The organism is Kitasatospora sp. NPDC048365 (genome assembly GCF_043200835.1).
Taxonomy (GTDB): Bacteria; Actinomycetota; Actinomycetes; order Streptomycetales; family Streptomycetaceae; genus Kitasatospora; species Kitasatospora terrestris.
Genome location: NZ_JBICYJ010000025.1, coordinates 57,672 through 112,814, shown reverse-complemented (window position 1 = coordinate 112,814; position 55,143 = coordinate 57,672). Strand labels below are relative to the sequence as shown.

Here is a 55,143-nt window from a genome sequence, read left to right as displayed (position 1 = left end):
GGCGACCCTCACCCAGCTCGCCCGCTACCTCGACGAACCCGTCGCCCTGCGCAACAGCGAAGCCGGCACCAGGCTCACCGGGCACGTCTGGCACTGCCCCGTCCGCGCCGCCCCCGAGGACCGCCACCTCTCCGACACCGAATGGGCCGACATCGCCCACCGCATCGTGGCTGCCGCCGGCATCGCCCCCGACCGGGACGACCTCGCCTGCCGCTGGATCGCCGTCCGCCACGCCGACGACCACATCCACATCGTTGCGACCACCGTCCGCGAGGACGGCCGCCGCCCGAAACTCCACGGCAGCGGCAAGCGACTCGCCACCGCCTGCCGACAGATCGAGAAGGACTACGGCCTGCGCCGCCTCGGCCCTGGTGACGGCACCGCCGCCAAGCGCCCCACCCAGGCCGAGATGCACAAGGCCAAGCGCCTCGGCTGGAAACAGCCCAGCCGCACCTGGCTCGAGGAGCGCATCCGCGACGCCATCCCCCACGCCTCCCGCATCGAGGAGCTCCTCGCCTACCTGGAGGCCGACGGCATCCAGGTCAAGATCCGCCGCCTGCCGTCCGGCGACCTCAAGGGCTACTCCCTCGCCCGCCCCGGCGACCTCAACGCCGACGGGACACCCAACTACCTCTCCGGCAGCACCATCGCCCCCGACCTGTCCCTGCCCAAGCTCCAAGCCCTCCTCGCCGCCGGCGCCCCGGAGGAACACCCCACCGCCCGCCGCTACCGGCACACCAGCGGCTGGCAGCGCACCACCGACACCCTCGACACCCTCCACCAACACCTCACCGAGGAGACGACCACCGGCGGTGAGGAAGGGGACGGTGCGCTCGCGCAGGCCCAGATCACCGCGCTCGGCGACATCCTCAACGCCACCACCCAGACCGCCCCCGCCGACCTGCGCGCCGAACTGCGAGCCGCCACCCGCACCTTCGCCCGCGCCCAACGCTCCAAGATCCGCGCCGACCATCAGGCCGCCGCCGGCCTTCGCCACGCCGCCCGCGACATCCTCCGCACCGGCGACGGGCCCGGCAGCACCCTCGCCGCCCTCATCGCCGCCCTCGTCTGGGCGGCGATCCTCGCCGAGCGCTGGCACCGGGCCCGAGGCCACCACCAGCAAGCCCACGCCGCCCAGCTAACGGTCCAGCACCTCCAGACCGCCTACGACCAGGCCGCCGCCGAACACCTCACCGCCCCCACCCACCGCCCACCCAGCACGGAGACGATCAACGACCTCACCCACGACCTGCGCGCCGCCGTCCCCGACCACGCCGCACGGATCCTCGCCGACCCCGCCTGGCACGCCCTCGCCACCGTCCTCGCCGACGCCGAAACCGGCGGCCACCAACCCCGCCGACTCCTCCAGGAAGCAGCCGCCCGCCGCGAACTCACCACCGCCCGCCAACCCGCCAAGGTCCTCCTCGGCCGCATCCAGCACACCAGCCGAGGCCCCGCCCCCAACCGCGCCGCCGACGCAGCCCGACTCCGCACCATCACCCGCCACAACCCCGCAACCACGACACCCCCGCCACCGCACCGGACCGGCAACGACCCGCACCGCCGCACCCGCTGAACCCCCACAGCCATCCGAGTCGCACCGCCGGCCAGTCGCACCCGTCCGGGCCCGCGGCACCCGCCACCTCTACCGGCAGCCCCGCTGGCAGTCACGGGAACAGCCGAAGACCCCCGGTCCGGCCGCCGAGGACTCTGCAGCCCGCGCACCGCCGGCCGCCCCGCAACACCCCACCACCACGCACCCCCAACCTCCGACACCCAGGAGCCTCCTTGCCCCAGCACACCATCCGCACCAACGTCGTCGACCTGCTGCTCAACGCGGACTACTCGCAGTACCGCAGCACCAACACCCTGCTCCACCAGGACGGACGCCCCTTCACCAAGGAAGAACGCGCCCTCGCCGACAGCGCCACCCAGGCAGAACTCCAGGCGACCCTCGAACTGGGCCACCAGGAGACGGCGGCCGCGCGCGAGCTCGACGAAGCCACCCAAGCCATCGTCGCCCTCCTGCTCCGGTACCTCGCCAACCTCCCGGCCGGCAGCGTGGCCCGCGACGCCGTCGCCATCATGACCAGCCACGACCGCACCGAATACGAGCGCCTGCTCGCCATCGCCGCCCCCAACGGCCCGATCCTCATCCCCACCGAGGACTGACCCACCACCGTCACCCCGGCCCGGCACCCGCCCGGCCAGGGTGACGGTTTGATGTCTTCTTCCGCGATCGGGAAGCATCCCCGCCCGCCCGACGTCGTGTGGTGCTTGCAACCGTCACCGACGTGGAAGGGCACCACACTTGACCAACCCCGCCGACCCCGACCGCGACCCCCAGCACCGCAACATCGTCCTCGCCGTCCCCCACCCCCAACCCCTCAACCCCCGCGGCATCACCATCACCTGCACGATGTGCAATGCCGCCCGCGACTGGCTCCTCGTCCAGGTCCGGAACCTGGTATTCGTGCGGTGCCGCTGCACCCACGAATGGCGCGAGCATGACCTGCAGACCGCCCACGTCACCGCCGCGCGTGGCAACGACGGCGAGCCGCTGCGGGAGTGGGCCTCGTTCGACGAGATGTACCGAGGCCTCGGGTTCGACGGACTGCTCGCCGGAGCCGTCTGGAACCTGGCCTGAACAGCACGGTGGTGTCACCAGCCGGTGACACCACCGTGGGGCACCACCAGCGGGCAGAGGCGCACCCCACCAACTGCCCTGCCGGTAACGGTCGCAGGATGTGATCGTGATCGCTAACGATCCCGTCGATCTTCCAGCAGTACGTGTGCTACGTTCGCTGGTCCAACCGAAAATAGGCGACCCCGGCGGTGCTGGTAACACCCCGGGGTCCGGCAACAGGAGCTGACACTCCCGATGCGTGTCCATCGTAGCGCCCACGTGCGCAACTTCACCGTGCTGCCCAACTGCGTGCTGCAGTACCGGCAGCTGTCCTACACCGCCCGCGGCCTGCTCGCCGACCTCCTCTCCCGCCCCGACGGCTGGCGCGAGGACGGACGCCACATGGCCGACACCAGCCCCCAGGGACGCGGCGCGATCCGCAAGGCCCTGAAGGAGCTGACCGACGCCGGCTACTACCGCGTCGCGAAGATCCGAATGCCCGACGGCACCATCCGCACCGAGACCCACGTCTACGACACCCCCCAGCTCGCACTGCCGGGTGCCACCCGTCCGGTCTCCGGTGAAGCGACCACCGGCCGTCCTGACACCCTTCCAAAGGACCGGTACCAAGAACCCTCCCTCCCCGCCGAGCAGACCGACCAGCCGGAGGCCGCCTCCGCCACCGAGCCGCAAGCTGAGGCGGGAGGGCGGGAGAAGAACCCACTGGACACCGAAGAGCCTTCGGCAGTGCCGGACAAGCAGGTCCGCGAAGCGGTCGCCACCCTATTCCGGGTAATCCGCCCCGAACCGCGCCTTCGCCTCGGCCAGGCCGAAGCCGAGGAGCTCGCACCCCTGGTCACCCAGTGGCTGGAACGCGGCAGCACCCCCGCCGACCTCGCCGCGGCCCTGCTTCCGGGCCTGCCCGCCCCGATGCACTCACCGGCGGCGGTGCTCCGCAACCGGCTGGAGCGCAAGATGCCGCCCGTCCAGGCCGCTGTAGGTCCCGCAGCGGCCCGGTATGCCGAGTGCGCCAAGTGCCACGACCCGGTGCCCCAGCCGGGCATCTGCGGCCCCTGCGCGGGCCTCGCACCCCGAACGGTCGGGGTCGGCGGTGGCGAGGCTGCAGCCCGCAGCGGTGCGGCCCGCGTCAGGGCGGCCCTGCTCTCGGCGAAGACGGGCGGCTTGGGATTGGGCGGCCTGGCCACCGCAGGGTAGGTGCCTGCGGGCACCCGCCGCACCCTCGGGCCGCTACGACAGGTCGGGCGGGACGGGCAGGTCCACCGCGCAGCAGCGGAAGCCCGTGTCGTCGTCCAGCATGGTCGACGCCGCGTCGTTGAAGGCGGACGGTACGGCACGGGCGAACGGGCTGGTGAAGGCGCTGGCCTTGAGTTCGTGGCGCCCTGGGGCGGATTGGTCCTCGCACCACTCCCAGGTGTTCCCACACAGGTCGTAGACCCCGTACGGGCGCACACCGCTGTGGTAGCAGCTCACGGGAGTGGTGGAGCAGAGGCCGCTCTCGCGGCTGTTGCACTTCGCCGGCGTCGGCTGGTCGCCTCACGGGTCGACGTGGCCCCGCGTTCCGCGAGTGGCCTTCTCCCACTGGTGGCGCGGTGGGAGGGTCTTGCCGGCCCACTGCGCGTGCGCTGCTGCGTCGTCCCAGGTGAGGAAGACCGCCGGGTAGTCGAGCAGCTCGTCCGGGAAGCTCCCTCCACGGGGCGCGCGGTGGGAGGTGGCGTCGACGAGCGCCATCTGCCGGCCGTCGCCCGGGTGCCGCAGCTGCTGGCGGGAGAGTGCCATGCCGTCGTCGCCACCCGCATGGGGCAGCACCGAGGACGACCCGGCGGTGAGTCGGGAGAAGCGCTCGTGCACCTCGGTGTCCGACAAGGCCAGGGACGTGTCCAAGGCCGCCTGGTTCACCGGCCAGGGCGTGATGTCCACACCTCGGGCTTCCCACTTGGACGCCATTTTGGCGCTGATGCCCAGGTGAGCGCGAACGATTCGATGCTCATCCGCTTCGCCTGACGCAGCGCCCTGACTTCGGTACCGGTCCATGTCTCTACGGTTGCCACCGCAGCTCTCCCGCCCCACCGCCCTCGCGCGTTCATGTTCGGAAAGATGGTCCGACTGACGAGTCGACCTCTCACGCGGTAGAGGTCATCTGGCCGGCGCCCCTGTCCGCTGTGGGGTAGAGGTCGGAAAGATCCGCCCAGTCGGGGGCGTGCTGGAGGACGGTGCTGGCGAGGGAGAGTCGTGAGCAGCTGACGTTCTGGAGCGTGGCGTGAGTGCGCAGGGAGTGTCCCGACTCTGAGAGCGCCATGGCGTGGATCATGGCGCGCTGTCCACACCAGGTCCTCGAAGGCCTCGCCGCCGGCTAACGCACCCTTGCCACCCGCCTCATCGCCGGCTAAGCCGAGCCACACGAGGCGGGCAAGGCAGCCTGACCCAGCCGGGGCCGGCCAACTCGCCGGTCGAGATGTCGGCTTGATGTCGCCTGCGGCGGTCTCTCTGACCGGCATATCAGCTGACAGCTGTCCAGCCCCAGGGGCGTGGACCGTTCTGCCCTTGCAGGCAGGAGAGACGGTAGTGAGCTTCCGCCCGGTGCCGGTCTGGATCGGCCGCCGCGTGCTGGAGAGCGAAGCAGGTGACCCGGAGCTCACGGATGCTCCTCAGCACCGGGTAGCCGGGCCAGGTCATCACGTCGGCACCGTACGCCTCGCAGAAGGCGGTGTACTCGCTGTCCGAAACGGTGCCGAAGGTGCTGAAGCCGACGGCGGTAGCGGTGAGGTCCCACTCGGGAGGCCCGATGGAGGTTCGTTCGAAGTCGAGCAGGTAGGTGGTGGTCGGGGTGACCGCTACGTTGCCGCCCCACGCATCCCCGTGGATGACGCTCGCGGGTAGGCCCGGCGGGAGGCTCAGCCATGCCGCCTGGAGCTCTTCCATGCGGTCGCGCAGCCACTGTCGCTGCGTGTCGTCGAGAGTGGCGGCCCCGTCGATCCTGACGGCCAGCCGAACGAACGGGTCAAGCTGGCCCAACGGGAATTCAGGAACGGCAAGTTCGTGGACACGTCGCAGGAGCGGCGCGATGTCGGCAGCGGTGCCTGGCCGGTGCGGCGGTAGCTCGTGCCAGAAGGTCACGGGGTTGTTGTCGACATCCACCGGCTCTCGCAGGTGTTCTAGGGGGCGAACTGCAGGAACTCCGCAGTCGCGCAGCCAGCGTGCGACTGCCAGTTCGCGCCCGGCAGCAGCCGCCTGTCCAGGGCGGCTGATGCGAGCCACGATCCCCTGCGGCAATCGCCACAGGGCGTTCTCCCCGATCCGGATCGGTTCGGCTCCCGCTGCGGACAGGCCGACCGCCGCGCACGACATGAGCAGTAGGGAGTGGGAGTGCTCCAGGTTGCTCACGCTGCCACCGTAGCGGCGATCTGTTCCCGCAGGTCCCGGATGTCGCCAAGGTTGCGGTGGCGATGGGCGACTCGGCCGAGTTCAGCCAGCTCGTGGTTGGCACGCAGCGAGCTGAGGTCGTTGACCTCGGCGAGGGCGCTCCGGCCCTCGGCCAACGCCTGCTCGGGGTCACCGGCCGCCATCTGGAGCGTGGCGAGCTTGGTTCGGGAGAACGCGCGGGATCTGGCGAATCCGTCGCCGTGGCCGTTGACTGCGGCCTGGAGGCGCCGTAGGGCTTCCTGCGGCGGATGGCCGGCGAGGGCGAGGTCGAACAGGGCGTGGCCGGTGTCGCCGTGGTGCTGGGCGCCGTCGTAGTACGCCATCCACGGTCCCTCGGCGGCCGGGGTGATCGAGGTGAACGAGTCGTCGGACGCGCCGATCGCGGCCATGGTCTGCTGGGCTCGACCCATTTTTGCCAGGGCCCGCGCCCGGGCGTTGTGGAGCATGGACTGCTCCGCGGGGGAGAGCCGGTCGGCGCGGGCCAGGCCGAGCTCGGCGAAGGTGAGACCGGCATCGGGTTCTCCAAGCCAGATGGCCTGGCGGGAGCGGAGGTTGTACGAGATGGCGCGTAGCGGCCAGTTGTCCACTTCCTCGGCGCAGGATGTGGCGAAGGCGAAGAGCCGGCGGGCGTCTTCGTGGGCGAAGGCGTCGAAGGCCGACGCGCCGACCACGGTCGCCAGACGGCTGACGGCTCCGAACAGCTCAGCCCGCAACGAACTGGGGCAGCGACTGTTCAGGAGACCGGCAGCCCAGCGCAGTTGGGCGAGCGCCGTGTCGCGGACGACGCCGGCTCCACCGTAGAGGTTGTCCCAGCTGCGCAGTGTGGTCGCTGCGGTGCGGATCTGTTCGACGTCGGCGGGCCGAACCACCGCGGGTACCGCGGTGGCCGGGGTGGAGGTCAGGAGCTGGGCCAGGGGACCGGCGGCGAGTGCTGCACTCGTCACGGCAAGGAAGTTGCGTCGTTCCACGGGGTCGGACTCATTCCACTCGTAGGCGGGCGGTGGCAATTTCAGCGTGCCCCCGCGCACCTCCCCTCGGGGAGGCTTGACGGCCCCATTGCGCCGGTTGTCCATTACCGCTGGCCGGTTGTCCAATTCAGCCTCGGCCAGCACGACGCTTCGCGCGAGCACTCCGCCGGTCTCCAAGACCGCGTCTAACGCCTGGGCGTGGTGAAGCTTGCACGGCCGTTCCGCCCGCTCGATCTTGCTGATCAGGTCCCCACTCAAGTGGACCAACTGTCCGAGCCTGTCCTGGCTCAGTCCCCTGAGCTTCCGCCAGTACTGAAGTTCCGCGCCGAACCAGTGGGCCACGGATCGGGTGGGGTCCAGAGGCTTGAGTGGTCGCGGCATGTGATCCCCCAGGGCGTCTCTTGTGGACAGGGCCGCTGTCCGATTGCCGGCACTGGGCGGGCGGCTCACCGGCAGGGCTGAATATTTCCGAGCGCTCACCGCCCATTACACACCGCGACGGGCCAGGGGTGCAGGCGTTCGACACATCAGCGCGCGGCGAACGCGCGTGCTGCCCGCCGTAGCCGGACCGACCGAAGAGGAGATCGCCATGCAGCGAGTCAGCACGACCGTGCAGAACAGCAGCATCACCATCGAGACCGGGCGTCCGCTCCCCACCGACCTCGTCCTGCTGGAGCGCAAGGGACTCGGCCACCCCGATACCCTCGCCGACCACCTGGCCGAGGAGCTCTCCCGCGTGTACAGCCGCTACACGCTCGACCGCTTCGGCGCCGTACTCCACCACAACTTCGACAAGCTCGCCCTGCTCGGCGGCTCCTGCGAGGTCCGCTACGGCGCCGGCCGGATGACGGCTCCGGTGAAGGTGCTGGTCAACGGTCGGGCCGCATACGCCTGCGGCGGTGAGGGCATCCCGGTGCGGGAGTTGGTCGAGCAGGCCGTCATGGCCTTCTTTCACGACCGGCTGCCCGAGCTCGCGCGCCACCTCGACCTGGTCTTCAACATCACCAGCAACCCCAGCCCCGGCGCGGTGGTCACCGACGAGAGCGGCACCGACCGCTCGCGCTGGTTCGCGCCCCGCTCGGTGGACGACCTGCGCGAGCGCCACACCCTGATCGCCAACGACACCTCGCTCGGCACCGGCTGGGCCCCGATGGCCCCGTTCGAGCAGTTCGCCCACGCGCTCGTCAACCACTTTTCCGGCGTAAGCGAGTTCACCCGGGCGAACCCCTGGTGCGGCTCCGACGTGAAGCTGATGGGGCACTTCGACGGCGTCCAGGCCGAGGCCATCCTGTGCGTCCCGCAGAAGTCCGAGCACGTGCCCGACCGGGCCGCGTACCTCGCCAACAAGGAGGAGGTCCTGGCCGAGTGCGCCCGGTTCGCCGAGCAGCACCTCCCCGGCGTCGAGATCACCTTCCTCCTTAACGCCCGCGACGTCCCCGAGAAGGACGAGCTCTACCTGACCTACACCGGCAGCTCCATCGAGTCCGGCGACGAAGGCGTCGTCGGTCGCGGCAACCGGGTCAACGGCCTCATCACCCCGCTCCGCCCGATGAACCTCGAAGGGGCCAGCGGAAAGAACCCGGTCTACCACGTCGGGAAGCTCTACAACCTCGCGGCCACCCGCCTCGCCCAGCGCCTGTACGACGAGACCGGCAGCTACGCCGAGGTGCACCTGGTCAGCGCGACCGGCCAGCGGCTCGACCAGCCCTGGAAGGTCCTGGTCCGGCTCGCGGCCGAGGACCCGGAGATCGAGAAGGTGCAGGCCCAGGTCGCCCTTGCCCTCGGGGGCTTCCCGGAGCTCACCGCCGAGCTCGTCCACCACGGCGTCCGGCTCAGCTGATGCACACCCAATCGCCCACGCTCCTGACCCCGCGCAGCGCTTGGCAGCGGCTCCGGGAGCACTACGGTCCGGGGGTCCACGGGTGGCTGGCCCGCGCCCCTGAGGTCTTCAACGAAGCCGCACGCCGCTGGCAGTTGACCCTCGACAGCTATCACGACGCCGGCCACGCATCCCTGGTGATGGTGGCGCGCGAGCGAACCAGCGGGCGCGAGGTCCTGTTGAAGGCATGGCCCGACCACAGCCGCTATCGCAACGAGATGATCGCACTGGGCATCTGGGCGGCCGGCCCGGCCGTCAGGGTGCTTGAGCACGCGGACGACCTCGGCGTCGCCGCCCTGGAGATGGTGGCAGCCGTACCCGGCGGATCCGTCGGCCCGGAGATGCACGAGCACGAGGCAGTAGCCGCCGCTCTGCGGCAACTGCATCGCCTCGGCCGGAGCGCGAACACCACGGCGGCAGCACTACCCAGCCTCCACGACTTCCTCGAATGCGAGCTGGTCCCCCGAGTGCACCGTCGCCTGGCGGCGCAACGCCCCCAGCTGGAGGTCGACTGGGCGAGGCTCGGCGAGCGCTTGGTCACCGGCCTACGCCCGGACGCGGCACGGGCATCGGTCCTTCATGCGGACGTCTACCGCGAGAACGTCCTCTTCGACGACCGCCGGAACCCGGTCCTGGCGGACCCCCTGCCGATGGTCGGCGACGAGGTCTTCGACTGGGCGTTTTGGACCGTCTACTACAACCTGGGCACCGACACACGGGACCGCTTCGAGATCGCCGTCACCACCGCCGGCCTCGATCCTCGACGCCTACGCCACTGGAGCCTCGCCCTTTGCGTGGACGGACTCCTCTACTACCGCGAAGTGGGAGACCACCGAGCCTCCGTGATGGAGCGGGTGATCGCAGGGCTCGCCGGCGACCTCGATCTCACGGCGATACCTGAGAAGGGCCGCCAGACTTGACCACCTACCTTCTACGCCATTCCAGCACCCACTACAGCGCGGCTCACCGGGTCAACGGCGACCCGACCGTCGATCTTCCACTGGATCCAGCGGGACGCGCCGCCTGCCGAACCAGTAGCAAGGCGCTCGCTGCCGTTCAACCGAAGATCTGGCTCACCTCGGCGTTCGCCCGGACGAGTGAGACGGCCCGGTTGCTGATGGCCGATCCCGATCAGCCCATCAGGGTCGAGCCCGCGCTGAACGAAGTGGACTACGGGCAGTTCGAAGGCGGCCTCTTCACGGAGTACGCACGCTGGCTCGTCGCCGCCGGACCATGGGAGCGCCCGCCCGGGGCCGCCGAGTCCCAACGCGTAGCCATCCGCAGAATGCTTGCCGGCCTCCGGAGCGCACTCCAGCTGCCCTCGCCCCGGATCGTCGTCGCACACGGCCTGCTGGCCTCCGTGCTGCGCTGGCACAGACAGACCTGGCGCAACGCCCCCGGGCGGGCCATGCCGATCTTCTTCAACGAGGCGCCCTGCCTGTACCTGGTCAGGATCGACGACGGCGAACTCGAAGACCTCATTTCGTCCCTGCTCGAAGTCCTGCATGCGGAGGAACAGGAGAGCGCCGCAGCGGGCGGATGGTCATCGCGGCCAGAAGACCATCGCACGCTTGCTACCTTCGATGGACCATCTGTCCAGCTGGAGGAGACGAACTCCCATGCATGATCCCCGCGCCCTCATCGAGATGGGCTCCGAGGCGGTCCACCGCCTCGCCCGCCGCGGCTACACCCTGGATCTCTCTGCGTTGGAGTCTCTTCAGTCCAGCCGATCCCAGCTCGTCACTCGCGTGGACGAGCTGCGGGCCGAGTCGAAGCGGGTCGCCCAGGCGGTCCAGCAGGCGGCTCGCCAGGGCGGCGACACCGAGGCGCTGAAGGACCGGGCCCGCGAGCTCAAGGAAGAGATCCGGTCGGCCGAGGCGGAGCAGGAGCAGGTGCAGCAGGAGTTGCGCGACTTCCTGCTGACCATTCCCAACCTGCCGCTCGACAGCACCCCCGAGGGCGACTCGGACGAGCACGCCGTCGAGATCCGTCGCTTCGGCGCGCCGCCGTCCTTCTCCTTCGAGCCGAAGGACCACGTGGACCTCGGCGAGGCCCTGGGCATCCTCGACTTCGCTCGTGCCAGCAAGCTCTCCGGCTCCCGGTTCAGCGTCTCGCGCGGTGCCGGCGCCGCCATCGAGCGCGCCCTGGCGACGCTCTTCCTGGACCTGCACACCAAGCGGCACGGCTACGTCGAGCACGCCGTTCCGTACCTCGTCACCCGGCAGACCATGACCGGCACCGGCCAGCTCCCGAAGTTCGAGGAGGACCTTTTCGCCACCGGCATGGGAGAGCGCGAGCTCTTCCTGATCCCGACCGCCGAGGTCCCGCTCACCAACCTCTACGCGGACGAGATCATCCCGCCCGCCGAACTCCCCCTGGCCCTCACCGCGCACACCCCGTGCTTCCGCTCTGAGGCCGGCTCCTACGGCCGCGACACCCGCGGCATCCTGCGCCAGCACCAGTTCTCCAAGGTCGAGATGGTCCGCATCTGCGACCCCGAGGACTCCCAGGCCGAGCTGGAGAAGATGCTCAGCCACGCCGAAGCCTGCCTCAAGGAGCTGGGACTGGCCTACCGGGTCGTCCAGCTCGCCGCTGGCGACCTCGGCTTCTCCGCACAGATCACCTACGACATCGAGGTCTGGCTGCCCAGCCAGCAGACCTACCGCGAGATCTCCTCTGTCTCTGACTGCGGCTCCTTCCAGGCCCGCCGTGCGGGCATCCGCACCCGGGACGAACACGGCAAGACCAAGCCCGTCGCCACTCTCAACGGCTCCGGCCTGCCCATCGGCCGCACTCTGGCCGCCCTTCTCGAACAGTGCCAGCAGCAGGACGGTTCCATCGTCCTGCCCGAGGCGCTGGTGTCCTACCTCGGATTCCGCCGGATCTCGGCGGACGGAACAACGGAGGCATAAGTGTTAGTCGGCATCTGCGACTTCCCCAGCAGCTACACCTTCCCGCCCGTCGGCTACGGCGGGATCGAACGCTGGCTCTGGGCAGTGGCGGAAGGCGCCCGAGCCGCAGGCGCCGACGTACACCTCCTCGGCCCCGGCTGGAGGACCGACCTCGCAGACGACTGGGCACTGCGCCCGGTCCGACTGGAGGACTTCCAGCCGGGTACCCGGCAGGCTCGTGACCTGCGTTCCACCGGCTACGACCTGCTCGTGGTCGGACACGAGTACCCGTCGCTGCCCGAGTGGCGCCGGGTTTGGGCCGATCTCGACTGCGACGTCGCGACGTTCCAGCACTCGCCGGTCTTCCGGCACGCCGCCGACGCCTTCGACGCGAAGCGCTCCCGGCTGTACTGCTACTCGCCCGAGATGGCGGGGCTGTACGCCGCCCACACGCCGGTGCTGGAGCACGCGGTCCACCTCGGTCTCGGTGAAGCCGAACCTCCCGCATGGCGCGGCCGCGACCTCGTCTGGCTCGGCCGGATCGACGAGGAGAAGGCGCCGCACCTCGCGGTCCGCGCGGCCCAGCTACTCGGCCGGCGGATACGCATCGTCGGACCGGTCTTCGACAACGACTACGTGCGACGGCACCAGGCCCTCTTCGCCGCCGATCACGTCAGCTGGGTCGGAGAGGTCGGAGGTGCGGCCAAGACGGCCGCGTTCTCCGATGCATCGGTCTACGTCTACACCGCCTCGCGAAGCTACGTGGAGGCCGGCGCCGCCGTGTTCGGGGAATCCCTGCGCGCCGGTACACCCGTCGCCGCGCTCTGCTGGCGAGACGGCACATGCGCGGAGGCGGCTCTGTGCGAGAGCACCGGCGCCGTTGCCAGAGTCGATCCTGAGCACGACGACGAGGACGCGGCTCTGGTCCTTGCCCGTGCGATCGAGCGGTGCCTGGGACTCGACGCGCCGACCGTGCAGGACATCGGCTTGAACCGGTTCGACCCCGAGCGGCACTTCCGCACTCTGGCGACCAGGCCGTGCTGACCACAGACTCACCGCCGAGGCCGCTCGATCTCCTGAGCGGCCGTCTCGGCCTCGGCCCACAGTGGGACATCGAGCACGGCAGCGACGGCCGCTTCGAGATCCGCCACCGCGACCGAGGGACGCCGTACCGGCCGGCCAGTCAACCGCTCCAGTGGGCCGGTCTTCTGCAGAAGTTGGAGAGTGGCTTCCGTGCGGCAGGCGTCGCCCGTGCGAGGCCGCTGCCCATGCGGTGGGGCAGGGACACCGAGCTGACGATCTCCGCAGTCCAGGCAGCCGACCCCCTCCTCAAGGACGGCAAGCCGTACGTCTTCCGCCGTGGATACCTTCCCCAGCCGGTTGTCCGATTGACCGGTGAGCGGGACCATGCCGGCGCCCTGAGGGAGGGGTTCCTCACCTCGTTCGTCAACATCTCGCGCATCGAACCCGTCACTCGCACAGCCGAATTCACCGAGATCCTCGATCACTGGCTCACCGTGCTGTCCGGCATCGGCCTCCACGCCAGACACCTCACCATCCATGGCCGCAACGCCATCTGGCAACGCCGCGAAGTCCGCGGCCTGACAGTGCACTTCCGACACCTGGACCTTCCCATCGGTGACATCGTCCTGCTCTGGAATGCTGCGGATCCCCGCTGCATGGCCGTGGACCTGGGCTCCGGCCTTGAGCGCGTAGCCTGGGCCCGCACCCGTCGCCCCTGGTGGGAGCTGTCCTTCGGAAGCTTCACGACGGCCGGTGTGGCCACCGACGTGCTCGACGCCGTTCGAACCGCGACACTGCTCGTCGGTAACGGCATCGCCCCGGCCGCACGAGGGGCCGGCGGTGTACTCCGCCGCGTCCTTTCTTCCATCCCCGCTGACGCCGCACCACTCGGAGTCAGCGCTCTGGTTCGGGCAAGCCACGGCTTTTGGAATCTCACCTCACCGATGGCGCTGCCGTGGCCCGAGGTCGCCTTCGTCATCGAGCGCGAGATCCACCGCCGCGACGTCACCTCGTCCAGCCCTCTCCCTCTACCTCGGTCGAGCTGGAGCGACAGGACGTGAGACTCCGACGTGACCGTAACCCGCCCGCCGAGTTCCGACTCCGCTTCGCCTGGACGACCGGGTTCTGCTTCAAGTGCGAGGAAGTCACCCAAGTCGCCAAGTTGGGCACACTCACCGTCGAAGGCGAGACTGTCATACTCGCGGCCTGCCACCTCTGCGCCTGGCGGCTGGAGCGGCAGCACCATCACGCCCACCAGGCCAATCTCCGCGCTCAGCTCGCCGATGCGTGGGCTGACGCTTCGAGACAGGCAGCAGCAAGCATATGAGGAGGGGCGCGCAGCCGAGGCCCAACTGCTCAGCGGCCAGGGCGAAGTCCGGGGTCAACCCGCACGTCTTCGGGCAGCCGGCGAGTGCTCCTGCATCTGCAGAGGGCGGACACCACTGGGTGGTTCGACAACTACGCTCAGAGTTTCGATGCCGTCTGGGCCGGTGCGCGGCCTTGGACGCCAGAGCAGGACGGGAACACCGCCCATGGGTAGGACCGAGTACTACAACGACCCGAACGCGCCGAAGGCCAACACCCTCATCCCCGCCAGCAACCTGCTCGTCGTGGACGAGGAAGGTGCCATTCTGCTCCAGCGCCGCCGCGACACCGGCCAGTGGGCCCTCCCGGGCGGAGCCCAGGACATCGGCGAGACCGCCGCCGAGTGCGCCGTACGGGAGTGCCTGGAGGAGACCGGCATCGTCGCCGAGATCACCGGCTTCCTCGGCGTGTACACGAACCCGAACCACATCGTCGCCTACACCGACGGAGAGATCCGGCAGCAGTACGAGAACACCTACATCGGCCGCCCCGTCGGGGGCGAGCCGGCCATCAACGACGAAGCCGACGGCGTCCGGTTCGTCCAGGCCGCCGACCTCGATCAGTACGACATCCACGCCAGCATGCGCCAGCAGATCGGCGACTACCTCGCCGGCGCCTACCCTTACCTCGGCTGAACGGTCAGAGCCGTCTCCACCCGCGCCACTGCGGCAAAGATCTCCGGCGCCGCCCGGCGAATGAACCGGCCCACCACACTCTCGGCACCGTAACGACCGAGGATCTCGCCGACCCGTGCTTCGGCCGTCTTCTGTGTGCCGTCCGTCCTCGCGGTCGTGTCGCACCACACCAGCGCATCCACCAGGACCTGGTCCTCCAATAGCGGGAACTCCGCCTCCAATCCGGTAACGCGGGGCGAGGACGCTGCACGACTTCCTGCCAGGAGCGGGCCCGCGTGTGGGATGCTCCCACCATGACCAAGGAGCCAGCCGGGTGTGACCACCCTCAGGGGACATCCGTAGGCCAGTACAACTGCTGGAAGAGCGGCGGGACTGAGGTCCACATCGAGGTCGCAGAGTGGCCGGAGTGGAAGACGCGACGGCTCGCGGAGATCCTCTTCCGTCGTCGCGTCGAACGCTCAGCGCATGAATCGACTCCGTCGGCCGAGTAGGCACTGTCCAGAGACCTTCTCAACTGCGACAGGCTGCGCAGCATCTGGTCTGCTCCTCGCCATCCGGGTACACCGTCGCGGAACGGCAGAGCACAACCTGTCCGACGGCCGTCTGGGGGCGTTGAACGAGGGACCGCGGACCCGGTGCTCGACACACTTTGTTGCTGGGCACACCAAGTAGTGGCCTTCGCCCAACGGGATGAAAGGCCACCAGGGCCACTGTGCCGCTCACCGGATCGCTCTTGCCGCGCTCGACCGCTACGACCCCACCCCGGAGGTACTGGTGGTGACCAGCACGACTCCGTACACCGAACCGGCCAGACGAGGCTTCCTGGACCCCGTGCAGGTTGAGGCGATGCGGCTACCACCCACCCTGCGAGTGCAGGTTGGTGATGCCCTGGAAGCGAAGGTGCGCGCCTGGGTCATTACAAGACCCAGGCGCGCAGCGTCGCGAAGATCCTTCGCTGCTACCCGGAGACGCTTCTCACCGAGGCGGTCCACCAGGTGACCGGCTGACGAGCCGATCTCTTACGCGGCAGAGGTCAGCAGTTTGCGGACGTGTTCCACTGCCTCGGCCACCGGCACGGACTGGGTCTCGCCGGTGGCCCGGGTGGTGACCTCGACCGTGCCGTCGGCCAGTCCGCGGGCGCCGACCGTGATCCGGTAGGGGATGCCGATCAGCTCGACGTCGCGGAACTTCACGCCGGGCCGCTCGTCGCGGTCGTCCAGCAGCACGTCGACCCGCTCGCCCTGCAACTGCCGGTACAGGCCCTCGGCGGCCTCGACCACCTTCTCGTCGCTGGTGCCGAGCATGATGACGGCCACCTCGAACGGGGCGACGGCGGCGGGCCAGACGATGCCCTTGTCGTCGTGGTGCGTCTCCACAAGGGAGGCGAGCGCCCGCTCCACCCCGATGCCGTAGCTGCCCATGATCGGGACAACGCGCTCGCCGTCCCGCCCAAGGACGGTAACGCCAAGCGTCTCGGTGTACTTGCGGCCGAGCTTGAAGATGTGGCCCACCTCGATCGTGACCACAACCTCCAGCGGAGTGCCGCATTGGGGGCAGGGCTCGCCGGCGGTCACCTCGCGCAAGTCCGCCCAGCGCTGTACCGCGATGTCCCGCTCGACGGAGACGCCGCGAAGGTGGACGCCGTCGGTGTTGGCGCCGGTGGTCATGTCGGTCCGGCCGCGCAGGGCCTCGTCCGCGAGGACGGGCAGCTCGGCGACGCCGACCGCGCCCAGACTGCCGGGGGAGGCGCCGAGCGCGGCCTGGATCTCCTCGGCGGTCGCGGGACGCACCGCCTTTGCGGCGAGCGTGTCGATGAGCTTCTGCTCGACCAGGGCGTGGTCACCGCGGACCAGGACGAGGGTCAGCTGGTCGTCCACCACATACACCAGCGTCTTGATCTGCCGCTCGGCCGGCACATCGTGCTGGCGGGACAGCTCGTCGATGGTGCGCGCATTCGGGGTGTCGAACCGCTCCGGGGCATCCAGGCCAGGGCCGTCCACCACGGCCGGCAGCGCGGAGGTCGCCTTCTCGGTGTTCGCCGCGTAGTCGCAGCCCGGGCAACGGACCACCAGGTCCTCGCCAGCGTTCGAGGGGCTCATGAACTCCACCGACGCGCTGCCGCCCATGCTGCCGCTGGACGCCTGCACCGGGATCGCAGGCAGGCCCAGGCGGGCGAAGATCCGCTCGTAGGCGGCCTTGTGCAGGTCGAAGGAGCGATCTAGTCCGGCCGACTCAACGTCGAAGCTGTACGAGTCCTTCATCGTGAACTCGCGCACCCGCAACAGGCCGCTCTTCGGGCGGGCCTCATCCCGGAACTTGGTCTGAAACTGGTACCACATCTGCGGCAGGTCCCGGTACGACTTCAGCTCCTGCGACAGCACGGTGAAGATCTCCTCGTGCGTCATGCCGAGCGCCAGGTCCGCACCCTTGCGGTCCTTGAGCCGGAACATCTCCTCACCCATCACCTCCCAGCGACCACTGCGCTGCCAGATCTCCGCCGGGTGCAGAGCGGGCAGGACGAACTCCTGCGCGCCGATCGCAGTCATCTCCTCACGGATGATCTCCACGATCTTGGAACGGACGCGCACGGCCAGCGGCAGCAGGGAGTAGTGGCCGGCCATGAGCTGCCGGACGAACCCTCCTCTCACCAGCAGGCGGTGGCTCACCGCATCCGCGTCCGCCGGGTCCTCCCGGAGAGTGGGCACGTACAGCTGGGACCAACGCATGGGACCGGAGACCGTCCTCTCGGTGACACTACGGAGTGTCGCGGCGGCACTCACGCCGACATCACGACGGGGACCGCATTCTAGTGGCGGAGCCACGACCAAAACGCTCCGTTTTGAGAAGCCCAGGGCCAGAGCACGTGGACAGGCCACAGCCGCGCTCGGCACACGGACGGAGGCAGGTTGGCAGACACCTCGGACGGCACGCCCAGCAGTGACCGCTCCGTCGACGCCATCCGCCGCTACTACGACGACTTCGCCGAGCAGGAGCAGGACCGGCTCACCAAAGACGTTGCAGGCCGAGTGTCCTTCGAGATCCACCGCCGATTCCTGGAGCGATACCTGAAAGAAGGTCACCGAGTTCTGGAGATCGGCGCCGGCCCCGGCCGCTTCACCGCGGTACTCGCCGAGCGCGGCACCCGCGTCGTCGTCACCGACATCTCTCCCGTCCAACTCCACCTGAACGAGGTCAACGTCACCGCAGCCGGAGCCGAGCACGCCGTCCAAGCGCGACATACCCTCGACGTCCGCGACACCAGCCGCTTCCCCGACTCCTCGTTCGATCTCGTCCTCGCCTACGGCGGCCCGCTCTCCTACGCCTTCGACCAGGAGCGCGAAGCGCTCGCCGGCCTCCTCCGCATCGTGAGATCCAACGGCGTCGTGGTCGCCTCAGTCATGTCCCTATGGGGCAGCTGGCGCGCCAGGCTCCCCGGCGCCACCCAGCTCGCCATCCGCTACGGCACCGCCGTCACCGACGCCGTCATCCGGACCGGCGACCTACGCCACGTGCCGGGCATGATCCACGTCTGCCGCATGTTCACCTGGGAGCACGTCGCCACTCTCGTGGCCGAGTCCGGAGGCGAGATCGCCGGAGGATCCGCTAGCAATTGGGCAAGCCTTGAAGACCCGACCACCCTCTCTGATATCGAGAACCGCCCACAGCTCTGGGAGCGGTTCCTCGCCTACGAATCCGAAGCCTGCGCCAGCCCTGGCGCCCGCGATGGAGGAACCCACATCCTCTTCGCTGCCCGTCGGCCACCAACACTTGGGAGCACCCTGCGGGTATGACCGCTGCGTAGCAGTTGGGAATCACGCTGCCCGAGTCCTCGTCACCATCGCGAGTGAGAGGAACTCAACCGCAGGCCAGACGCTCATCGCGAAAGTCGAACCTGAACATTCCACCGTTCGCAACACCCGGGTCGACGGTGGCTAGCGCCAACACCTCGTCGAACACGCTGCCGTCTGCCCCGACGCTGGACCGTCGAACGCACCCTCGGCCGGCTCATGAACCACCGCGCCTCGCCTGCGGCCTACGGGGGTCGCCCACACCGGTCCGAGGCCATGGTCCACGTCGCGATGATCAACCACAAGGCCAGCGAATACACCCCGACCTGGAGCGGTAGTGGGACGAAAAGCCCTCTCGTTAGCCGTACGAGTAGTTGCTGATGACCTCCTCGAGAGAGGCATATCTGTAGCCTCCGTCCGACTCATTATGCGACCTAACTTCACGCAGGAACTCCTCCCAAACTTCCCGATCTCCCAACCGGAGGTGTGAAGTAGAGAGGTACAAATCGACGGCAGCCTGGAACATGCCTCCAGCCCGGCGACACTGATCGTTTTTCGCCCAGGCCCTGAGGAGCGCCTGGAGGTCATCCTGACCAAAGAAGCGTGCGCAAGGCAGGACGGCCCGCTGCGTCACTGTTTCGGCATAGCGGAAGCCACCGGCTTCCGCGAGGAGATCCGGGAGGAACGGAACGAAGTACTTTCCTGGCCTTCGAGAAACCACCTCGGCCTTTTGGCTAAGCGTCAGGCCCCTAAAGGTCTGCTCCAAGCTGGGAATGTACCCTCGGACTCCATCCAGGGACACCAGCGAGAGCGCCGCGATCTGATCAGAGCTGAGCTTCAACCACCGATCGTTTCCAAGATTAGTCAGGCTACCCACCCACTGCTCGAATTGATCTGCCAGGGGCGATCCAACGGTGGACCAGAAGATGTCAAGGTCGCCAAGCCGCCCAAGTGCCCGCGTCTGCACCTCCACCGGCCGACTGCCGAGCCGCTCAATAATCTTGCTCATTGCGGCTCGAACAAGAGCACGGTCTCTGGCGGCGAAGGCGCGCACGCAAAAGGTCATTCTTTCCGCGAGGACGATAGCTCCGGGCGGGTCAGGCACCCCATCGTTTAGTTCCAGCAGAGCATGTTTGACAGCCACGTCGACGATTTTACGCCGTGCTGCTGGTTTAACCCTGTCGAAGAATGCGTGCGCGAGGTACTCGCTGCTCCCCACGAATGACGGGTCCGCGACATGGTCCAGGAAGCGTGCGACTACCTTGCGGCCTTGACTCGGCGGATGGACGAGGAGCGACTCCAGTGCCGCTGCTAGGTGCGCCCTGGCGTACTCGGTACTCAGGAAGACTGACTCTCCGAGCGGGCGCAGTGATGGATGTGCCGAGAGGTTTCGATCCTCACGCAGTCGCTCCAAGTGCTTTTCCTCGACCGGGTCGATGAGCTCCAACTCTACGGCGGCCGTCAGGATAGTGCGTTCCACCTCCTGCATCGTCGCCACCGCCTGGGGGCCGGTCGCACTCCGGGCCTGCTCGATCTTCCTGGCAATAGTCTGGGCTGCGCCTTCCCCATCTTCTGCCAAGCGAAGAATCTTCTCGATCAAATCCGCACAGACCGCGCCCCACGTAAGCACGATAGAGCCACGGGCTACACCGGTCGTGTAACACCGATGTGCGTCCACCACGAGAGGACGAACATCGGGATTCCAAACACGGCCGATCATCTCTTCAATGTCGAGCATTTTGCCCCCGTTTTAAGTGTGGCTGCCGCTAGTGTCGGGCGACTCGCGGCGAAGGCAGGCCTAGCAGCGGCGTTCCCGACTTTGGGCACATCAGCAGGCTTTCCACCGGAGCCTGCGCCATCACATCTTGTCTAGCGATTCCATTTTCTCCTGGGGCATCAGATCACTGATGCTTCCGATGGTTCCTTCCTCCAAGTGCTCTCCGAGAAGCACAAGCCCTTTATTCATCAGTGTCTCGACCACCCTGTATGGCTCAGTTGCTGCGCCCTCGTGCGGAAAAAATACAGCTACAATCTCAGCCATTCTGCCGCCAGCGTCCAAGCCGGCTGAGCTGTAGTTGCTACCACCCTTGGTGCCGTAATCCGCGCCCCGCTGAAGATCCACCCCTTGACGGATAGCGTAGGCGAATCCGAGCCGAGCTAGATCCATGAGATTAGTGACCGGGAAAACTTCCTCGATCGACTTGGCTACGCGCTCCGCTTCGAGTGTGAGAGCGATGTTCTTGAGGTCGGCCATCAGATATCCTCTCGCAACTTGATCTTTGTATTCCGATGGCTGATGCGCTCCAGCTCAAACTCGGCCACCAGATCACTGCCGAGAGCGCGCAGGGCCGCCATTCGATCAAATTCCGAGTCAAACGCCAGAAGAATGACTTGATCCGCCATGAGCGGCAAGGCTGCCACCACTCGGTCCGTGTGGCCTTCGTCCAATCGACCGAAGGGAGAGTCCATCACCACCGTGCCGCGGACAGCAGCGCTGCCTTGCAGGGCTGAAATAAGAGAGAGAGCCACCAGGTGCTCATAGCCAGCCGATCGACCGGTGACGACATCACCATTCTTATCGATGATCTCAAGGCCATATCGGTCGGTGATCTTCAAGCGGGCATAATCCGCTTCAGCGGAAAGCTGCGTGAAGATCTCCGAAGCCGCACTTTCCACCCGGTCCCTAAGCTGGCGGCGATAGACTGTGATCGATTGCTGGAACAACCCGATGAGGTCGTTAGTAACCCGCTGCTTCAGCTTGACCGCGGGGTCAGGTTTAAAGTTGAGTCGCGCCAGGTTGTCGTTCAAGTCATTGATTCGACCATCTTGCTTTAGGATCATGTCCGAGATCTCGCCAATACGCTTCTGATGCCGAGCAAGCTCGATATTTCGCTCGTCTCGCTCACGCGACAGTGACCTGATTTCCTCCTGGTTGACCTCACGGAGTTGATCGTCCAGGAGTGAGATCTCTTCAGCTACGTTGTTTAGCTCAAGGCGAACCCTACGCAGGGCCTGGTCTCGGTCTCTCACCAATCGGCCGTCGTACCTGGCGATGTTCATCAGAGCTGCCGAATTCCTGCGGAGCCGGGCCCAGTCGGACTCAAGTTGCTCCCGATGATCTGCCGTTGCGCGCGGGGCTACCCGATCAAGGATTGCCGTCCGCTCACCTTCATCCAGCCGGCGCTCACAGACTGGGCACTCGATGTGATGCTCAAGGTACTCACGATCCCTGATAGCCGCAGAAGCCTCGTGCCGCTGAAGAGCAATGCGGTCAGTCTCGGCCTGCACTGCTCCGAGACGTTCCTGGGCGGGTTCTGCCAGAACCGCCATCCACAGTTCACCGGACAGATCGGCAAGCGCTTGGCGTGTGCTGCCTTCCTGAGCCTCCAGATCGGACTTCTGTTGCCGAAGCTGACTTGCTTGGCCGATGAGCCGCTCAGCCCGCGGCTGTGCACTTAGGGCTTCTTCAATCTCGGCGATACGCGCCTCGGTTTGCTGAAGCGATTTCTTAGTGTCGGCTCGGTCTCGCACCAGTTGCGCGCGGATGTCACCAGCTTCCCTCAGCGCGGTCCCAAGGTGCTGGGTGTTGGCATTCGCGCTGGCCTGCACGGCGATCTTTCGTGAAGCCTGCGCACGGGCCTCCTCTGCGTCCGCCAAAGCATTGGCGACGATTGGGATGCCGAGAACTCGTTCAATGTCCTCTTCGAGCTTCTTTCCCTGGTCACTGTCCTTGTCAAGCAAGCTCTCATACTGGCGAAGCAGCTCGCCATCAAAGAGGAAGAATTGACTGACCGAGTCGGGCGCAATTTGCTGCAGGAGCCTGTCGGTATCAACTTGATTTAGCGGCACATTGTTACGCTCGAGGAGCACGCTAACGTTGGGCTGGTTGCGCTCGTCATACCGTCGAGTCAGGCGGTAATCGACCCTGGCATGAACAAAATCCAAGATCGTGGAAAAAGACCCGACCCCGCCGCTTTCGATTCTCGCCTCAGAATTGACCAGCTCGCTGGCGCCCTGCGCCCCGGAACGCGAGAGAATTTTTCCGTAAAGCGCCCAGCGAAATGCGTTGTGCAGCTTCGTCTTGCCGCGACCATTTTGGCCCGAGACGATGTACACTCCCTTTTCGCGCTGGAACTCGATTGTTTGCTTTCCCCGGTACGGGCCAAAGTCCTCGATCACGAGGCGGCGAAAATACAGCATGTTCAGCCCGTGCCCTTCGCGTGCGCGGCTACCCACCTATTGACAAGCTGCTCAGTTTGCTTTCGAGCTTCGGCGCGATCCTCGGAAAACTTCCGCTGAATCTTCATGATGCTGGCCACCAGCTCTGAGTCCAGATCGGGAAAGTTTGCCCCACGGATTTGCTCGACCGCGGCAGCCAGAGACAGGGATTCTTCTTCTTCGTGCTCACTTACGTTATCCGTCGACATCGTCATCAACCTCAATTCCGGCCATTCGGATCTCATCCAATTGACGCAGGGGCAGTCCGAGATCCACCCACTTCTTTTCCAGCCTTGACACGGTATTGCGGCTCAAGCTCCACTCGGCGAATTGAAGCGCTCGCGCCAGTTCTCCAAAGACTAGAGAAATTGTGGGGTCATCGGGAGTGACGGACTCAGGGAGTACCAGGACATCCTGGAGCGTTGCAATCGTTTTCCCAAAGGATCGCCGCAAGATTCGGCCACGTCTCTGAATGAACTCTCGCGGGTTGCGTGAAGACGAGAGAATCAGCGCGTGCGTAGCCGATGGGATATCAACACCCTCATCGAGACACTTGATAGCGACAATGATCCCACCGTTTGATTCAAATAGCCGCAGAGTAGATTCTGAGCTTCCGGCCATCTGGCTGTGGTACTCCCAGGAAGGAATTCCTCGGTCTTTTAGTGCGTCGCGCATCGAACGCAACTGGTCCTGGTCATCGCAGTAAACGAGCCACTTTTGTCCGGCATCGGGGCGGTAGGTTCCTGCGATAATCTCCGCCGCTTTTGGAATCTTTGCCGCGGCCCCCTTGGCGATCCTTGACCGCTCAATGAGTTTCATCTTCAGGCGGTCGCTGTGTCCGTCGGCTCCACTAGCGCCTTGCGACATGGCGTAGAGCCTCCGGATCTGGGTGGTCAACCGCTCCCAGTCCTCCTGCTCATGGTCGTTGAGGCTCACCCAGGACGGCTCGTAGACGTAGGGCGCGAGGACGTCGTCCTCGAGTGCGTCCGCCAAGGTGTAGCGGTCGACGATGCCGCCGAAGTAGTCAAAGGTCAGTTTGGTGCCCTCCGGGTCGTTCGCTCGCTCAGGAGTAGCGCTAAGGCCAAGCCGGGCCGGCGCCTCCAGCCACTGCAGAATGCCTCTTGCCTGGGGGCTCCCGATGCGGTGGACCTCATCGACAACCACACCCACCCGGCTGGCTAGAGGCCGTACCTGCGAGCGAAAGGCAGGCGTGACTGCACTATTGAGGACGGCAATCACTGCGTACGGGACCGCTGGACTCCGTTGCTCCAGTGCAGCCCGTACCAACCCGCTCGACGACCACCGATCGTTTCCTGCGCCACACAGAACCACCCGACAGCCCAGGAGCTCTTTCACCTGGCGCGCCCACTGATCAAGCAACAGATTGGAGGGAACTACGAAGATGGGCGTCAGACCTTGCTCAATCATCACCTGCGCGCAGTAGAGGCCAGTGACCGTCTTGCCCGATCCCGTTGCGTGGCTCAGCAGGCCGCGGAGGCCGTTCTCTTGCCACGCGGCTGCCGCCCGGCGCTGGTGTGCCCGGAGCTCGATGCCACCAACTGCGGGGGCCCTGACAATCTGCTCCCGCGACGTCGACTGGTTGCCGAGACGCTGAAGCAGATCTTCAAGATTAACCCCTTCGGCCACCCTTTCAATCTCTTGGGACACTGCCTCAGGCAGCGCGAAAACCTCGACACCACGAATGCCGCCGCTCCACAGACGATCGAATCTGGCGGTCGCATTACGTACCCGCTCAGCATCACGTCCGCCTTCCCATGAAGGCCAGACATCGATTGATTCAACGTGTCCCAGGGTGGAGAGGCCCAGGAAACTCTCGTTCATCGAACCACGAAAGCCGACAGTATTTCCGGCATCATCGAAGAATAGTCCCACTTTGTCGTGGAACATGCGCTTCGTCTGAGCGGGCGCGATCTCAGCTACACGTGCTAGGCGCACATCTAGACGGCCAGCCGCGATGAGCGCTGCCATTAGGCGCGCTGTATCACCGCGAGGTGAGCGCAGCATCTCGTCCAACTCATCGCACAGCTTCTGGCTGAGGGATTCGTCATCGCGCGCCTGGTAACCGTAGAGCAGGCCCTCGGCGTCACGTTCAGACAGGCGAGGTGAGCAGAGGAGACGCATGTGCCCTGCGTTGGAGAGCACGAACCGCCCAAGTGCGCGCCACGTCAGATGGAAGATTGTGGAGCTGAAGAAGCCAGTGATTCTGTCGTATGCGAGCGACTCGCCAAGGCAAGGATTATAGAACTCTGCTGCAATGTCATTGGCATCACTGGAATATTCAGTTCGGAAGGCGCCCAGATCCGTCAGCATCCTGGGAGCACCTCATTCGTGATGGCATCAATGCTCAAATCGACTCGCCGCTCGATAGCCTCGGCGAGCCTATCGGGCTGCGCTGCAATGATCGTCTCTGAGCGATTAGGCTTTTTGAGTTGACGCTTCTCTTCCGCAATCCCTCTACTGACTGCGGAGTACACAACGCTTGGCGGAGCCTGCACTCCCTTCGAGTAGGGGTAGCCAGGGGCTGCATCATGGAGATCGGCGTCCCACAGAATAAACGTATGCAATGCCTCGTTGTAACCCAGCAAAAGGCAGCGGACCCCATCCGTGCGATCGAACGTGTAGCGTTGAGGCTTGGTATCCAGGACGGGGTTGTCCTTGTTGGAGAGTTGAATCCGAAAGGTGCCGGACTGGCGCTCGGAGGCATGCTGGGTCGCTGCATAGAGGTAGATGCGCAGGCGCGGCGGCAGCGGTGGTGCCAACTTGAGCAGGAGCGGCTTGGCTCGAAGCGCGGTGTCGGTTGGGATGACGGTGAGGTGGTCTCGGAGCGCTCGCACGAGCACGCGCCCGAGGAAGGAGCCGGCCGGCGCGCCCGACCGCGCTTCGGCCTCGAATGCAAGGTCATCCAAGGCCAGCCATGCCTGGTGCAACTCTCGATCCCTCCCGGACAGCAGCCGCCTCAGCGACGGATGGTGCGTCTGGGTGACAGTTTCGCATGCGCCACTGACAGGTGATGGTTGATCACGCAACCTTGGCGATCAGGGGGAGCCGGACCTGGCGGTCCCACTGAGGGGCTGGGCCGCAGGCGGTAAGCTTGGTCCCTACATAATGAGGAGAGGACAGGTGCCTTGCGAACGTATGAGCTGCTGAGCTCGGGGCGGCTCTGCTACGCGACGAGCCTCGGCGCGCAGATCTGCGGTGACAGCTTGGACCTTTTGGCTGAGCTTCCAGCTGAGAGCGTAGATCTCTTCATGACGAGCCCTCCGTTCCCATTGCTCCGTAAGAAGGCGTATGGCAATGAGGACCAAGAGAGCTATGTGGCTTGGCTTACTAGGTTCGTCAAGCTAGCGCGCGATGCGCTCAAGCCTACCGGCAGCTTGGTTATCGACATCGGTGGTGCCTACCAACGAGGACTGCCCGTTCGCTCCCTGCATCAGTTTCGAGCGCTTCTCGCTTTTGTTGATGACCTCGATTACCGGTTGGCTGAAGAGTTCTACTGGCATAACACTGCCAAGCTCCCCTCTCCCATCGAATGGGTCAACAAGCGGAAGATCCGCGCGAAGGACTCCGTCAATACCGTCTGGTGGCTCTCCAAGTCCGACTTTCCCAAGGCGGATGTAAGTCGCGTCCGGGTTCCATATTCGAAGTCCATGAAGCGACTCCTTGAAAACCCCGGAAAGTACTATCAGCCTGCGCTTCGCGACTCGGAGCACGATATTGGCAAGGCGTTTGGGACAGACAATGGCGGCGCACTCCCTTCCAACCTGCTCTCATTTGCCAACTCGCAGTCTAATGACTCTTATCTTCGTTCAATTAAAGAGCTCGGGCGTCGCGGACACCCAGCCCGGTACCCTTTGAAGCTACCCACCTTCTTTATTGAGATGTTGACCGATCCTGGCGACATGGTGGTCGACTTCTTCAGTGGCTCAAACAGCACAGGCTGGGCGGCTGAAACTCTGGACCGCAGATGGCTATCCTTCGAGCAAGACCCCGAGTACTGTGCGTTGTCCTCCGTTCGCTTCCTCGATAATGAGTCGATGGAGTCCCGGAAGCTCAAGGTTGAGCAGATTGAGTCGGGTGAAGCGTTGATGCTGCAGTAACTCCGAGGGGTGTCAAGCTTGTGTCTAGGCTTCCAGAGTCAAGACGCTCGCCAGACGCTCCTCGAAGCTGCTGCCGGTGGCGCGCTGTTTTTGCGGGCCAACATACTGCCGCCAGCGCGACGGATGGCGGGGTTTGCCCGCTGTAGTCCAGACTCGCCGAGTCGGGCCGGCCCTCAGATGGGCGCGCACCCAATCTGCCTGATCACGCAACAGGCGGCCCACCTCGCCAGAGATACGGCTGGAGCCCCACGCAAGAAGAACATCATCTGCTTCCTCGATTGCATCGCAAATGAGCCCGCGAGATCGCAAGATATCAGACTTCGCGATTTCGACCTGCTGCAGCTCAATCTGGTCCCGCGTGGCAATGTCGACTAGATTGACGATGCGTAGCGCAGTGCAATTGAAGAGAGGGAGGGCCGCCTTCAGGTTCCTGAAGGACACTGTCTCCTCTGAAGTTCGAAGTGGCGGGTTCAGCAGCACAGCGCATAGCGCACCAGTCTCCTGAGAACCGTCGTCGGGCCCTCGCGATTCCTTCATGCACACAGGTTATCGCGGCCTTGGACCATGCCCAACGCGTTTCACAGCTAGGTTTGGAAATCTCAGCATACTCACCCGCGGGCAGCTCGAAAGACAGCGGCACCTGTGACCCAGAGGGTAGACCGTCCAGCTTCTCGATGGCCTGGACAACTCCGAGGCACGCGAGACCGTCACTGGGCGTTCAGCCCGAATTCAGGCGGCTTGATCCCGGTTTGCGGAGGCCGAGGCTGCTGGCGTTCGGTGGCCCTTGGGGCTCGGGTGACAGGAGGCCGCCGTTACAGAAATGTCCGCCGGAACTGTGCGGTTCATCCTGTCTCGTCCTTGGAAGCCAGGCTTGAGCGCGTTCGTCTCTCGGGAACCGTTAGACGGACCGCCGACCGTACCCGAGGCCAAGCCCACAGGGCCGGGACGGGCGGTGCCGAGGATCGGCGCATGGCCCTGCAGCTCCGGCCGACCGGCCGCTGCCACCCCGCAGGGCTGTTGGGCGCGGCACAGCGTGGGCCATTACGTCGGTGAGCTGAGTGCGGCGTGGCACTCAGCAGACAACGGCGTCCGTCGGCCTGCCGTGCAATGTCGACCACGACGCTCTGATCCGGCGGCAGCGGGGCCGCCCCACCTGGTCACGTGCGTGGGCGTGCATGGCCAGACTCGACAACCCGGAGGACGGTAGCTGGGGCTCAGCGGTAAGTGCTGCAGGGCAACTGCTACTCGATCCTCTCGGCCTGCAGGGCCGCAGCGTGGTTCACCCGATACTCCTGAAGGCGTCGCGGGAGCTGGTTACTTCACCGCTGGGTGGGTGCCCTGCGGGGCACATCCAGGGCACATGGCATCCCAAAGTGCCGCCAACCTGTGGCAACTACTGAAGGTAGTTTCGCCAGGTCAGCGGCACTTGAGAGCCGAACGTGCAGGTCGCGGGCATGCGGTGATCAATAGCTCCACGAGTGGCAGGACTTCGCCAACCGCCTGCACGACGCCGGGCACCAGCTGTACTGCCTGGTCTGGCCGTAGCGGCGAACCAGGCCGGTCTGGCCGTAGCGGCGGACCCCACCCGGGTCAGTCCCCCGGGTGGGCCATCGAGTCGATGGCGATCGCGGCGGCGAGGACCGTGGCGTGGTCCGTGTCCGGGCCGATGTCCAGGCCGTAGGTGTCGCGGACGCGGAACCACTTCTTGGACACCTCGGCGACCTTGAAGCCGTCGCGTTCGATCGTGTACTCGTGGTCGACGACGTTGCCCTGGACGGTCAGCTCCGGGCCGTCCTCCTGCTCGATCCGCCAGCGCTCGCGCAACGGGTCGATCATCGCCTTCTTCACCATCGCCACCCGGTGGCCGTCCGCGTCCTCGATCTCCATCGACTCCTTGATCCGCAACGGCCGGCTCTGCACGGTCGCCACCCGGTGCCCCTCCCGGTCCTCGATGTAGAAGGTCTTGCGCATCCGCAACGCCTTCCCGTCGACCTTGTACACGTGGTCGCCGGACTCGTCGTCGATCCAGTAGTCGTCCCCGATCGCGAACAGCTTCTGCCGCATCCGGTACCGGGTGACCCCCTCGCCGTGCTCGAACGCCCTGTTCGCCTGACGACGCTCCCGCCGATCCCCGAACATCCCGGCCTCCTCTCGTCGGCACCCCGCCCGCCCTTCGTACCCCGAACGGCCCCCACCCGCATCCCGGGGCCCGGGCTCGCCGGGCCGCGGGTGGCGACCTGCCGGGCGACCCGGTACCGGCCCCGCGGGTGAGCGGCCGCGCCGCGGCCGGTCAGAGGAAGCGGCGCAGGAGCTTGGACTTGCCCGGGGTGAGGGGCGGGTAGGCGAGGCGGAGGGTGTCGAGCGGGAGGGGCTTGTCGAGGACGGCCTTGAGGTGGCTGAAAGTCTCCAGGGAGTGGTGGCCGTGGTAGCGGCCCTGGCCGCTCTCGCCGACGCCGCCGAAGGGGAGGCCGGGGACGGCGAGGTGGGCGTTGGGGACGCCGAAGGCGAGGGCGCCGGAGGAGGTCTCGGCGGCCAGCCGTCGCTTGGTGCGGGCGGAGGCGGTGAAGGCGTACAGGGCGAGCGGCTTGTCGCGGGCGGTGATGAAGGCGATCGCCGCGTCGAGGTCGGGGACGCGGACGATCGGCAGGATCGGCCCGAAGATCTCCTCGCGCATCACGGCCGAGTCGGGGTCGACGTCGGCGAGGACGGTCGGGGCGAGGTAGCGGTCGGCCCGGTCGTGGCTGCCGCCGGTGACGGTCCGGCCGGAGGACAGGAGCCCGGTCAGGCGGTCGAAGTGGCGCTCGTTGACGATGCGTCCGTAGTCACCGGCCGCGGCCGGGTCGTCGCCGTACATCTCGCGGACCGCCGCGGCCAGGTGCGGCTCGATCGCGGCCCCGGCGTCGCCGATCGCGAGGACGTAGTCGGGCGCGACGCAGGTCTGGCCGGCGTTCATGAACTTGCCCCAGGCGATCCGGCGGGCGGCGGCCGCCAGGTCGGTGCCGGGTTCGACGACGGCGGGGCTCTTGCCGCCCAGCTCCAGGGTGACCGGGGTGAGGTGGCGGGCCGCGGCGGCCATCACGACACGCGCGACGGTGCCGTTGCCGGTGTAGAAGACGTGGTCGAAGCGCTGCTCCAGCAGGGCGGTGGTCTCCGGTACGCCGCCCTCGACGACGGCGACGGCGTCCCGGTCGAGGACCCGGGGCAGCCAGTGGGCGAGCGCGGCGGAGGTCGCGGGGGCCAGTTCGCTGGGCTTGACGAGCGCGCAGTTGCCGGCGGCGATCGCACCGACGAGCGGGGCGAGGGCCAGCTGCAGCGGGTAGTTCCAGGGGCTGACGATCAGCACGGTGCCGAGCGGTTCGCGGACGGCGCGGGCGCGGGCGGGCCGGAGCGAGAGCGGCACGCGGACGCGGCGCGGGCGCAGCCAGCGGTCGAGGTGGCGCAGGGTGTGGTCGATCTCGTTGACCGTGAAGCCGATCTCGGTGGTGTACGCCTCGGTGGCGCTCTTGCCGAGGTCGGCGTGGAGCGCGGCCGCGAAGGCGGCCTCCTGGTCGACCAGGAGGCGTCGCAGTGCGCGCAGTTGGGCCTTGCGCCAGGCGAGCGGCTTGGTGCGGCCGGTGGCGAAGGTGCCGTGCAGGCGGGCGACGGTCGCCGCCGCGTGGACCTGGGGGGTGTCCGTGGGAGCGCTCATGCCGTGGAGCATATACGAAACGAAGCCATTTCGTTTCGTAAAGGTATGCTGATTTTCATGCCCCGCACCACCGCCACCACCGCGCCCGCTCCTGCCGCCGTGCCCCGCCGGGGGCGTCCACGCGACGCGGGCCGGGACCGGGCCCTGCTCGACGCGACCCTGGCCGTACTGGGCGAGAGCGGCTACGCAGCCCTCACCACCGCCGCCGTCGCGGCCCGGGCGGGCACCTCCACCGCCACGCTGTACCGCCGCTGGTCCTCCAAGGAGGACCTGGTGATCGCCGCCGCCACCACCTACAGCGAAGGCCTGGACGTCGACACCGACACCGGCGGCGTCGAGGGCGACCTGCGGGCCCTGCTCCGCGACAAGGCCGCCGCGCTGACCGGCGAGGGCGGACGCGTGCTGCGCGCCCTGATCGGCGAGGCCACCCACAACACCGCCCTCGCGGAGGCGCTCACCGCCGCCGTCCTCGCGCCGGTGCACCGGCGGATCGGCGGGATCGTCCGCCGCGCCGTCGCCCGCGGCGAGATCCCGCCCCCGGCGGACACCGACCTCCTCGGCGACGTGGTCGTCGGCCCGATCGTCAGCCACTTCTTCCTGACCGCCCGGCTCCCCGACCAGGTCGACCCGGCCACCGCCGAGGCGACCGCCGACCGCCTGCTCCCCTTCGCCCTCCGCGCCCTGGGCGGCACGGTCGGCGGCCACGACGGCCGCTAACGGCGGACGATCTCGGCGTCCGGGTAGTCGGACGCGATCCGCTCGGCCATCAGCTCCCAGAAGCCGGGGTACCGGTACACCCCGGGGTACCAACTGGCGTACGACCACGCCTCCCACTCGCCGTCGCCGTTCACCACGGCCGGGTTGAGCATCAGCAGGGAGCTGTCACCCCAGTCGCTGATCAGCAGGGCGGTGCTGAAGTGCTCGCAGCGCACCAGCACGCAGTCCTGGTCCTCGCCGTAGCGGAAGTACTCCTCGTCGGGGACCGTCGACCGGTCGTCGCCCCGCGACCAGATCTCCACCAGGTCCGGCTCCAGGTCGCGGAGCCAGCCGATCCGCCCGGCGGTGAGGAGCGGCCCCTCGGTGTCGTCCACGTGCGACCAGCCGTCGCTCGCCGCCAGGAACTGCCGGTAGCTCGGCGGCAGTCGGACGCCCAGCCGGCGTTCCGCGGCGGCGATGTCGGCCTCCGACGCGCCGGCCGTGCCGAGCCAACCGCTCGCGTGCGCCGCCGCGGGGAAGCGCGGCTCCGCCTCGTGGGCGTCGGGCGCCAGCCACAGGGTGCTCCACTGCCGGAGCAGGTCGGGCCACGGGTACGGCGTGGGACGGTCTCGGTCACTCATGCGCGGCATCGTAGGCCGCGGTCAGGACAGCGGGTCGGGGACGCCTCGGTCGAGGGCGGCAGGGGCGTCCGGGCCGGGGATGAGGGAGACGTCGAGGTCCGGGGCGGGTGAGGCGTCGGGGTCGTCGGCGGCGGGAAGGGCGTCCGGGTCGGGGGCGGGGCGGGCGGTCAGGGCGCGCAGGTTGTCGGTGAGGCGGGTGGAGGTGGCCCGCAGGCGCTTGGCGCGTTCGGTGTGGGTGCCGGCGCGGGGGGACTTCGCGATGGTGACCGGGATGCCGCGGGCACGGGCGGCGGCGATCAGGCTCTCCCCCGCCTCCGGGACGGTGGTGAGGACGGACGCCGCGAACAGTCCGCCGGCCATGGTCCGCGGCCGGCCGAGGAGGTTCTTGTGGACGATCTCGCAGGGCAACAGCCGCTCCCCCCGCTCGGCGGCCTCGCTCGCCGCGAGCGCGACGGTGAGCAGCCCTTCGGCCGCCTTGGTGACCAGCCACTTGCGGCCGGGGACGGGCGGCAGGAACTCGCGGATCCGGTCGACCTCGCGCTCCACGACGACGTCCGGCAGGAGATCGACCGCCGAGTACTGGCGGATCTCCAGCACCCTTTCCCAGTCGACCTCTTCGCCGTCGAAGCCGATGCGCTTCGGGCCGATCGAGACCTGGCCGAGCCCGTCCAGCAGGTGCAGCAGCTTCACCGCGGGGCCCGGTACACGCGGGAGTCGGCCGACCATCCCGGCGAGTGAGATCTCCCACGGCTCGGCGGTCGGCACCGCGGGACGCGGGTGGTTCTCGATCGCGCGGCGGGCCCAGTCGCCGCCGACCTTCGTCCGCGCCGCCGACGCGGCGCGGGTCACCGCCCCGGCCACGTCCTTGATTCCCGCCACCGCCGCCCCCGTTCGACCGTTCCACCCGCTGCACGGAGGACGCTACGCGACGCGCGTGAAGTTGCGCGCGCTTCGCGGCACTTGACGGCCGGTGGTGCGCTGCAGGGGCGGGCCACGAATCTCGGTGGCGGTGCGGGTACGGATGGGCGAGCATGCGCGCATGAGCGACCAACCCGAACGATGGACCGAGGCGACCGTCTACCTCGACATGTGGGTCGACCCGGACAAGGACCCGCGCGACAACGACGGGCCGGGCCCCGAGGGCGAGTCGGCGACCCTGGCCGACTACCTGACGAGCTTCCGCCTGACCCTGCGGATGAAGTGCGAGGGCCTGGACGCCGAGCAGTTGGCGCGCCGTTCCGTCCCGCCGTCGACGATGTCGCTGCTCGGGCTGGTGCGTCACCTCGCCGAGGTGGAACGGGACTGGCGGACCTGGCTCGACGACCCCGAGCCGCTGCCCAAGCTCTACGGGGTGCGCGACGGCGACTTCGACGGTGCCGTCGCGGACCCGGCCGTGGTCGAGGGCGCGTTCCGCGACCTGGAGCGCGAGCAGGCGGCGACCGATGCCGCGCTGGCCGCGTACGAGGACCTGGGCCGGCGGGTCGGCAAGGACGGGATCTCGATCCGGGAGCTGCTGGTGCACCGGGTGGAGGAGTACGCCCGGCACTGCGGGCACGCGGACCTGCTGCGCGAGTGCGTGGACGGCCGGGTGGGCCAGTAGCGGGAGCACGGCCGGCGCCGGCGCGCCAGGCATCGGCGCGTCGGGCCTGAATGCGCCAGGCATCGGCGCGTCGGGCCTGGATGCGTCAGGCGCCGGCGAGTTCGGCGTTGGCGCGTTCGGCGATCAGGGTGAGCAGGCGGCCCGCGACGGCGGCGTCCTCCGGCGGGATGCCGGCGTAGAGGCGACCCGCGATGGCGGCGGCGGCTTCGGCGGTGCGGGCCTGGAGGGCGGCGCCCTCGTGGGTGAGGGCGAGCCCGGCCGGCCCGGCGGGTGCCAGCAGGCCGGCGTCGGCGAGGCCGGCGAGCGCGGCCTCGGCGGCTCCGGTGTCGATCTTCAGGCTGCCGGTCAGCCGGGCCACCAGGGCGGCCCGGTCGATGGTGCCTCCGGCGGCGGCGGTCGCGTTGAGCGCGAGGTTCTGCTCGAAGCCGATGCCGGTACCGGCCAGCTCGCGCTGGAGCAGTGCGCGGGCGGCGTAGTGGGCCTGGCCGATCACCTGGCTGTTGAAGGGCTGGACGGTCATGGCGGTTCCCCCTTGCGTCGGCGGCGGGCCGTACGACCGGCCCGCGTTCTGATGCTCAGACTCTAATGGGACTGAGTCCCAATTTGCAACGGGTGCCGATTGGGCCTGCGCCTCGGATAGGCTGCCGCCATGACGCCCGAACCCCGGCACGCCACCGACCGCGCCACCGACCGCGCCCTTCCGCTGCGCGAGCGCAAGAAGCTGCGGACCCGGCAGGCCCTGGCCGCCGCCGCGCTGCAGATGTTCAGCGAGCGCGGACTGGACGCGACCACCGTGGAGGACCTGGTCGACCGGGCGGAGGTCTCCAGAAGCACCTTCTTCCGGGTCTTCCCGGCGAAGGAGGCCCCGGCGATCGAGGCCGAGGTCGAGCTGTGGACGGCGGTCCTGGCCGCGCTCGGGGAGCGACCGCTCGCCGGCCCGGTCCTCGACGCGCTGCGGGATGTGCTGCGCGAGACGGTCGGCGCGCTCGGCACCGAGTGGGCGCACCGGTACGTCGACACCCGCCGGCTGGTGCTCGCCGAGCCGGCGCTGCTCGCGTACATGGGCCGCTACCGCGCCGAGGTGGAGCAGCGGCTCGCGGAGCGGTTGGCCGACCGGCTCGGGCTGCCCGCCGAGGACATCCGGCCGCAGGTGCTGGCCGAGCTGACCACCACGGGGTGGCGGATCGCCGCCCGGAGCTGGGTCCACGCGGGCGGGCCGGGCGGGGTCGAGGTACTGGCGGAGCGGGTCGGCGAGGCGTTCGCGGCGGTGCCGGCGAGCCTGGAGCTCACCGCACCGAGGTGAACATTTCATCAGCGGAAATATTCACCTGCTCACGGGATGTTGTCCGGAGCTGAACCATCCGCTTGCCCCTGCTGGAGGAGAGACCGTGCGCGTCGAGATCTGGAGCGACATCAACTGCCCGTGGTGCTACGTGGGCAAGGCCCGGTTCGAGGCCGCACTGGCGCAGTTCCCGCACCGCGACCAGGTCGAGGTGGTGCACCGCTCGTTCGAGCTCGACCCGCGGCTGGGCGGCGAGGCGAAGGCGGTCGTCCCGGCGATCGCCGCCAAGTACCGGATCGACCTGGAACAGGCCCGGGCCGCCGAGCAGCGGGTGCGCGAGCACGCGCACGGCGAGGGCCTGGAGTTCCACGGCGGCGAGCGCGACTACGCGAACACCTTCGACATGCACCGCCTGCTGCACTTCGCCGCCGAGCACGGCCGCCAGGCGCAGCTGCTCGACCTGCTCTACCGGGCCAACTTCGCCGAGGAGCGCTCCGCGTTCGGCGACGAGCGGCTGCTGGAGCTCGCGGTCGAGGCCGGCCTGGACGGGACGGCCGCCGCCCGGGTGATCGCCGACCGGGACGCGTACGCGGAGGCCGTCCGGGAGGACGAGGCGACCGCGACGGCGCTGGGCGCCACCGGGGTGCCGTTCTTCGTCTTCGACCGGCGCCTCGGCGTCTCCGGCGCCCAGCCGCCCGCCGCCTTCGCGGGCGCGCTGGACCAGGCCTGGGCCACCCGCCCCGTCCCGCAGCTGGTCACGATCGGCGCGGACGGCGGCGGCGAGGCGTGCGGTCCGGACGGGTGCGCGGTGCCGCAGGCCTGACCCGCGGACTCAGGGCGCCCAGGGGCGTGAGGAGCGCCCAAGGCGCTCAGGGCGCTCAGGGCGCGAGGGGCTTGGCGCGGACGTGGATCCGTTCGCCCTGCGCGCCGAAGAGGCTGAGGATCTCCACCGGGGCGTCCCCGGTGGAGCCGAACCAGTGCGGCACCCGGGTGTCGAACTCGGCCGCCTCCCCCGCCCTCAGGACCACGTCGTGCTCGGCCAGCATCAGCCGCAGCTTGCCGCTGAGCACGTACAGCCACTCGTAGCCCTCGTGCGTGCGCAGCTCCGGCTCGCACCGGGTCACCGGGATCACCATCTTGTACGCCTGTGGCCCGCCCGGGAGTTGGGTGAGCGGGATGATCGTCGCGCCGTGCCGGGTGATCGGCTTCAGCCGCACCCGGGGGTCGCCGACCTGCGGCGCGCCGACCAGTTCGTCGAGCGGCACCCGGTAGGCACGGGCCAGCGGCAGCAGCAGCTCCAGGTTGGGCTTGCGCTCGCCGGACTCCAGCCGGGAGAGGGTGGAGACCGAGATCCCGGTGGTCCGGGCGAGCTCGGCGAGGGTGAGTTCGTGCCTGGCCCGCAGGGCCCGCAGGCGCGGGCCGACGGAGGCCAGCACCTCTGCGTCGTCGTTTGCCATATCGGCAACAATACTTTGCCGCCTACAGGGTGCGGGAGCACTGTGGGGCCGGACGGACGACCGGCTTCCCACGGAGGGCACTCATGACGGCGGAACACGCGCGGCAGGCGGAGCAGACGGATCAGGATCAGTACGACGTGGTCGTGGTGGGCGGTGGCGCGGCCGGGCTGAGCGGGGCGCTGGCGCTGGCCCGGGCGCGCCGCTCGGTGCTGGTGGTGGACTCCGGTCAGCCGCGCAACGCACCGGCCGGACACGTGCACAACTTCCTGGCCAGGGAGGGAACCTCCCCCGAGGAGCTGCTGGCGGCCGGGCGGGCCGAGGTCGCCGGGTACGGCGGCCGGGTGACGGACGGCCGGGTCGTCCGGGCGGAGCGCGACGGGGACGGCTTCCGGCTGACCCTCGCCGCCGACGGCGCCGGCCCGGCCTCCGACGCCTCGCGGGAGGTCCGGGCGCGGCGGTTGCTGGTGACGACCGGGCTGGTCGACGAGCTGCCCGAGGTGCCGGGGCTGGCCGCGCGGTGGGGCCGGGACGTGCTGCACTGCCCGTACTGCCACGGCTGGGAGGTCCGCGACCGGCGGATCGGCCTCCTGGCGACCGGTCCGCTGGCCTGGCACCAGGCCGAGATGTGGCGGCAGTGGAGCCCGGAGGTGGTCGTCCTGCTGCACGGGACCGAGCGGCCCGCGCCCGAGCAGGCGGAGCGGCTGGCCGCCCGCGGCATCCCGGTGGTGACCGGTCCGGTCGCGGAGCTGGAGACGGCGGACGACGCGCTGACCGGTGTCCGGCTGGCCTCCGGCGAGCGGGTGGCGCTGGACGCGCTGGTGGTGACGGCCCGGGTGACCGCCCGCGCCGAACTGCTGGAGTCCCTCGAACTGGCCCCGGAGCCGGTGGAGTTCGGCGGACTGGTGGTGGGCAGCCAGATCGCCGCCGACCCGGTCGGGGCGACCGCCGCGCCCGGCGTGTGGGTGGCGGGCAACGTCGCCGACGTCCAGGCGCAGGTGGTGACGGCGGCGGCCGCCGGGCTGAAGGCGGGCGCGGCGATCAACGCCGACCTGATCGCCGAGGACACCCGCGCGGCGGTGGCGGAGCACCGCGTACGGGTCGGCGCGATGTTCGAGCAGGAGGCGTGGGAGGAGCGCTACCGCTCGCGCCCGGTGCTGTGGAGCGGCCGACCGAACCCGCAACTCGTCGTCGAGGCGGATTCGTTGAAGCCGGGCCGGGCGCTGGAGGTGGGTGCGGGCGAGGGTGCCGACGCCCTCTGGCTGGCCGAACGCGGCTGGCGGGTCGACGCGGTGGACATCTCCGCCACCGCCCTGGAACGGGCCGCCGCGCACGCCGTCGGCCGTCCCGGCGCCGAGTCCGTCACCTGGGTCCGGGCCGACCTGCGGGAGGAGCCGCCCACCGAGGGCGGGTACGACCTGGTGACCGCCCAGTACATGCACCTGCCCGGCGCCGCCCGGACCGAGCTGTACGCCCGGCTGGCCGACGCCGTCGCCCCCGGCGGCACCCTGCTGCTGGTCGGCCACGACCCGAGCGACCTGCGGGTCGCGACCCGGTCCGCGCTGATGCCCGACGCGCTGTTCACCGGTGGGGAGTTGGCGTCCGCGCTCGACCCCGACCGGTGGCAGGTCGCGGCGGCCGAGACCCGCACCCGGGAGGTCGTGGACGGCGACGGGAACTCCGTCCTGGTCCGCGACGCCGTGCTGGTGGCCCTCCGCCGGGAGGACGCGTGAGAACCCTGGCCGTCGAAGGTCCCCCGCGGGTGCAGACCCGCCGGACCGGGTGGGCGATGGCCGCCCTGGCCCTGGCCGTCCTGCTGCCCTCGCTGGGCACCAGCATCGCCAATGTGGCCCTGCCGGCCCTGAGTTCGGCATTCGGAGCCCCGTTCCAGCAGGTCCAGTGGGTGGTGGTCGGGTACCTGCTGGCCATCACCACGCTGGTCGTCGGCGCCGGACGGCTCGGCGACCTGTACGGCCGCCGGCGGCTGCTGCTGGGCGGGATCGTGCTCTTCACCGCCGCCTCGGTGGCGGCCGGACTCGCGCCGACGCTGTGGCTGCTGATCGCCGCCCGGGCGGTCCAGGGCCTCGGCGCGGCCGCGATGACCGCACTCGCGATGGCCCTGGTCGGCGAGACCGTACCGAAGGAGCGGACCGGGCGGGCGATGGGCCTGCTCGGGACGGTGTCGGCGATCGGCACGGCGCTCGGGCCGACCCTGGGCGGGCTGCTGATCGCGGGCATCGGCTGGCGGGCGGTGTTCCTGGTGAACGTGCCGCTGGGCGTGGGCGCGCTGCTGCTCGCCCGCCGCCAGGTGCCGGCGACCGGCCGGCCGTCGGGGGCCGCCCCTGGCTTCGACCGGACGGGCACCCTGCTGCTGGCGGTGACCCTCGCCGCGTACGCGCTGGCGATGACCGTGGGGCACGGCTTCGGCCCGGTCGCCCTGGTGCTGCTCGGCGGGGCGCTGCTCGGCGGCGTGCTGTTCGTCCGCACGGAGGCCCGGATCGAGGCGCGGGCGGACGCACGGTCAGGAGCGCGGGAGCAGGCACCGGCACCGGCAGGGGTACGGGCGGAGGCGGGCGCGGAGGCCCCGGCAGCGGCGCGGGGAGACGTCCGCGGGGTGGCGCCGCTGGTGCGGGTCGGGATGTTCCGCGACGCGGGGCTGAGTGCCGGGCTGGTCACCAACGCCCTGGTGTCGACGGTGATGATGGCGACCCTGGTGGTCGGACCGTTCCACCTGGCGCGGGCGCTCGGCCTGCCGGCCGTCGCCGTCGGACTGGTGATGTCCGCCGGGCCGGTGGTCACCGCGCTCAGCGGCATCCCGGCCGGGCGGATCGTCGACCGGCTCGGCGCCGGGCGGATCACCGTCGGCGGGCTGACCGCGATGACCGTCGGGTGCGTCCTGCTCGCGGTGCTGCCCGGGTCGTTCGGCGCGGCCGGCTGGATCGGCTCGATCACCGTCCTGACCATGGGCTACGCCCTGTTCCAGACCGCCAACAACACGGCGGTCCTGGCGGAGGTCCCCGCCGACCGGCGCGGGGTGGTCTCCGGGTTGCTCAACCTGGCCCGCAACCTGGGTCTGGTGACCGGCAGTTCGGCGCTCGCCGCGGTCTTCGCGGCGGCCGCCGGCACCGCCGACCTCGCCGACGCCCCGGCGGGCGCGGTGGCCGACGGCACCCGGGCCGCGTTCGCGGTCGCCGCGGTCCTCACCCTGACGGCGCTGGCGGTCACGGCCGCCGGGCGGGTGTTCGCCCGGCGGGCGGGTGCTCGCCCGGCGGCGGACGTGAGCGGTCAGTAGTCGTCGAACTCGTCGGGGTCGTCCCATTCGGGTTCCACGGCCGCCTGGGGTTCGGCGACCCAGCCGGCGGCCAGGACCAGCCGCGAGGTGCGGTGCACGGCCAGGAAGCCGAACGGGCGGTCGAACGCCACCGCCACCGACTTCACCCGGTACCGCAGGTCCGGAAGGCCGGCCCCCACCGCCCCGAACGCGGTGACCGCGGCGGCCCGGAAGCCGTCCGGGCCGAAGGCGGCGGTCGCGGACTGCCGCCCGGAGCCGATGGACAGCGGCTCCGCGGTGGTGATCCCGGGGAAGTGACCGGCCGGGGCCTCCGAGGAGGCGGTGGCGAGACCGAACGCCTCCGGCCGGGCCAACAGGTCGTGGTCCGCCCGGATCGTGAACGCCGGGACCGCCACCCGCAGCATGTGCTCGCGGCGCTCGCTCCGGATCCGGGTGACCTCCAGCCCGGGCCCGGGCCGGCCGGTCGGCAGCAGGTCGCCGGTCACCCGGGCGTGGGTGCGGTCGAGGATGCCGAGACCGGCGTCGAGGACGGCGCCGGGCGCCGCGCTCTCCTCGCCGAGCAGCAGGTGGACGTCGATGCCGTTGCCGCCTAGGACCCGCAGTTCGGTCACCGGACCGGCCGGGGTGGCGGCGACCGCGACCCGGTCGAGCAGGCCGGTGGTCCGCGCCAGGAACGCGTACCCTTCCGCGGTCCACGGCCCGTCCGAGGGGCGGTAGTACGTCGCGTGGAAGGGGCGGATCCAGTCGGTGCGGACGCTGAGCGCGGAGGCGAGGACCAGCCGGGTGTCGGGTTCGACCGCGACCGGCATCGACTCGATCAGGCCGTCGGTGTTCCGAGCCGCCCAGGCGTCCAGCCGTCGGCGGTCCTCCGGCTCGACGCCGGTGAGGACGCCGTGCACGTCCGCAGGCAGACCCGCCAGCCAGGACGGCTCCGGGCGGAGCAGGTCGGAGGTCCACAGGCCGACGGCGGCCGAGGAGCCGGGCAGTGTCCGCAGGGTGGTGAGCAACTCCCGTGCGTGGTGCGCGGCTTCGTCGCGGCGCATGCCGAGGGCGTCCTCCAGTTCGGCGACCGCGGGGCCGTGCGCACCCGTCGCCAGGAAGGCCAGCAGCGGCCACACCCCGGCCGGCATGAAGACGGTGCTTTCGCTCTCCGCCAGACCCGCCCACCGTGCCGCCAGCCGGTTCACCGCGCGGACCGTCGCGCTGCTGCCCATGGTTCTCCCTCCCCGGACGATCCGCCCGAGCGTAGGGCCCGGACGGACCGGCGGCGAGCGGATTTCGCGCCCGATCGCGGCGCGCGGGCTCCGGCGTACGGGCTCCGGCGTACGGAGTTCGGCGACCGGTTCCGGCGGCCGGGGCTCAGCGTTTCCGGGCTCAGCGTGCCCGGGTGAGGGCCGTGTGCAGGCGCTCGTCCGCGCGGCCGAGTTCGCGGGCGGCGAGCCAGGCGGCGGCGCCGGCCGGGTCGCCCGCCGGGTGCAGGGCGGCGTCCGGCCACCGGGCGGTGACGCGGGTGCGGACCGCCGCGGTGAGCGGTGTGTCGGGGGTGAGCACCCCGCCCGCCAGGACGATCGGCCGGCGGGAGCCCGGTTCGCGGACGGTCGCCAGGGTGTCGAGCAGGTGCCCGGCCGCCCGCTCGACCAGCGCCGTCGCGTCCGGGTCGCCCTCGGCGGCCCGGCGGAGCACCAGCGGCGCCAGCTTGGCCAGGTGGACCGGGGCGTGCGCGTGCGCGGCCGCGATCACCGCCGTCCGGGGGTTGGCGGCGGCCGGCAGCGGGCCGGCCAGCGCCTCCACGACGGCTGCGGCCAGGCCGGCGAGCGGGCCGCCGTCCGCGCGGTCGATCGCGGTGAGGGCGTTCGCGACAGCCGCGCGGCCCAGCCAGAAGCCGGAGCCCAGGTCGCCGAGCAGCCAGCCGTGGCCGTCCGCCGTCCGGACCGGGGTGTGCGCCCGGCACTCGGCGGCGACCGCGCCCGTACCGGCGATCAGCACCGAGCCGTCCGGCGCGAACGTGCCTGCGGTGTAGGCGAGTTCCGCGTCGCCCACCAGCGCGGGGCGGCAGCCCAGGCCGAGCCCGGGCCACAGTACGTCCAGCGCCCCGCCCGCGACCGAACCGCCCGCCAGGCCGATCACCCCGGACGCCACCCGGGCCGGATCGGCGCCCGCCTCGGCGAGCGCCCGGCGGACCGTGTCGCCGACCGCGCGGACGGCCGCCGCGGCCCCGTGCGAGACCGGGTTGCCGCCCTCGCCCCGGGCGGCGCCCAGCACGGTGCCGTCCAGATCGGCGAGCAGCACCCGGGTGGTGCTGCCGCCGACGTCGAGGCCCACCACCAGCGGGCCGCCGGTCACGCCGTCCGCCGGATCCGGCCGGCGTAGCGCGCCTCCAGCTCCTGGTTGTGCGCGTCGCCGCCGGGGATGTTCGCCGACAGGTAGACCGGCGGAACCCCGCCCGACTCCTCGATCCGGCGGATCACCTCGGCGACGATCTGCTGCGCGAGCAGCGCGGCCGTGATCGAGGAGATGCCGCACGCCAGGCCGCCGCCGGCCATCGGCAGCACCGCGTCGCCGTACGGGGCGGCGTTGTCCAGTGCCACGTCGGCGTAGTCGCGCAGGCGCAGGCCGGACGGGTGCTTGGGCTCCACCCGCGCGGTGTGCTCGGCGGAGGTGATCACGATCAGCGGGTGGCCGTTCTCCTTGGCGAGCCGGGCGAGCTCCACCACGCAGCCGTTGACGCCCGAGTTGGAGGCCAGCACGAACACGTCCGCCGGGTGCGGGGCGGTCAGCTCCCAGAGCAGGGCCGCCGATTCGGTGCCGCGCTCCAGGTCGGGGCCCTCCAGCGAGTCCAGCGACCGGCCGCCGTACAGCACCGTGTCCCGCAGTGCGATCCGGTTGCTCGGCACCAGGCCGCCGGCCCGGCCGGCGATCTCCATCGCGAGCGCCTCGGAATGGCCGGTGCCGAACGCCTGCACGATGCCGCCGTTGGCCAGCGACTCGACGATCGACTCGGCGGCCCGGACGACGTTCTCGGCCTGCTCCTTGGTGACGCGGTCGATCGCGGCGTGCGCCGCGGCCGCGAAGTCCACCGCTGACGGTGTGGGCATCTGGACCTCTCTCGTCATGGTCACTGATGCTGCCCAACTATCGACCGCCCCCGACCCACTGTCAACGAGTGGACTAGACCATCTGGGGGCGCTGCCACCACCGCGCCGCGTCCTCGGCGGGCCCCTCGGGCGCGCCGAACCAGAACGACACCCCGAGCCGCTCGGCCACCGCCCGACCCAACTCACGCGCCGTGCCGGCCTCCGAGCGAGGCGACCGACCGTCGCCGGATCCGAGCAGCTCGGCACCGGCCCGGACCGCTGCCAGCTCCGCCTCCCTGTACGGCCCGGAAGCCACCGCGAGCAGCAGCACGAACGGGGCCTCGCCCTCCTCGCGCCACACGGCCTCCACCGCCTCCGGCCGGAAGGACAACCCCTCCGCCAGAGCGGCGAGTTCAGCCGGGTCGAGGGGGGTCGCCGGCGCGGGGGCCGCGATCGCCGCCCGGCGTTCCACCAGGAAGTCCACCGCCGCGTGGAGCCCCGGCTTGGGATCGGCCGAGGCGTCGCGGACCGCCGCGACGGCCATGACCATCCGGCCGCCCCGCAGGTGGGCGTCGACCACGGCGCGTACGGGGGCGGGCAGCGCGTTCCAGATCCTGTCGTCCATGGGCGCCATGGTTGCCGCCGGGCGGGGGCCGGGCAACGGGGTTACGGGGCGGGTGGGAGGAGGATGCTGCGTTCGACCGGGGAGGAGAGGACGATCGAGGTGGTGGTGCGGCCCAGGGAGGAGAGCTGTTCGAGGAGTTCTTCGAGGTGGCCGGTGTTGCGGACGGCGATCTTGAGGATCCAGCAGTCCTCGCCGATCACGTGGTGGACCTCCAGGATCTCCGGGCGATGGATCAGCTCCTGGGTGCGGAAGTGGCACAGCGTGATGCCGCCGTGCGGGGAGAGCCGGACGAACGCCTGGATGCCGTAGCCGAGGCGCTCCGGGGAGACCCTCGCGGTGTAGCCGGTGATGGTGCCGTTGGCCTCCAGGCGGCGGATCCGCTCGCCGACGGCGGCCGGGCTCATGGACACCCGGCGGCCGAGCTCGCTGAGGGTGATCCGGCCCTCGGTCTGGACGAGCTCCAGGAGCTTCAGATCGACCGCGTCGAGGCCCGCTGACGAATCGTCGGCCGAACCGCGGAAACCTCGCTGATCTTTTGGCGAAAGCGCCGGAACGCCCATGGATCCCCCTTCATCGGACGGTGACTCACCGTGAGACTAGTACCTGTCCGGGAACGAGAGGAGAGCACCGTCATGGACGAGGTCTGCGTCATCGGCGGCAGCCGCTACTTCGGCCGCCGACTGATCGAGCGGCTCCGCGACGCCGGAGCGAAGGTCACCGTGATCAACCGGGGCTCCACTCCCCCGCCGCCCGGGGTGGAGCACCTGGTCGCCGACCGCGACGACGAGGCGGCGCTGCGGGCGGCGCTGGGCGACCGCCGGTTCGACGTGGTGATCGACCAGGTCTGCTACACCCCCGCGCAGGCGGCCGTCGCCAAGCGGGTGTTCGCGGGCCGGACCGGACGGTACGTGCTCACCTCCACGATCGAGGTGTACCAGTCGCTGCACGCCGACGCCCCGCTCGCCGAGTCGGCGGTGGACCCGGCGGAGGTTACGGTCGACCTGGAACTCCCCTGGAGCGATCCGGAGTTCGTCGAGGAACGGTACGCCGAGGGGAAGCGCCAGGCGGAGGCGGTGCTGCTGGTCGACCCGGCGTTCCCGACGGTCGCGGTGCGGACCGCCCACGTCCTGGGCGGCGGAGCCGAGGACTTCACCGGCCGGCTGGCCCACTACGTCGAGCGGATCCGCGCGGGCGAGCCGATCGCGGTGCACGCCGAGGCCCGGCCGTCCTCCTTCGTCGAGTACGAGGAGATCGCCGACTTCCTGCTCTGGACGGCGGTCGCCGACTTCACCGGGCCGGTCAACGCCTGCTCCGACGGCGAGTTCGGGGTCGCACAACTGGCGGACCGGATCGGCCGGGCGATCGGCGGGGCGGACGGCGGCGAGCTGCGGCTGCGGACCGCGCCGGAGCCGTCGCCGTTCTCCTTCGGCCACTACTACGGCATGGACAACTCCCGAGCCCGCGAGCTCGGTTACCGCTTCTCGCACACCTCCGACTGGCTGCCGCGGATCGTCGCCGAAGCCGTCGCCGCCACCGGCACTCGATAGGAGCACGCCCCATGCGCACCAGGTTCATCGGCACGGTCGAGGTCGGCGCGATCGGGTACGGCGCGATGCCGCTGTCCATCGAGGGCCGGCCGGACGAGGCGCAGGCGATCAGCACCGTGCACGCCGCGCTGGACGCCGGGATCACCCTGCTCGACACCGCCGACTCGTACCACTGGCACGCCCAGGAGATCGGCCACAACGAGGAGTTGCTCGCCCGGGCGCTGCGCGGGTACGGCGCCGACCGGTCCCGGGTACTGGTCGCGACCAAGGGCGGGCGGGGACGGCCCGGGGACGGCAGCTGGACGATCGACGGGCGGCCGGAACACCTGCGGCGGGCCTGCGAGGGCTCGCTGCGACGCCTGGGGGTGGAGGCGATCGGGCTGTACCAGCTGCACCACCCGGACCGGAACGTGCCGTGGGCCGAGTCGGTCGGCGCCGTCGCCGGGCTGCTGGACGAGGGCAAGGTCCGGGCGGTGGGCATCTCCAACGCGGACGCCGGGCAGATCCGCGAGGCGCACCGGATCCTCGGGCCGGGGCGGCTGGTGTCGGTGCAGAACGAGTTCTCGCCGGCGGTGCGCGGCGGGGAGGCCGAGATCCGGGTCTGCGAGGAGCTCGGGCTGGCGTACCTGCCGTGGGGGCCGCTCGGCGGGATCGGCGTCGCGGGCGGGCTCGGGCAGGAGCACGCGGCGTTCCGGGAGGTCGCCGAGCGGCACGGAGTGAGCCCGCAACGGGTGTGCCTGGCCTGGCTGCTGGCGAAGTCGCCGGCCATCGTGCCGATCCCCGGCGCACGCCGGCCGGAGACCGTCCGCGACTCCGCCGCCGCGGCGGAACTCCAGCTGGACGCCGAGGAGTTCGCCCTGCTGGACGGCAAGCCCGGCGCCTGACGGACGCCCCGCCGGCGGCTCGGGCCCTGCCGGGAGGCACGGGCCCTGCGGGGCCCAGGCTCTGCCGGGCTCGGCTCGCGGCCGACGGCTCCGGCTCCGGCGGGTGGCCCGGTGTCCGGCGGCTCCCCCTGTCCGGGGGCTGGGCTCAGCGGCCCGGGAGGAGGCGGGAGCGCCAGAGCCACCAGGGGAGGCGGTGGCGGGGGACGAAGGCCCAGATGTCGTCGTCGGCCTCGTTGCCGCGGGGCAGGCGGCGCAGCAGGTCGAGGCAGGCGCGGTCGACGGTGCCGTGGAGGCGGGCGGTGTGGGCGAGGGCGACGGTGGCCTGGTGGACCAGGTCGGGGTCGTCGGCGGCCAGGGCCCGGGCGACGCGGGGCAGGATGTTGGCCGGGTCGGGGTGGGTGACGGCGAGGCCGATCAGAGCGACGCCGGCCAGCGGGTCGGACCGGTCGAGGGCGGCGTCGACCTCCTCGGGCCGGTCGGTGCCCATCAGCGCGGTGGTGGAGCTCCAGTCCATGCCCCGGCCGTCGGCGGCGCGGTCGAGCAGGAACTCCTGGCGGCCGGCCGGGTCGGGGGTGCCGGCGACGCAGGTGCAGAGGTAGGCCCAGACCCGGTCGAGGCCGTCCCGGCCGACGGCGAGCGCGCGGCAGTCGGCGTCGAGCTGCTCGGAGTTCTCCAGCAGCGCGAAGTCCTGGCCCCGGGTGTCGAGATCGCAGCGGCGCAGGAAGGCGAGGAACTGGGTGTCCTCGGCGTCGAGGCGTCCGGCGAGGTGGGCCCAGGCGAGTTCGGCGGGCTCCAGGGCGGCGGCGTAGCGGGCCAGGTCGGCGAGAGGGGATGGCACCCGCCGACCCTATCCCGCCCGGGAGGACGGGCGGCCGGGGCCCCAGCAGCCCCGGCCGCCCTGCTCAGGGGGTGGCGTCACCCCGGCGACGGCACTCGGCCGTGCAGGTCACTCAGCCGTGCAGGTCACTCAGCCGTGCAGGTAGACGATGCCGAGCTTGGTGAGCTGCCAGTGCTGCCCGGCGGCGCCGGTGTCGTTGGCGAGCTCGACGTACGGGTTGCCGCCGCCGTCGGTGGCGGCGGAGAGCGAGACCAGCTTGCTCGGGTCCTGGGAGTCGGCGATCTTCCAGGTGCCGTCGCCGACCGGGCTGAGGATCCAGTGCTGGTTGGCGCCGCCGTTGCAGCGCCACTGCTCCAGGCGGGTGCCGGGGGCGGTGGAGGCGCCGGTGGCGTCGAAGCACATGTCGCGGTTGCCGCTGAAGTCGAGCTCGTAGCTGCCGCCGGACTTGATCTCGAAGACGAAGGACTGGTTGAGCCCGCCGGTCGCCGGATAGGTGATCGCGGCCCGCCCGTTGGCGGAGTCGCCGTACGTGCCGCCGCCGCTGAGGTCGAGGGCCCTGCCGTTGGCGGCGTTGGTGAGCTGGTACCAGGCGCCGTCCTCGGGCTTGTCGGGGAAGGGCTTGCCGGGGGTGAGCGGTTCGATCGAGGTGGTGTTCTGCTGGTTGAGCGTGCAGAACGCCTCCCGCTGGCCGGGCTGGGCGTAGAACTGGGCCAGGCAGGCGGCCTCGGCGCGGTAGCCGGCGACCCGCAGGTGGTACGACTGGCGCACCATGTTCATGCAGACGCCGGGGATGCCGATCTCCGAGTCGCAGCCGTTGCGGGTCTTCTCGGAGAGGTCGATGACGTCGCCGTTGGTGTACTCGTACGGCGAGCTGGTCCACTCGGCGCAGACCTCGTGGCCGTAGGAGACCCGGCGCTGGTCGAGGTAGCGGACGCCGGGGACGCGGGCGGCGGACTCGCGGAGGGCGTCGCTGAGCTGGGGCACCACCCAGTTGTGGCCCCAGGCGAGGTCCTCGGGGAAGGCCGGGCAGCCGTCGGCGACCTTGCCGACGTAGTCGTTGCGCCGGATGTCCGGGGTGATCGGGGTGAAGTACGACTGGTAGACCAGCTGGTACGCGGAGTCGTCGTACCCGGCCTTGCGCATGGTGTTGCGGATGTTGGTGAGCGCGGCGACCACCTTGGGTTTGACGCCCTCGGCGCGCCTGGCGATCTCGGCGCTGCCGATGGTGTCGCGGCAGCCCTTGTCCTTGGGGATCGGGAAGTACTGCACCAGGCAGTTCATCATGATCCCGGCGAAGTCGAAGTCGTCGTTGGCGCCGATCGTGACGACCACCATTTTGACGTCGTACCGGCCTGCCACCGAGGCGAGTTGGACGTCCTGCTTGGGCTCGCCGAAGTCGCCGCTGCCGCCGCCGGTGATCTTCGCCAGCTCGGGGTCGCTGACCAGGTCGCCGGTCTGGGCGCCGGAGCAGGCGAGGTTGATCGGGGTGACGCCGGGCAGGCCGGTCTGGAAGATCTCGGACCTGGTCGAGCGGTGGCAGTAGTTGGTGGGGGTGTCGGTGCCCGGGACGTAGTCGTCGTCGGTGTCGGTGCCGGCGCCCTCGCCGGAGATGGCGCTGTCGCCGAGCGCGACGACGGCGGCGGGCCGGCCGGCCGAGGGGGAGCCGCCGGCAGCGGCGGCGGTGGCGCCGGTGAGGCCGCTGCCGAGGCCGAGGGCGGCCAGCAGGGCGGCGGTGGCGAGCAGGGCGGGGGGCCGGGACCGGCGCACGCCGACCCGTGGAGACCTGGTCACTCATGACTCCTGGAGGGTGGGGGTCCACCGGCTGGTGCCGGCGGTGGGGAGCATGGGTTGAACATGAGCCAGGCTCACATGCTAGGTACTGACAGGTAACACAACAAGAGTCAGGACCGCCCCACCGGACAGAAGTTGGCCGGACAACGACCGAGCCGCCGCCCGCGCCTCAGGAGGGGTGGAGGCGGGGGACGGCGGCTCGGCTGTGCGGAATCGACCGGCCAGGTCAGACGACCTGCCGAAGTCAGCCGACGTTGGCGCAGGAGTTGCCGAACGCCGGGTTCAGCACGCCGATGACGTCGACGGAGTTGCCGCAGAGGTTCACCGGGATGTGGACCGGAACCTGGATGGCGTTGCCCGAGGCGACACCGGGAGAGTTCGCCGCGACGCCCTCGGCCTCGGCGCTCGCCATGGCGGTGCCGGCACCGGCCGCGACGATGCCGACGACGGCGGCGCCGACCGCGGCAGCCTTCTTGACGCTCATATGAGTCTCCTCGATAAATCAGATCTTCCAATTGCCGTGCACTGGAGGCTCAGCACGGAAGCGCACAGGGCGTGCACCACGGGCAACGAGACCCGATCACTTCGGTTGCGCCCGGCCTCCGACAATCACCCGTCCGGCTCAACCGGCGCATTCGGGTGATCGCGGAATCAGCCCGTTTCCCTCCGCGCACTGGGTCGTTCTTCCCTGCGAAACCGCTTCACCCGCACAAGAAATGAGACTGCATCATGCGCAAGCTCGCCTACGGCGCGTTCGGCTCCGCTGCCGCCGCGGCCCTGCTCCTCGGTGCCGCCGGCGCGGCCTCGGCCCACGGCGCCCACGGCGCGTCTGCCGAGGGCGTCGCCGCCAACTCCCCCGGCGTGCTGTCCGGCAACCTGATCCAGGTGCCGGTGCACGTTCCGGTGAACGTCTGCGGCAACACCGTGAACGTCATCGGTCTCCTGAACCCGGCGTTCGGCAACTCCTGCGTCAACGCCTGACGGTCCGACGGGCCCGTCCGGCCGCCCGCCGTCACCGGCGCGCGGCGGCCAGACGGGCCGGCTCCGCAGACCCCAGGATGACGCAACCGCTCTCCTGGACGCGCCGTCGCGCGCTCCTCTCCCTGTCGTGGGGAACGGACGCCTGGCGCACCCCAATGCGGCATTCCGCTTCGCTCAATCCACGTGCGACACGCGGGTCTTGAGCCGCGTGAGTGACAATCACGGCCCAACCGGAAATCCCCGGGCGATGATGCTGATTCGCCCGGCTCCCGACCTTCCAACAGTCGGGCAGAAATCGGAGGAAGAACCCCATGCGCAACTTCAAGAAGGCTGCCGTCCTGTCGATTGCCGCTGCCGGCCTCGCGTTCGGCTCGGCCGGCGTCGCCGCCGCGTCCTCGACCGCCGAGGGCGTCGCCGCCAACTCCCCGGGCGTGCTGTCCGGCAACCTGATCCAGGTGCCGGTCCACATCCCGGTGAACGTCTGCGGCAACACCATCAGCGTCATCGGTGCGCTGAACCCGGCGTTCGGCAACCACTGCGCGAACATCGGCTGACTCAGCGAGAGCTGACGCGGGGTGTCGCCCTCCGGCGGCACCCCGCACCCCTCCCCGTGTGTGATCTAGGAGATCAACCCCCATGCAGAACGTGAAGAAGGCCGCCGTCCTCTCGGCCGCCGCTGCCGGCCTGGTGATGACCGCCGCCGGTGTTGCCAACGCCGGCGCCGAGGCCCAGGGCGTCGCCACCAACTCTCCCGGCGTGCTCTCCGGCAACCTGATCCAGGTGCCGGTGCACGTTCCGGTGAACGTCTGCGGCAACTCCGTCGACGTCGTCGGCCTGCTGAACCCCGCGTTCGGCAACTCCTGCGCCAACGTGGACGCCCCTCCGATGGAGGAGGACTGCTGATCGGCCACCGCTGATCGACAGCCCCGCACGTCCACTGCCCCTCGGCCGACCCGGGCCGAGGGGCAGTAGGCGTACCCGCACGCACACCCCATCGGAGGAACCCCATGTCCCGTACCAGGACCGGCGCCGGCGCCCTGGCCGCGATCGGCACCGCCGTGCTGCTGAGCGGCGCCAACGCGAGTGCCGCGCAGGCCGAACAGGTCCTCCCCGCGGACCTCCCGCTGCCCGCCACGCAGCTGCAGAACACCGACGCCGCGCAGGCCGTCGGCGGCACCACCAGCGGCCTCGGCTACGCGATCGCACCGGTGAAGGAGCTGCGGCTGGACCCGTGGGCCGGGTCCTCGGCCGACTTCCTCAACAACGGCGTCGCGGTGGCCCCGGACAACGGCATGCCGCCGGTCGCCACCTCCGCGGTGACCGGTCCGCTCTCCAACGGCGGCGGCGCCAAGGACCTGCCGGTGGCCGGCGCCCTGCTGAGCACGCTGCCGCTCTGACGGACCGTCGGCAGGAACGCGACCCGTCGGTCGGCGTACGAGAAGGGCCCGGTACCGGCGGTACCGGGCCCTTCGGCGTGCTCCGCGGGGCAGCGGACTACATGTCGGTCCGGTCCATCGCCGAGCCGACGGTCTCCACCGGCTCGGCCTGGGCGAGGATGCCGCCGACCGTGCCGGTGGTGGTCGCGGTCAGGCCCTGCACCGAGTCCGTCACCGAGATCTCGTCCGGGTTGCCGCCCAGCTCCGCCTTGGCGCCCGGGACGGCCTGCACCGGGCCGGTCACCAGGTGCGGGTCCACCTTGTCCAGGGAGAGCGCCGCGTCGGTGAGCTCACCGCTGCGCCCCTCGACGAAGGTGACCGGGTGGCCGAGGCCGACCGCCGGGCCGGCCAGGTTGAGCGGCGCCGCCGGGGCGTCCAGGCCCAGGGTGCCGAGGTCGGTCGACTCGTCGGCGACCGGCAGCGGCAGGGTGGCGCCGAGCGCCGGGCCCTCCTTGCCGCCGTTCAGGGCGGGCACGATGTGGTCCGGGATCGGCTGCTTGGGGTCGGCGTTGGTCTCGGTCGGCGGCATCAGCGGCGAGGTGGGGAAGGAGCCGTGGATCTCACCGCCGTCCGGCAGCAGCGGGATCGGGTCGGTCGCCGCGCCGAGCGGAATGGTGTACGGCACCTCCTGGTGGCCGAGGTCGTTCTCGATCGCCGCCACCTCAGCGGGGGTCTTGGGGGCCGCCGCATGCGCGAGGCCCTGGGCGCTCGCGACGCCGGCGCCGACCGCCAGCAGCAGGGCACCGGTCGCCCGCTTGGAGAGCTTCATGCTGTTCACCGTTCTGTGCGTGGCTGTTGCGTGGGCATCCTGCGGAACGAGTCAGGGCCGGGCGAGAAGCAAGAGTTAACCGGAATGGCCTAATAATCCGACCGCACTTCGTGGCGGAACGGGGATCGTCGGCAATTTTTCACGCCGCCCCGTAACTTTCCCGCCCGTCATTCTTTGATCCGATCGTCGCAGCCACGACGGGGTACGCGGCAGGTCGCGAATCCGCTCCAACGGGCTAGCAACCACCCCGCCCGACTTCTCGTTGAGTGCGGTGGACGGCAATTCCAGAGAGGTTTCTCCCATGCTCAAGAAGACTTTCGCGTCCGTCGGCCTGGCTGCCGCCGCGCTGGCCGCGGCGTCCGCCCCCGCCGGCGCCATCGCGAACTCGGACGGCTCGGCCGGTTCCATCCAGGGCAACGGCGGCACCAACGCCACCGGCACCTGGGGCAACCACAGCCCGAACTTCCACTTCGCGGACAACCCGAACATCTGCCTGCCCGAGATCCACAACATCGGTGTGGCCGTCCTCGGCGTGGCGGTTCCGGTCGAGGTCGACGCACTCAACAACCAGCCCAAGCAGACCTGCGTGGTCGGCCAGGGCACCATCGGCAGCGGCGACGGCGGCGTCTCCCACCTGGTCGGCTGACGCTCCGTCACTGCCAGCCCGCGGAGCCCCCGCTCCGTACGGCTCCCGCCGTCCGGCCGCTCCCCCCGGCCGGACGGCAACCCGCCCGGTTCGCGCCACGAGTCGGGCCCCCGCTCCACCTCCATCAGATCCGAAAAGGAACTCCAGAGATGATCAAGAAGGCTCTCGCCGCCGCCGGTATCGCCGCTGCCGGCCTCACCTTCGCCACCTCTCCCGCGATGGCGATCGCCGACTCCGACGGCTCCGCCACCTCGCTCCAGGGCAACGGCGGCACCAACGCCACCGGCACCCAGGGCAACCACAGCCCGAACACCCACACCCTGGACAACCCGAACCTCTGCCTGCCGGAGGTCCACAACATCGCCGTCGCCGTCATCGGCGCCGCGGTGCCGATCGAGGTCAAGGCTCTGAACAACAACCCGGAGCAGACCTGCGTCGTCGGCCAGAACACCGTGGGCAGCGGCGACGGTGGCGTCAGCCACCTGATCGGCTGATCACCTACCGGTTGATCTGATCGACGCTCCACAGACGGCCGCCGGGTTCGGGGGGATCCACTCCCCGGGCCCGGCGGTTTTCACGTCCGCGCCCGATCCCGGCCGTTCGGGTGAGAGGCCGCGGCGGCGGCGCGTGCTCCGCTCAGGCGGGCCCGCCGTGTGATCACGTGTAGTGACAGTCTTTCACCAGAGAGGATCACTGATTCTGATGAAGAGCATGCTGGGCAAGGCCGTTCTGACCTCGGTCGTCGCGCTCGCGACGATCGGCGTCGCCGCTCCCGCCTACGCCCACGTGGCGACCGGCGGCGGGCAGGAGGGCGTGGCCACCGCCGACGAGCCCTTCGTCGCGGGCCACTGGGCCGGCTTCGCCGAGACCAGCCACATCTTCGCGGCCGGCCACGGCTGGGGCTGGGCGACCTCCACCGCGGTCGGTGGCGGCCAGGAGGGCATCGTCGTCATCGACGACTGATCCCCGCATCGCACGACGGAGGGCCGGGACACCGATCGGCGTCCCGGCCCTCCGTCGTGCGATGCGGGGGTGCTACCCGATCATCCGGGCGGCCTCGACCGCCCAGTAGGTGAGGATCTGCTCGGCGCCCGCGCGGCGGATCGAGGTGAGGGTCTCCAGGATGGTCCGCTCCCGCTCGATCCAGCCGTTGGCGGCAGCCGCCTCGACCATCGCGTACTCGCCGGAGATCTGGTACGCGGCGACCGGGACCGGCGAGCGGTCGGCGACCTGGCGCAGCACGTCCAGGTACAGCATGGCCGGCTTCACCATCACCAGGTCGGCGCCCTCGGCGAGGTCCAACTCCAGCTCGCGCAGGGCCTCGCGGGCGTTCGCCGGGTCCTGCTGGTAGCTCTTGCGGTCGCCCTTGAGCGAGGAGTTGACCGCCTCGCGGAACGGGCCGTACAGCGCCGACGCGTACTTCGCGGTGTACGCGAGGACGGCGACGTCCTGGTGGCCCGCCTCCTCCAACGCCCGCCGGATCACGCCGATCTGACCGTCCATCATGCCGGACGGGCCGACCATGTGGACGCCCGCCTCGGCCTGGACGACCGCCATCTCGGCGTAGCGGGCCAGGGTGGCGTCGTTGTCGACGCTGCCGTCCTCGGCGAGCACGCCGCAGTGGCCGTGGTCGGTGAACTCGTCCAGGCACAGGTCGGCCATCACCACGAGCTCGTCGCCGACCTCGGCGACCACGTCGCGGATCGCCCGCTGCAGGATGCCGTCGGGGTTGGTGCCCTCGGAGCCGACCGCGTCCTTGAGCTCCGGCAGGCCGAACAGCATGATGCCGCCGACCCCCGCCTCCGCCGCCTCGACGGCGGCCCGCCGCAGGCTGTCCCGGGTGTGCTGGACCACGCCCGGCATGGAGCCGATCGGGTTCGGCTCGCTGATGTCCTCGCGGACGAACGCGGGCAGGATCAGCTCCGCCGGGTGCAACCTGGTCTCCGCGACCAGCCGGCGCACGGCGGGGGTCGTCCGCAGGCGGCGCGGACGGACGGACGGGAATTCGGCAGGCATGGGATCTCCGAGTGATCGGTCACGCCCCTGACGGGGGCGCTACCTCGCGGCCTTGCGGCGGGAGCCGGGACGGCGCTCGCTGGGGCGGTAGACCGGTTCGCCGGCGGCGGTCGCGGTGTCGCGGCGCTTGGCCCCGAAGTCTGCCAGAGCCTGCGCGAGCGCCGAGGCCGACGGGGCCGGGGCCATCACGTCGACCCGCAGGCCGTGCTCCTCGGCGGTCTTCGCGGTGGCCGGCCCGATGCAGGCGATCACGGTGACGTTGTGCGGCTTGCCGGCGATGCCGACCAGGTTCCGCACGGTGGACGACGAGGTGAAGAGCACCGCGTCGAAGCCGCCGCCCTTGATCGCCTCGCGGGTCTCGGCCGGCGGCGGCGAGGCGCGCACGGTCCGGTACGCGGTCACGTCGTCGACCTCCCAGCCGAGTTCGACCAGGCCGGCGACCAGGGTCTCGGTGGCGATGTCGGCACGCGGCAGCAGGACGCGGTCGATCGGGTCGAAGACCGGGTCGTACGGCGGCCAGTCCTCCAGCAGGCCGGCGGCGGACTGCTCGCCGCTGGGCACCAGGTCGGGCTTGACGCCGAAGTCGACCAGGGCCTGCGCGGTGGTCTCGCCGACCGCGGCGACCTTGATGCCGGCGAAGGCGCGGGCGTCGAGCCCGTACTCCTCGAACTTCTCCCGGACCGCCTTGACGGCGTTGACCGAGGTGAAGGCGATCCACTCGTAGCGGCCGGTGACCAGGCCCTTGATGGCGCGCTCCATCTGCTGCGGGGTGCGCGGGGGCTCCACCGCGATGGTGGGCACCTCCTGCGGCACCGCGCCGTACGAGCGCAGTTGCTCGGACAGGCCGTGGGCCTGCTCCTTGGTGCGCGGGACGAGGACGTTCCAGCCGAACAGCGGCTTGGTCTCGAACCACGAGTGCGAGGCGCGGTGG

General features: G+C 69.9%; 56 protein-coding genes and 2 pseudogenes (2 of these 58 running past the window's edge). 29 read left to right on the top strand and 29 right to left on the bottom strand.

Annotated elements, in window-relative coordinates; all coding sequences use genetic code 11:
- The 4 genes from ACGFX4_RS24790 to ACGFX4_RS24775 all read left to right on the top strand — a co-directional run.
- Positions 1–1,576, top strand: the 3' portion of a protein-coding gene (locus ACGFX4_RS24790; RefSeq protein ID WP_393078308.1) for a relaxase/mobilization nuclease domain-containing protein. It extends 149 nt beyond the left edge of the window; the window shows 1,576 of its 1,725 coding nt (coding positions 150–1,725); its start codon lies off the left edge, out of view; it ends in the stop codon at positions 1,574–1,576.
- A gap of 212 nt (positions 1,577–1,788) precedes the next feature.
- The gene (locus tag ACGFX4_RS24785) at positions 1,789–2,172 is read left to right on the top strand and encodes a hypothetical protein (RefSeq protein ID WP_393078306.1); all 384 of its coding nucleotides are present in this window, start codon (positions 1,789–1,791) and stop codon (positions 2,170–2,172) included.
- Positions 2,173–2,311: 139 nt separating this feature from the next.
- A complete protein-coding gene (locus ACGFX4_RS24780; protein WP_393078303.1) occupies positions 2,312–2,647 on the top strand; it encodes a hypothetical protein in 336 nt (111 codons plus the stop codon).
- A gap of 234 nt (positions 2,648–2,881) precedes the next feature.
- Positions 2,882–3,841: a hypothetical protein gene (locus ACGFX4_RS24775; protein ID WP_393078300.1), complete on the top strand. Its 960-nt coding sequence runs from the start codon at positions 2,882–2,884 to the stop codon at positions 3,839–3,841.
- 33 nt (positions 3,842–3,874) lie between these two features.
- On the opposite strand, the pseudogene ACGFX4_RS24770 reads toward ACGFX4_RS24775, so the two are convergent.
- From ACGFX4_RS24770 to ACGFX4_RS24760, 3 genes and pseudogenes are all read right to left on the bottom strand, one after another.
- Positions 3,875–4,423 (bottom strand): annotated as a pseudogene (locus ACGFX4_RS24770) (formylglycine-generating enzyme family protein).
- A gap of 720 nt (positions 4,424–5,143) precedes the next feature.
- A complete protein-coding gene (locus tag ACGFX4_RS24765) occupies positions 5,144–6,028 on the bottom strand; it encodes a phosphotransferase family protein (protein WP_393078297.1) in 885 nt (294 codons plus the stop codon).
- Entirely contained in the window at positions 6,025–7,416 is a 1,392-nt protein-coding gene (locus ACGFX4_RS24760; RefSeq protein WP_393078294.1) for a helix-turn-helix domain-containing protein, read from the bottom strand. Before ACGFX4_RS24760 ends, ACGFX4_RS24765 begins: the two co-directional genes overlap by 4 nt.
- 208 nt (positions 7,417–7,624) lie before the next feature.
- Here ACGFX4_RS24760 and ACGFX4_RS24755 point away from each other — a divergent pair, with 208 nt between their 5' ends.
- The 8 genes and pseudogenes from ACGFX4_RS24755 to ACGFX4_RS24720 all read left to right on the top strand — a co-directional run bounded on the left by ACGFX4_RS24755 (position 7,625) and on the right by ACGFX4_RS24720 (position 14,828).
- Positions 7,625–8,875 carry a methionine adenosyltransferase gene (locus ACGFX4_RS24755; RefSeq protein WP_393078291.1) on the top strand — a complete coding sequence of 417 codons (1,251 nt, stop codon included), beginning with the start codon at positions 7,625–7,627 and terminating at the stop codon, positions 8,873–8,875.
- Positions 8,875–9,834 (top strand): aminoglycoside phosphotransferase family protein, encoded by a 960-nt coding sequence (locus ACGFX4_RS24750; protein ID WP_393078289.1) that lies wholly within the window; start codon positions 8,875–8,877, stop codon positions 9,832–9,834. Before ACGFX4_RS24755 ends, ACGFX4_RS24750 begins: the two co-directional genes overlap by 1 nt.
- On the top strand, positions 9,831–10,541 hold the full coding sequence (locus ACGFX4_RS24745) for a histidine phosphatase family protein (protein WP_393078286.1): 711 nt from the start codon (positions 9,831–9,833) through the stop codon (positions 10,539–10,541). Before ACGFX4_RS24750 ends, ACGFX4_RS24745 begins: the two co-directional genes overlap by 4 nt.
- Positions 10,534–11,826 carry a serine--tRNA ligase gene (gene serS, locus ACGFX4_RS24740; RefSeq protein ID WP_393078284.1) on the top strand — a complete coding sequence of 431 codons (1,293 nt, stop codon included), beginning with the start codon at positions 10,534–10,536 and terminating at the stop codon, positions 11,824–11,826. The genes ACGFX4_RS24745 and serS overlap by 8 nt, the downstream gene beginning before the upstream one ends.
- Positions 11,827–12,849, top strand: a complete 1,023-nt coding sequence (locus ACGFX4_RS24735) for a glycosyltransferase (RefSeq protein ID WP_393078281.1) — start codon at positions 11,827–11,829, stop codon at positions 12,847–12,849. It begins immediately after the preceding gene.
- Positions 12,843–13,889 (top strand): hypothetical protein, encoded by a 1,047-nt coding sequence (locus ACGFX4_RS24730; protein ID WP_393078278.1) that lies wholly within the window; start codon positions 12,843–12,845, stop codon positions 13,887–13,889. The genes ACGFX4_RS24735 and ACGFX4_RS24730 overlap by 7 nt, the downstream gene beginning before the upstream one ends.
- Before the next feature lie 319 nt (positions 13,890–14,208).
- Positions 14,209–14,368: pseudogene (locus ACGFX4_RS24725) on the top strand (XRE family transcriptional regulator); the annotation flags it as partial.
- Positions 14,361–14,828, top strand: coding sequence for an NUDIX hydrolase (locus ACGFX4_RS24720; protein WP_393078275.1), 468 nt, complete (start codon positions 14,361–14,363; stop codon positions 14,826–14,828). The pseudogene ACGFX4_RS24725 and the gene ACGFX4_RS24720, both read left to right, overlap by 8 nt.
- On the opposite strand, the gene ACGFX4_RS24715 is transcribed toward ACGFX4_RS24720, so the two are convergent.
- Together ACGFX4_RS24715 and ACGFX4_RS24710 are read right to left on the bottom strand one after the other, a co-directional pair.
- Complete coding sequence (locus ACGFX4_RS24715) at positions 14,816–15,010, bottom strand: hypothetical protein (RefSeq protein WP_393078272.1); 195 nt, start codon at positions 15,008–15,010, stop codon at positions 14,816–14,818. The genes ACGFX4_RS24720 and ACGFX4_RS24715 overlap by 13 nt on opposite strands.
- A gap of 837 nt (positions 15,011–15,847) precedes the next feature.
- Positions 15,848–17,554 carry a proline--tRNA ligase gene (locus ACGFX4_RS24710; RefSeq protein ID WP_393078269.1) on the bottom strand — a complete coding sequence of 569 codons (1,707 nt, stop codon included), beginning with the start codon at positions 17,552–17,554 and terminating at the stop codon, positions 15,848–15,850.
- 180 nt (positions 17,555–17,734) lie between these two features.
- Between ACGFX4_RS24710 and ACGFX4_RS24705 the strand changes: the two genes are divergently transcribed.
- Positions 17,735–18,619: a class I SAM-dependent DNA methyltransferase gene (locus ACGFX4_RS24705; RefSeq protein ID WP_393078266.1), complete on the top strand. Its 885-nt coding sequence runs from the start codon at positions 17,735–17,737 to the stop codon at positions 18,617–18,619.
- A gap of 355 nt (positions 18,620–18,974) precedes the next feature.
- Here ACGFX4_RS24705 and ACGFX4_RS24700 read toward each other — a convergent pair whose 3' ends face one another.
- The 6 genes from ACGFX4_RS24700 to ACGFX4_RS24675 form a co-directional block, all read right to left on the bottom strand.
- A complete protein-coding gene (locus ACGFX4_RS24700; RefSeq protein WP_393078263.1) occupies positions 18,975–20,354 on the bottom strand; it encodes a hypothetical protein in 1,380 nt (459 codons plus the stop codon).
- 120 nt (positions 20,355–20,474) lie between these two features.
- A complete protein-coding gene (locus ACGFX4_RS24695) occupies positions 20,475–20,870 on the bottom strand; it encodes a hypothetical protein (RefSeq protein ID WP_393078261.1) in 396 nt (131 codons plus the stop codon).
- Positions 20,870–22,852 carry an AAA family ATPase gene (locus ACGFX4_RS24690; RefSeq protein ID WP_393078258.1) on the bottom strand — a complete coding sequence of 661 codons (1,983 nt, stop codon included), beginning with the start codon at positions 22,850–22,852 and terminating at the stop codon, positions 20,870–20,872. The genes ACGFX4_RS24695 and ACGFX4_RS24690 overlap by 1 nt, the downstream gene beginning before the upstream one ends.
- Positions 22,819–23,043: a hypothetical protein gene (locus ACGFX4_RS24685; protein ID WP_393078255.1), complete on the bottom strand. Its 225-nt coding sequence runs from the start codon at positions 23,041–23,043 to the stop codon at positions 22,819–22,821. Before ACGFX4_RS24685 ends, ACGFX4_RS24690 begins: the two co-directional genes overlap by 34 nt.
- Positions 23,030–25,165, bottom strand: a complete 2,136-nt coding sequence (locus ACGFX4_RS24680; protein ID WP_393078252.1) for a DEAD/DEAH box helicase family protein — start codon at positions 25,163–25,165, stop codon at positions 23,030–23,032. Before ACGFX4_RS24680 ends, ACGFX4_RS24685 begins: the two co-directional genes overlap by 14 nt.
- Positions 25,159–25,782, bottom strand: coding sequence for a hypothetical protein (locus tag ACGFX4_RS24675; protein WP_393078249.1), 624 nt, complete (start codon positions 25,780–25,782; stop codon positions 25,159–25,161). The genes ACGFX4_RS24680 and ACGFX4_RS24675 overlap by 7 nt, the downstream gene beginning before the upstream one ends.
- Positions 25,783–25,980: 198 nt before the next feature.
- Between ACGFX4_RS24675 and ACGFX4_RS24670 the strand changes: the two genes are divergently transcribed.
- Complete coding sequence (locus ACGFX4_RS24670; RefSeq protein WP_393078246.1) at positions 25,981–26,952, top strand: DNA-methyltransferase; 972 nt, start codon at positions 25,981–25,983, stop codon at positions 26,950–26,952.
- A 24-nt stretch (positions 26,953–26,976) separates the two neighbouring features.
- On the opposite strand, the gene ACGFX4_RS24665 is transcribed toward ACGFX4_RS24670, so the two are convergent.
- The 3 genes from ACGFX4_RS24665 to ACGFX4_RS24655 all read right to left on the bottom strand — a co-directional run bounded on the left by ACGFX4_RS24665 (position 26,977) and on the right by ACGFX4_RS24655 (position 30,640).
- Positions 26,977–27,489 (bottom strand): DUF1643 domain-containing protein, encoded by a 513-nt coding sequence (locus tag ACGFX4_RS24665; protein WP_393078243.1) that lies wholly within the window; start codon positions 27,487–27,489, stop codon positions 26,977–26,979.
- A 1,053-nt stretch (positions 27,490–28,542) separates the two neighbouring features.
- Positions 28,543–29,091, bottom strand: coding sequence for an LURP-one-related/scramblase family protein (locus tag ACGFX4_RS24660; RefSeq protein ID WP_393078240.1), 549 nt, complete (start codon positions 29,089–29,091; stop codon positions 28,543–28,545).
- 151 nt (positions 29,092–29,242) lie between these two features.
- Positions 29,243–30,640, bottom strand: a complete 1,398-nt coding sequence (locus tag ACGFX4_RS24655; protein ID WP_393078237.1) for an aldehyde dehydrogenase family protein — start codon at positions 30,638–30,640, stop codon at positions 29,243–29,245.
- A gap of 57 nt (positions 30,641–30,697) precedes the next feature.
- On the opposite strand from ACGFX4_RS24655, the gene ACGFX4_RS24650 reads away from it, so the two are divergent.
- The gene (locus tag ACGFX4_RS24650; RefSeq protein ID WP_393078234.1) at positions 30,698–31,357 is read left to right on the top strand and encodes a TetR/AcrR family transcriptional regulator C-terminal ligand-binding domain-containing protein; all 660 of its coding nucleotides are present in this window, start codon (positions 30,698–30,700) and stop codon (positions 31,355–31,357) included.
- Here the strand turns inward: ACGFX4_RS24650 and ACGFX4_RS24645 are convergent.
- Together ACGFX4_RS24645 and ACGFX4_RS24640 are read right to left on the bottom strand one after the other, a co-directional pair.
- Positions 31,354–31,977 (bottom strand): SMI1/KNR4 family protein, encoded by a 624-nt coding sequence (locus ACGFX4_RS24645; RefSeq protein ID WP_393078232.1) that lies wholly within the window; start codon positions 31,975–31,977, stop codon positions 31,354–31,356. The two genes, ACGFX4_RS24650 and ACGFX4_RS24645, sit on opposite strands and share 4 nt — an antisense overlap.
- A gap of 21 nt (positions 31,978–31,998) precedes the next feature.
- On the bottom strand, positions 31,999–32,856 hold the full coding sequence (locus ACGFX4_RS24640; protein ID WP_393078229.1) for a hypothetical protein: 858 nt from the start codon (positions 32,854–32,856) through the stop codon (positions 31,999–32,001).
- 160 nt (positions 32,857–33,016) lie between these two features.
- Here ACGFX4_RS24640 and ACGFX4_RS24635 point away from each other — a divergent pair, with 160 nt between their 5' ends.
- Entirely contained in the window at positions 33,017–33,577 is a 561-nt protein-coding gene (locus ACGFX4_RS24635) for a DinB family protein (RefSeq protein ID WP_393078226.1), read from the top strand.
- An 85-nt stretch (positions 33,578–33,662) separates the two neighbouring features.
- Here ACGFX4_RS24635 and ACGFX4_RS24630 read toward each other — a convergent pair whose 3' ends face one another.
- Positions 33,663–34,097, bottom strand: a complete 435-nt coding sequence (locus tag ACGFX4_RS24630; RefSeq protein WP_393078224.1) for a hypothetical protein — start codon at positions 34,095–34,097, stop codon at positions 33,663–33,665.
- A gap of 129 nt (positions 34,098–34,226) precedes the next feature.
- On the opposite strand from ACGFX4_RS24630, the gene ACGFX4_RS24625 reads away from it, so the two are divergent.
- Both ACGFX4_RS24625 and ACGFX4_RS24620 read left to right on the top strand, forming a co-directional pair.
- Positions 34,227–34,880: a TetR/AcrR family transcriptional regulator gene (locus ACGFX4_RS24625; protein WP_393078221.1), complete on the top strand. Its 654-nt coding sequence runs from the start codon at positions 34,227–34,229 to the stop codon at positions 34,878–34,880.
- An 85-nt stretch (positions 34,881–34,965) separates the two neighbouring features.
- Positions 34,966–35,682, top strand: coding sequence for a DsbA family oxidoreductase (locus tag ACGFX4_RS24620; RefSeq protein ID WP_393078218.1), 717 nt, complete (start codon positions 34,966–34,968; stop codon positions 35,680–35,682).
- 55 nt (positions 35,683–35,737) lie between these two features.
- On the opposite strand, the gene ACGFX4_RS24615 is transcribed toward ACGFX4_RS24620, so the two are convergent.
- The gene (locus ACGFX4_RS24615; protein ID WP_393078216.1) at positions 35,738–36,316 is read right to left on the bottom strand and encodes a helix-turn-helix domain-containing protein; all 579 of its coding nucleotides are present in this window, start codon (positions 36,314–36,316) and stop codon (positions 35,738–35,740) included.
- Positions 36,317–36,399: 83 nt separating this feature from the next.
- Between ACGFX4_RS24615 and ACGFX4_RS24610 the strand changes: the two genes are divergently transcribed.
- The gene (locus tag ACGFX4_RS24610; RefSeq protein ID WP_393078213.1) at positions 36,400–38,046 is read left to right on the top strand and encodes an FAD-dependent oxidoreductase; all 1,647 of its coding nucleotides are present in this window, start codon (positions 36,400–36,402) and stop codon (positions 38,044–38,046) included.
- Positions 38,043–39,605 (top strand): MFS transporter, encoded by a 1,563-nt coding sequence (locus tag ACGFX4_RS24605; RefSeq protein WP_393078211.1) that lies wholly within the window; start codon positions 38,043–38,045, stop codon positions 39,603–39,605. The genes ACGFX4_RS24610 and ACGFX4_RS24605 overlap by 4 nt, the downstream gene beginning before the upstream one ends.
- Here ACGFX4_RS24605 and ACGFX4_RS24600 read toward each other — a convergent pair.
- From ACGFX4_RS24600 to ACGFX4_RS24580, 5 genes are all read right to left on the bottom strand, one after another.
- Positions 39,599–40,819 carry a serpin family protein gene (locus ACGFX4_RS24600; protein WP_393078208.1) on the bottom strand — a complete coding sequence of 407 codons (1,221 nt, stop codon included), beginning with the start codon at positions 40,817–40,819 and terminating at the stop codon, positions 39,599–39,601. The two genes, ACGFX4_RS24605 and ACGFX4_RS24600, sit on opposite strands and share 7 nt — an antisense overlap.
- Before the next feature lie 160 nt (positions 40,820–40,979).
- Positions 40,980–41,948 carry an N-acetylglucosamine kinase gene (locus tag ACGFX4_RS24595; protein ID WP_393078205.1) on the bottom strand — a complete coding sequence of 323 codons (969 nt, stop codon included), beginning with the start codon at positions 41,946–41,948 and terminating at the stop codon, positions 40,980–40,982.
- Complete coding sequence (locus ACGFX4_RS24590) at positions 41,945–42,700, bottom strand: sugar isomerase domain-containing protein (protein ID WP_393078202.1); 756 nt, start codon at positions 42,698–42,700, stop codon at positions 41,945–41,947. The genes ACGFX4_RS24595 and ACGFX4_RS24590 overlap by 4 nt, the downstream gene beginning before the upstream one ends.
- A gap of 73 nt (positions 42,701–42,773) precedes the next feature.
- Positions 42,774–43,304 carry a hypothetical protein gene (locus ACGFX4_RS24585; protein ID WP_393078199.1) on the bottom strand — a complete coding sequence of 177 codons (531 nt, stop codon included), beginning with the start codon at positions 43,302–43,304 and terminating at the stop codon, positions 42,774–42,776.
- 41 nt (positions 43,305–43,345) lie between these two features.
- Positions 43,346–43,864: an Lrp/AsnC family transcriptional regulator gene (locus ACGFX4_RS24580; RefSeq protein WP_393078197.1), complete on the bottom strand. Its 519-nt coding sequence runs from the start codon at positions 43,862–43,864 to the stop codon at positions 43,346–43,348.
- A gap of 72 nt (positions 43,865–43,936) precedes the next feature.
- On the opposite strand from ACGFX4_RS24580, the gene ACGFX4_RS24575 reads away from it, so the two are divergent.
- On the top strand, positions 43,937–44,851 hold the full coding sequence (locus tag ACGFX4_RS24575) for an NAD-dependent epimerase/dehydratase family protein (RefSeq protein WP_393078194.1): 915 nt from the start codon (positions 43,937–43,939) through the stop codon (positions 44,849–44,851).
- A gap of 11 nt (positions 44,852–44,862) precedes the next feature.
- Positions 44,863–45,735, top strand: coding sequence for an aldo/keto reductase (locus ACGFX4_RS24570; RefSeq protein ID WP_393078191.1), 873 nt, complete (start codon positions 44,863–44,865; stop codon positions 45,733–45,735).
- A gap of 145 nt (positions 45,736–45,880) precedes the next feature.
- Here ACGFX4_RS24570 and ACGFX4_RS24565 read toward each other — a convergent pair whose 3' ends face one another.
- The 3 genes from ACGFX4_RS24565 to ACGFX4_RS24555 all read right to left on the bottom strand — a co-directional run bounded on the left by ACGFX4_RS24565 (position 45,881) and on the right by ACGFX4_RS24555 (position 48,848).
- Positions 45,881–46,573, bottom strand: coding sequence for a hypothetical protein (locus ACGFX4_RS24565; protein ID WP_393078188.1), 693 nt, complete (start codon positions 46,571–46,573; stop codon positions 45,881–45,883).
- 129 nt (positions 46,574–46,702) lie between these two features.
- Positions 46,703–48,364: an RICIN domain-containing protein gene (locus ACGFX4_RS24560; protein WP_393078185.1), complete on the bottom strand. Its 1,662-nt coding sequence runs from the start codon at positions 48,362–48,364 to the stop codon at positions 46,703–46,705.
- 244 nt (positions 48,365–48,608) lie between these two features.
- Positions 48,609–48,848, bottom strand: coding sequence for a chaplin (locus tag ACGFX4_RS24555; RefSeq protein ID WP_393078182.1), 240 nt, complete (start codon positions 48,846–48,848; stop codon positions 48,609–48,611).
- A 245-nt stretch (positions 48,849–49,093) separates the two neighbouring features.
- Here ACGFX4_RS24555 and ACGFX4_RS24550 point away from each other — a divergent pair, with 245 nt between their 5' ends.
- From ACGFX4_RS24550 to ACGFX4_RS24535, 4 genes are all read left to right on the top strand, one after another.
- The gene (locus ACGFX4_RS24550; protein WP_393078180.1) at positions 49,094–49,345 is read left to right on the top strand and encodes a chaplin; all 252 of its coding nucleotides are present in this window, start codon (positions 49,094–49,096) and stop codon (positions 49,343–49,345) included.
- A 311-nt stretch (positions 49,346–49,656) separates the two neighbouring features.
- Positions 49,657–49,899, top strand: coding sequence for a chaplin (locus tag ACGFX4_RS24545; protein ID WP_393078177.1), 243 nt, complete (start codon positions 49,657–49,659; stop codon positions 49,897–49,899).
- An 82-nt stretch (positions 49,900–49,981) separates the two neighbouring features.
- Positions 49,982–50,248 carry a chaplin gene (locus ACGFX4_RS24540; RefSeq protein ID WP_345697697.1) on the top strand — a complete coding sequence of 89 codons (267 nt, stop codon included), beginning with the start codon at positions 49,982–49,984 and terminating at the stop codon, positions 50,246–50,248.
- 104 nt (positions 50,249–50,352) lie between these two features.
- The gene (locus ACGFX4_RS24535; protein ID WP_393078174.1) at positions 50,353–50,742 is read left to right on the top strand and encodes a hypothetical protein; all 390 of its coding nucleotides are present in this window, start codon (positions 50,353–50,355) and stop codon (positions 50,740–50,742) included.
- 97 nt (positions 50,743–50,839) lie between these two features.
- Here ACGFX4_RS24535 and ACGFX4_RS24530 read toward each other — a convergent pair whose 3' ends face one another.
- Positions 50,840–51,550 (bottom strand): hypothetical protein, encoded by a 711-nt coding sequence (locus tag ACGFX4_RS24530; RefSeq protein WP_393078171.1) that lies wholly within the window; start codon positions 51,548–51,550, stop codon positions 50,840–50,842.
- Between the two features lie 301 nt (positions 51,551–51,851).
- On the opposite strand from ACGFX4_RS24530, the gene ACGFX4_RS24525 reads away from it, so the two are divergent.
- The 3 genes from ACGFX4_RS24525 to ACGFX4_RS24515 all read left to right on the top strand — a co-directional run bounded on the left by ACGFX4_RS24525 (position 51,852) and on the right by ACGFX4_RS24515 (position 53,159).
- Positions 51,852–52,196 carry a rodlet layer protein gene (locus ACGFX4_RS24525; protein ID WP_345697700.1) on the top strand — a complete coding sequence of 115 codons (345 nt, stop codon included), beginning with the start codon at positions 51,852–51,854 and terminating at the stop codon, positions 52,194–52,196.
- A gap of 149 nt (positions 52,197–52,345) precedes the next feature.
- Complete coding sequence (locus ACGFX4_RS24520) at positions 52,346–52,690, top strand: rodlet layer protein (RefSeq protein ID WP_345697701.1); 345 nt, start codon at positions 52,346–52,348, stop codon at positions 52,688–52,690.
- 208 nt (positions 52,691–52,898) lie between these two features.
- Entirely contained in the window at positions 52,899–53,159 is a 261-nt protein-coding gene (locus ACGFX4_RS24515; RefSeq protein WP_393078167.1) for a hypothetical protein, read from the top strand.
- A gap of 72 nt (positions 53,160–53,231) precedes the next feature.
- Here the strand turns inward: ACGFX4_RS24515 and hemB are convergent, their stop codons facing one another.
- A complete protein-coding gene (hemB, locus tag ACGFX4_RS24510; protein WP_393078165.1) occupies positions 53,232–54,212 on the bottom strand; it encodes a porphobilinogen synthase in 981 nt (326 codons plus the stop codon).
- Positions 54,213–54,251: 39 nt separating this feature from the next.
- Positions 54,252–55,143: the 3' portion of a uroporphyrinogen-III synthase gene (locus tag ACGFX4_RS24505; protein ID WP_393078162.1), read on the bottom strand. It continues 731 nt past the right edge of the window; the window shows 892 of its 1,623 coding nt (coding positions 732–1,623); its start codon lies beyond the right edge, outside the window; the stop codon is at positions 54,252–54,254.

Bases quoted from the DNA above. Each gene is read 5' to 3' on its own strand.
- ACGFX4_RS24775 (WP_393078300.1), top strand. From the start codon at position 2,882: ATGCGTGTCCATCGTAGCGCCCACGTGCGCAACTTCACCGTGCTGCCC.
- ACGFX4_RS24760 (WP_393078294.1), bottom strand. From the start codon at position 7,416: ATGCCGCGACCACTCAAGCCTCTGGACCCCACCCGATCCGTGGCCCAC.
- ACGFX4_RS24755 (WP_393078291.1), top strand. From the start codon at position 7,625: ATGCAGCGAGTCAGCACGACCGTGCAGAACAGCAGCATCACCATCGAG.
- ACGFX4_RS24750 (WP_393078289.1), top strand. From the start codon at position 8,875: ATGCACACCCAATCGCCCACGCTCCTGACCCCGCGCAGCGCTTGGCAG.
- serS (WP_393078284.1), top strand. From the start codon at position 10,534: ATGCATGATCCCCGCGCCCTCATCGAGATGGGCTCCGAGGCGGTCCAC.
- ACGFX4_RS24720 (WP_393078275.1), top strand. From the start codon at position 14,361: ATGGGTAGGACCGAGTACTACAACGACCCGAACGCGCCGAAGGCCAAC.
- ACGFX4_RS24710 (WP_393078269.1), bottom strand. From the start codon at position 17,554: ATGCGTTGGTCCCAGCTGTACGTGCCCACTCTCCGGGAGGACCCGGCG.
- ACGFX4_RS24700 (WP_393078263.1), bottom strand. From the start codon at position 20,354: ATGCTCGACATTGAAGAGATGATCGGCCGTGTTTGGAATCCCGATGTT.
- ACGFX4_RS24695 (WP_393078261.1), bottom strand. From the start codon at position 20,870: ATGGCCGACCTCAAGAACATCGCTCTCACACTCGAAGCGGAGCGCGTA.
- ACGFX4_RS24685 (WP_393078255.1), bottom strand. From the start codon at position 23,043: ATGTCGACGGATAACGTAAGTGAGCACGAAGAAGAAGAATCCCTGTCT.
- ACGFX4_RS24680 (WP_393078252.1), bottom strand. From the start codon at position 25,165: ATGCTGACGGATCTGGGCGCCTTCCGAACTGAATATTCCAGTGATGCC.
- ACGFX4_RS24665 (WP_393078243.1), bottom strand. From the start codon at position 27,489: ATGAAGGAATCGCGAGGGCCCGACGACGGTTCTCAGGAGACTGGTGCG.
- ACGFX4_RS24660 (WP_393078240.1), bottom strand. From the start codon at position 29,091: ATGTTCGGGGATCGGCGGGAGCGTCGTCAGGCGAACAGGGCGTTCGAG.
- ACGFX4_RS24655 (WP_393078237.1), bottom strand. From the start codon at position 30,640: ATGAGCGCTCCCACGGACACCCCCCAGGTCCACGCGGCGGCGACCGTC.
- ACGFX4_RS24650 (WP_393078234.1), top strand. From the start codon at position 30,698: ATGCCCCGCACCACCGCCACCACCGCGCCCGCTCCTGCCGCCGTGCCC.
- ACGFX4_RS24645 (WP_393078232.1), bottom strand. From the start codon at position 31,977: ATGAGTGACCGAGACCGTCCCACGCCGTACCCGTGGCCCGACCTGCTC.
- ACGFX4_RS24635 (WP_393078226.1), top strand. From the start codon at position 33,017: ATGAGCGACCAACCCGAACGATGGACCGAGGCGACCGTCTACCTCGAC.
- ACGFX4_RS24630 (WP_393078224.1), bottom strand. From the start codon at position 34,097: ATGACCGTCCAGCCCTTCAACAGCCAGGTGATCGGCCAGGCCCACTAC.
- ACGFX4_RS24625 (WP_393078221.1), top strand. From the start codon at position 34,227: ATGACGCCCGAACCCCGGCACGCCACCGACCGCGCCACCGACCGCGCC.
- ACGFX4_RS24615 (WP_393078216.1), bottom strand. From the start codon at position 36,316: ATGGCAAACGACGACGCAGAGGTGCTGGCCTCCGTCGGCCCGCGCCTG.
- ACGFX4_RS24610 (WP_393078213.1), top strand. From the start codon at position 36,400: ATGACGGCGGAACACGCGCGGCAGGCGGAGCAGACGGATCAGGATCAG.
- ACGFX4_RS24600 (WP_393078208.1), bottom strand. From the start codon at position 40,819: ATGGGCAGCAGCGCGACGGTCCGCGCGGTGAACCGGCTGGCGGCACGG.
- ACGFX4_RS24590 (WP_393078202.1), bottom strand. From the start codon at position 42,700: ATGCCCACACCGTCAGCGGTGGACTTCGCGGCCGCGGCGCACGCCGCG.
- ACGFX4_RS24585 (WP_393078199.1), bottom strand. From the start codon at position 43,304: ATGGACGACAGGATCTGGAACGCGCTGCCCGCCCCCGTACGCGCCGTG.
- ACGFX4_RS24580 (WP_393078197.1), bottom strand. From the start codon at position 43,864: ATGGGCGTTCCGGCGCTTTCGCCAAAAGATCAGCGAGGTTTCCGCGGT.
- ACGFX4_RS24575 (WP_393078194.1), top strand. From the start codon at position 43,937: ATGGACGAGGTCTGCGTCATCGGCGGCAGCCGCTACTTCGGCCGCCGA.
- ACGFX4_RS24570 (WP_393078191.1), top strand. From the start codon at position 44,863: ATGCGCACCAGGTTCATCGGCACGGTCGAGGTCGGCGCGATCGGGTAC.
- ACGFX4_RS24555 (WP_393078182.1), bottom strand. From the start codon at position 48,848: ATGAGCGTCAAGAAGGCTGCCGCGGTCGGCGCCGCCGTCGTCGGCATC.
- ACGFX4_RS24550 (WP_393078180.1), top strand. From the start codon at position 49,094: ATGCGCAAGCTCGCCTACGGCGCGTTCGGCTCCGCTGCCGCCGCGGCC.
- ACGFX4_RS24545 (WP_393078177.1), top strand. From the start codon at position 49,657: ATGCGCAACTTCAAGAAGGCTGCCGTCCTGTCGATTGCCGCTGCCGGC.
- ACGFX4_RS24540 (WP_345697697.1), top strand. From the start codon at position 49,982: ATGCAGAACGTGAAGAAGGCCGCCGTCCTCTCGGCCGCCGCTGCCGGC.
- ACGFX4_RS24535 (WP_393078174.1), top strand. From the start codon at position 50,353: ATGTCCCGTACCAGGACCGGCGCCGGCGCCCTGGCCGCGATCGGCACC.
- ACGFX4_RS24530 (WP_393078171.1), bottom strand. From the start codon at position 51,550: ATGAAGCTCTCCAAGCGGGCGACCGGTGCCCTGCTGCTGGCGGTCGGC.
- ACGFX4_RS24525 (WP_345697700.1), top strand. From the start codon at position 51,852: ATGCTCAAGAAGACTTTCGCGTCCGTCGGCCTGGCTGCCGCCGCGCTG.
- ACGFX4_RS24520 (WP_345697701.1), top strand. From the start codon at position 52,346: ATGATCAAGAAGGCTCTCGCCGCCGCCGGTATCGCCGCTGCCGGCCTC.
- ACGFX4_RS24515 (WP_393078167.1), top strand. From the start codon at position 52,899: ATGAAGAGCATGCTGGGCAAGGCCGTTCTGACCTCGGTCGTCGCGCTC.
- hemB (WP_393078165.1), bottom strand. From the start codon at position 54,212: ATGCCTGCCGAATTCCCGTCCGTCCGTCCGCGCCGCCTGCGGACGACC.